At 75.8% G+C, this 56,222-nt stretch carries 54 protein-coding genes (2 of these 54 cut by a window edge); 20 read left to right on the forward strand and 34 right to left on the reverse strand.

The window, feature by feature from the left end:
- Window positions 1–5 carry the 5' end (the start) of a hypothetical protein gene (locus ACI8AA_RS14250; protein WP_457045060.1) on the reverse strand. The gene continues 394 nt to the left of window position 1, outside the view, so 5 of the gene's 399 nt are visible here — the first part of the coding sequence; its start codon is at window positions 3–5; the stop codon falls past the left edge of the window.
- Between the two features lie 87 nt (window positions 6–92).
- On the opposite strand from ACI8AA_RS14250, the gene ACI8AA_RS14255 reads away from it, so the two are divergent.
- The 4 genes from ACI8AA_RS14255 to ACI8AA_RS14270 all read left to right on the forward strand — a co-directional run bounded on the left by ACI8AA_RS14255 (window position 93) and on the right by ACI8AA_RS14270 (window position 3,152).
- Complete coding sequence (locus tag ACI8AA_RS14255) at window positions 93–908, forward strand: helix-turn-helix domain-containing protein (protein ID WP_457045061.1); 816 nt, start codon at window positions 93–95, stop codon at window positions 906–908.
- A gap of 32 nt (window positions 909–940) precedes the next feature.
- On the forward strand, window positions 941–1,108 hold the full coding sequence (locus tag ACI8AA_RS14260; protein WP_457045062.1) for a hypothetical protein: 168 nt from the start codon (window positions 941–943) through the stop codon (window positions 1,106–1,108).
- A gap of 790 nt (window positions 1,109–1,898) precedes the next feature.
- Window positions 1,899–2,120, forward strand: coding sequence for a hypothetical protein (locus tag ACI8AA_RS14265; RefSeq protein WP_457045063.1), 222 nt, complete (start codon window positions 1,899–1,901; stop codon window positions 2,118–2,120).
- Window positions 2,121–2,294: 174 nt separating this feature from the next.
- Window positions 2,295–3,152, forward strand: a complete 858-nt coding sequence (locus ACI8AA_RS14270) for a hypothetical protein (protein WP_457045064.1) — start codon at window positions 2,295–2,297, stop codon at window positions 3,150–3,152.
- Between the two features lie 55 nt (window positions 3,153–3,207).
- On the opposite strand, the gene ACI8AA_RS14275 is transcribed toward ACI8AA_RS14270, so the two are convergent.
- Window positions 3,208–5,079: a hydantoinase B/oxoprolinase family protein gene (locus ACI8AA_RS14275; protein ID WP_457045065.1), complete on the reverse strand. Its 1,872-nt coding sequence runs from the start codon at window positions 5,077–5,079 to the stop codon at window positions 3,208–3,210.
- Entirely contained in the window at window positions 5,079–7,148 is a 2,070-nt protein-coding gene (locus tag ACI8AA_RS14280; protein ID WP_457045066.1) for a hydantoinase/oxoprolinase family protein, read from the reverse strand. Before ACI8AA_RS14280 ends, ACI8AA_RS14275 begins: the two co-directional genes overlap by 1 nt.
- Before the next feature lie 95 nt (window positions 7,149–7,243).
- Between ACI8AA_RS14280 and ACI8AA_RS14285 the strand changes: the two genes are divergently transcribed.
- From ACI8AA_RS14285 to ACI8AA_RS14295, 3 genes are all read left to right on the forward strand, one after another.
- A complete protein-coding gene (locus tag ACI8AA_RS14285) occupies window positions 7,244–8,461 on the forward strand; it encodes a hypothetical protein (RefSeq protein ID WP_457045067.1) in 1,218 nt (405 codons plus the stop codon).
- Window positions 8,458–9,684 (forward strand): hypothetical protein, encoded by a 1,227-nt coding sequence (locus ACI8AA_RS14290; protein ID WP_457045068.1) that lies wholly within the window; start codon window positions 8,458–8,460, stop codon window positions 9,682–9,684. The genes ACI8AA_RS14285 and ACI8AA_RS14290 overlap by 4 nt, the downstream gene beginning before the upstream one ends.
- Before the next feature lie 165 nt (window positions 9,685–9,849).
- Window positions 9,850–10,710, forward strand: a complete 861-nt coding sequence (locus ACI8AA_RS14295; protein ID WP_457045069.1) for a sensor domain-containing diguanylate cyclase — start codon at window positions 9,850–9,852, stop codon at window positions 10,708–10,710.
- On the opposite strand, the gene ACI8AA_RS14300 is transcribed toward ACI8AA_RS14295, so the two are convergent.
- Complete coding sequence (locus ACI8AA_RS14300; protein ID WP_457045070.1) at window positions 10,707–11,135, reverse strand: DUF1707 SHOCT-like domain-containing protein; 429 nt, start codon at window positions 11,133–11,135, stop codon at window positions 10,707–10,709. The genes ACI8AA_RS14295 and ACI8AA_RS14300 overlap by 4 nt on opposite strands.
- Before the next feature lie 90 nt (window positions 11,136–11,225).
- Window positions 11,226–11,639, reverse strand: coding sequence for a MarR family winged helix-turn-helix transcriptional regulator (locus ACI8AA_RS14305; protein WP_457045071.1), 414 nt, complete (start codon window positions 11,637–11,639; stop codon window positions 11,226–11,228).
- A gap of 64 nt (window positions 11,640–11,703) precedes the next feature.
- Between ACI8AA_RS14305 and ACI8AA_RS14310 the strand changes: the two genes are divergently transcribed.
- The gene (locus ACI8AA_RS14310) at window positions 11,704–13,548 is read left to right on the forward strand and encodes an ABC transporter ATP-binding protein (RefSeq protein ID WP_457045072.1); all 1,845 of its coding nucleotides are present in this window, start codon (window positions 11,704–11,706) and stop codon (window positions 13,546–13,548) included.
- 32 nt (window positions 13,549–13,580) lie between these two features.
- On the opposite strand, the gene ACI8AA_RS14315 is transcribed toward ACI8AA_RS14310, so the two are convergent.
- Entirely contained in the window at window positions 13,581–14,681 is a 1,101-nt protein-coding gene (locus ACI8AA_RS14315) for a winged helix DNA-binding domain-containing protein (RefSeq protein ID WP_457045073.1), read from the reverse strand.
- 293 nt (window positions 14,682–14,974) lie between these two features.
- Window positions 14,975–15,841 (reverse strand): diguanylate cyclase domain-containing protein, encoded by an 867-nt coding sequence (locus ACI8AA_RS14320; protein ID WP_457045074.1) that lies wholly within the window; start codon window positions 15,839–15,841, stop codon window positions 14,975–14,977.
- 227 nt (window positions 15,842–16,068) lie between these two features.
- Between ACI8AA_RS14320 and ACI8AA_RS14325 the strand changes: the two genes are divergently transcribed.
- Window positions 16,069–16,692 carry a GNAT family N-acetyltransferase gene (locus tag ACI8AA_RS14325; RefSeq protein ID WP_457045075.1) on the forward strand — a complete coding sequence of 208 codons (624 nt, stop codon included), beginning with the start codon at window positions 16,069–16,071 and terminating at the stop codon, window positions 16,690–16,692.
- Here the strand turns inward: ACI8AA_RS14325 and ACI8AA_RS14330 are convergent.
- Complete coding sequence (locus ACI8AA_RS14330) at window positions 16,623–17,822, reverse strand: EAL domain-containing protein (RefSeq protein WP_457045076.1); 1,200 nt, start codon at window positions 17,820–17,822, stop codon at window positions 16,623–16,625. The genes ACI8AA_RS14325 and ACI8AA_RS14330 overlap by 70 nt on opposite strands.
- Before the next feature lie 152 nt (window positions 17,823–17,974).
- Between ACI8AA_RS14330 and ACI8AA_RS14335 the strand changes: the two genes are divergently transcribed.
- Together ACI8AA_RS14335 and ACI8AA_RS14340 are read left to right on the forward strand one after the other, a co-directional pair.
- Entirely contained in the window at window positions 17,975–18,610 is a 636-nt protein-coding gene (locus ACI8AA_RS14335; RefSeq protein ID WP_457045077.1) for a dihydrofolate reductase family protein, read from the forward strand.
- Between the two features lie 71 nt (window positions 18,611–18,681).
- Window positions 18,682–19,431, forward strand: a complete 750-nt coding sequence (locus ACI8AA_RS14340) for a thioesterase family protein (RefSeq protein ID WP_457045078.1) — start codon at window positions 18,682–18,684, stop codon at window positions 19,429–19,431.
- Window positions 19,432–19,441: 10 nt separating this feature from the next.
- On the opposite strand, the gene ACI8AA_RS14345 is transcribed toward ACI8AA_RS14340, so the two are convergent.
- Window positions 19,442–20,116, reverse strand: a complete 675-nt coding sequence (locus ACI8AA_RS14345) for a response regulator transcription factor (RefSeq protein WP_457045079.1) — start codon at window positions 20,114–20,116, stop codon at window positions 19,442–19,444.
- Complete coding sequence (locus ACI8AA_RS14350; protein WP_457045080.1) at window positions 20,113–21,252, reverse strand: sensor histidine kinase; 1,140 nt, start codon at window positions 21,250–21,252, stop codon at window positions 20,113–20,115. The genes ACI8AA_RS14345 and ACI8AA_RS14350 overlap by 4 nt, the downstream gene beginning before the upstream one ends.
- Before the next feature lie 195 nt (window positions 21,253–21,447).
- Between ACI8AA_RS14350 and ACI8AA_RS14355 the strand changes: the two genes are divergently transcribed.
- Both ACI8AA_RS14355 and ACI8AA_RS14360 read left to right on the forward strand, forming a co-directional pair.
- The gene (locus tag ACI8AA_RS14355) at window positions 21,448–22,323 is read left to right on the forward strand and encodes an ABC transporter ATP-binding protein (protein ID WP_457045081.1); all 876 of its coding nucleotides are present in this window, start codon (window positions 21,448–21,450) and stop codon (window positions 22,321–22,323) included.
- A 26-nt stretch (window positions 22,324–22,349) separates the two neighbouring features.
- Entirely contained in the window at window positions 22,350–23,132 is a 783-nt protein-coding gene (locus ACI8AA_RS14360) for a hypothetical protein (RefSeq protein WP_457045082.1), read from the forward strand.
- Window positions 23,133–23,251: 119 nt separating this feature from the next.
- Here the strand turns inward: ACI8AA_RS14360 and ACI8AA_RS14365 are convergent, their stop codons facing one another.
- The 3 genes from ACI8AA_RS14365 to ACI8AA_RS14375 are packed head-to-tail and all read right to left on the reverse strand — an operon-like array spanning window position 23,252 to window position 25,804.
- Window positions 23,252–23,761 carry a DUF4240 domain-containing protein gene (locus tag ACI8AA_RS14365; protein ID WP_457045083.1) on the reverse strand — a complete coding sequence of 170 codons (510 nt, stop codon included), beginning with the start codon at window positions 23,759–23,761 and terminating at the stop codon, window positions 23,252–23,254.
- 34 nt (window positions 23,762–23,795) lie between these two features.
- Complete coding sequence (locus ACI8AA_RS14370) at window positions 23,796–24,944, reverse strand: acyl-CoA dehydrogenase family protein (protein ID WP_457045084.1); 1,149 nt, start codon at window positions 24,942–24,944, stop codon at window positions 23,796–23,798.
- Window positions 24,938–25,804: an FAS1-like dehydratase domain-containing protein gene (locus ACI8AA_RS14375; RefSeq protein WP_457045085.1), complete on the reverse strand. Its 867-nt coding sequence runs from the start codon at window positions 25,802–25,804 to the stop codon at window positions 24,938–24,940. The genes ACI8AA_RS14370 and ACI8AA_RS14375 overlap by 7 nt, the downstream gene beginning before the upstream one ends.
- Before the next feature lie 72 nt (window positions 25,805–25,876).
- Here ACI8AA_RS14375 and ACI8AA_RS14380 point away from each other — a divergent pair, with 72 nt between their 5' ends.
- Complete coding sequence (locus tag ACI8AA_RS14380; protein WP_457045086.1) at window positions 25,877–26,953, forward strand: alkene reductase; 1,077 nt, start codon at window positions 25,877–25,879, stop codon at window positions 26,951–26,953.
- Window positions 26,954–27,004: 51 nt separating this feature from the next.
- Here the strand turns inward: ACI8AA_RS14380 and ACI8AA_RS14385 are convergent, their stop codons facing one another.
- Genes ACI8AA_RS14385 through ACI8AA_RS14430 form a run of 10 tightly spaced genes read right to left on the reverse strand, consistent with a single transcriptional unit; the run spans window position 27,005 to window position 38,260 of the window.
- Window positions 27,005–29,473 (reverse strand): FAD-dependent monooxygenase, encoded by a 2,469-nt coding sequence (locus tag ACI8AA_RS14385; RefSeq protein WP_457045087.1) that lies wholly within the window; start codon window positions 29,471–29,473, stop codon window positions 27,005–27,007.
- Complete coding sequence (locus ACI8AA_RS14390; RefSeq protein WP_457045088.1) at window positions 29,470–30,717, reverse strand: beta-ketoacyl synthase N-terminal-like domain-containing protein; 1,248 nt, start codon at window positions 30,715–30,717, stop codon at window positions 29,470–29,472. Before ACI8AA_RS14390 ends, ACI8AA_RS14385 begins: the two co-directional genes overlap by 4 nt.
- Window positions 30,714–32,000: a beta-ketoacyl-[acyl-carrier-protein] synthase family protein gene (locus tag ACI8AA_RS14395; RefSeq protein WP_457045089.1), complete on the reverse strand. Its 1,287-nt coding sequence runs from the start codon at window positions 31,998–32,000 to the stop codon at window positions 30,714–30,716. Before ACI8AA_RS14395 ends, ACI8AA_RS14390 begins: the two co-directional genes overlap by 4 nt.
- Window positions 31,997–32,422, reverse strand: a complete 426-nt coding sequence (locus tag ACI8AA_RS14400; protein WP_456936149.1) for a cupin domain-containing protein — start codon at window positions 32,420–32,422, stop codon at window positions 31,997–31,999. The genes ACI8AA_RS14395 and ACI8AA_RS14400 overlap by 4 nt, the downstream gene beginning before the upstream one ends.
- Before the next feature lie 18 nt (window positions 32,423–32,440).
- Window positions 32,441–33,397 carry an ACP S-malonyltransferase gene (locus tag ACI8AA_RS14405; protein ID WP_457045090.1) on the reverse strand — a complete coding sequence of 319 codons (957 nt, stop codon included), beginning with the start codon at window positions 33,395–33,397 and terminating at the stop codon, window positions 32,441–32,443.
- The gene (locus tag ACI8AA_RS14410; protein WP_457045091.1) at window positions 33,394–33,885 is read right to left on the reverse strand and encodes an SRPBCC family protein; all 492 of its coding nucleotides are present in this window, start codon (window positions 33,883–33,885) and stop codon (window positions 33,394–33,396) included. Before ACI8AA_RS14410 ends, ACI8AA_RS14405 begins: the two co-directional genes overlap by 4 nt.
- A 29-nt stretch (window positions 33,886–33,914) precedes the next feature.
- Window positions 33,915–35,657 (reverse strand): acetyl-CoA carboxylase biotin carboxylase subunit, encoded by a 1,743-nt coding sequence (locus ACI8AA_RS14415; RefSeq protein ID WP_457045092.1) that lies wholly within the window; start codon window positions 35,655–35,657, stop codon window positions 33,915–33,917.
- Window positions 35,654–36,205, reverse strand: coding sequence for an acetyl-CoA carboxylase biotin carboxyl carrier protein (gene accB / locus ACI8AA_RS14420; protein WP_457045093.1), 552 nt, complete (start codon window positions 36,203–36,205; stop codon window positions 35,654–35,656). The genes ACI8AA_RS14415 and accB overlap by 4 nt, the downstream gene beginning before the upstream one ends.
- Window positions 36,192–37,949, reverse strand: a complete 1,758-nt coding sequence (locus tag ACI8AA_RS14425) for an acetyl-CoA carboxylase carboxyltransferase subunit alpha (protein ID WP_457045094.1) — start codon at window positions 37,947–37,949, stop codon at window positions 36,192–36,194. Before ACI8AA_RS14425 ends, accB begins: the two co-directional genes overlap by 14 nt.
- Complete coding sequence (locus tag ACI8AA_RS14430) at window positions 37,946–38,260, reverse strand: TcmI family type II polyketide cyclase (RefSeq protein WP_387991358.1); 315 nt, start codon at window positions 38,258–38,260, stop codon at window positions 37,946–37,948. The genes ACI8AA_RS14425 and ACI8AA_RS14430 overlap by 4 nt, the downstream gene beginning before the upstream one ends.
- A 397-nt stretch (window positions 38,261–38,657) precedes the next feature.
- Here ACI8AA_RS14430 and ACI8AA_RS14435 point away from each other — a divergent pair, with 397 nt between their 5' ends.
- The gene (locus tag ACI8AA_RS14435; RefSeq protein ID WP_457045095.1) at window positions 38,658–39,395 is read left to right on the forward strand and encodes a LuxR C-terminal-related transcriptional regulator; all 738 of its coding nucleotides are present in this window, start codon (window positions 38,658–38,660) and stop codon (window positions 39,393–39,395) included.
- A 361-nt stretch (window positions 39,396–39,756) separates the two neighbouring features.
- Window positions 39,757–40,437 (forward strand): LuxR C-terminal-related transcriptional regulator, encoded by a 681-nt coding sequence (locus ACI8AA_RS14440; RefSeq protein ID WP_457045096.1) that lies wholly within the window; start codon window positions 39,757–39,759, stop codon window positions 40,435–40,437.
- A 40-nt stretch (window positions 40,438–40,477) separates the two neighbouring features.
- Here ACI8AA_RS14440 and ACI8AA_RS14445 read toward each other — a convergent pair whose 3' ends face one another.
- Together ACI8AA_RS14445 and ACI8AA_RS14450 are read right to left on the reverse strand one after the other, a co-directional pair.
- Window positions 40,478–41,359 (reverse strand): ABC transporter permease, encoded by an 882-nt coding sequence (locus ACI8AA_RS14445; RefSeq protein ID WP_457045097.1) that lies wholly within the window; start codon window positions 41,357–41,359, stop codon window positions 40,478–40,480.
- Window positions 41,356–42,372 carry an ABC transporter ATP-binding protein gene (locus ACI8AA_RS14450; RefSeq protein ID WP_457045098.1) on the reverse strand — a complete coding sequence of 339 codons (1,017 nt, stop codon included), beginning with the start codon at window positions 42,370–42,372 and terminating at the stop codon, window positions 41,356–41,358. Before ACI8AA_RS14450 ends, ACI8AA_RS14445 begins: the two co-directional genes overlap by 4 nt.
- Window positions 42,373–42,714: 342 nt before the next feature.
- Between ACI8AA_RS14450 and ACI8AA_RS14455 the strand changes: the two genes are divergently transcribed.
- On the forward strand, window positions 42,715–44,052 hold the full coding sequence (locus tag ACI8AA_RS14455) for a right-handed parallel beta-helix repeat-containing protein (protein WP_457045099.1): 1,338 nt from the start codon (window positions 42,715–42,717) through the stop codon (window positions 44,050–44,052).
- A 60-nt stretch (window positions 44,053–44,112) separates the two neighbouring features.
- On the opposite strand, the gene ACI8AA_RS14460 is transcribed toward ACI8AA_RS14455, so the two are convergent.
- From ACI8AA_RS14460 to ACI8AA_RS14480, 5 genes are read right to left on the reverse strand one after another with little or no spacing between them, the layout of a single operon-like run.
- Window positions 44,113–44,796, reverse strand: coding sequence for an SRPBCC family protein (locus tag ACI8AA_RS14460; protein ID WP_457045100.1), 684 nt, complete (start codon window positions 44,794–44,796; stop codon window positions 44,113–44,115).
- The gene (cutA, locus tag ACI8AA_RS14465) at window positions 44,793–47,204 is read right to left on the reverse strand and encodes an aerobic carbon-monoxide dehydrogenase large subunit (RefSeq protein ID WP_457045101.1); all 2,412 of its coding nucleotides are present in this window, start codon (window positions 47,202–47,204) and stop codon (window positions 44,793–44,795) included. The genes ACI8AA_RS14460 and cutA overlap by 4 nt, the downstream gene beginning before the upstream one ends.
- A gap of 28 nt (window positions 47,205–47,232) precedes the next feature.
- A complete protein-coding gene (locus ACI8AA_RS14470; RefSeq protein ID WP_457045102.1) occupies window positions 47,233–47,748 on the reverse strand; it encodes a (2Fe-2S)-binding protein in 516 nt (171 codons plus the stop codon).
- On the reverse strand, window positions 47,745–48,632 hold the full coding sequence (locus tag ACI8AA_RS14475) for an FAD binding domain-containing protein (protein ID WP_457045103.1): 888 nt from the start codon (window positions 48,630–48,632) through the stop codon (window positions 47,745–47,747). Before ACI8AA_RS14475 ends, ACI8AA_RS14470 begins: the two co-directional genes overlap by 4 nt.
- Complete coding sequence (locus ACI8AA_RS14480; RefSeq protein WP_457045104.1) at window positions 48,629–50,116, reverse strand: uracil-xanthine permease family protein; 1,488 nt, start codon at window positions 50,114–50,116, stop codon at window positions 48,629–48,631. Before ACI8AA_RS14480 ends, ACI8AA_RS14475 begins: the two co-directional genes overlap by 4 nt.
- Before the next feature lie 183 nt (window positions 50,117–50,299).
- On the opposite strand from ACI8AA_RS14480, the gene ACI8AA_RS14485 reads away from it, so the two are divergent.
- Together ACI8AA_RS14485 and ACI8AA_RS14490 are read left to right on the forward strand one after the other, a co-directional pair.
- A complete protein-coding gene (locus tag ACI8AA_RS14485) occupies window positions 50,300–51,799 on the forward strand; it encodes an FdrA family protein (RefSeq protein ID WP_457045105.1) in 1,500 nt (499 codons plus the stop codon).
- Window positions 51,796–53,211: a DUF1116 domain-containing protein gene (locus tag ACI8AA_RS14490; protein WP_457045106.1), complete on the forward strand. Its 1,416-nt coding sequence runs from the start codon at window positions 51,796–51,798 to the stop codon at window positions 53,209–53,211. Before ACI8AA_RS14485 ends, ACI8AA_RS14490 begins: the two co-directional genes overlap by 4 nt.
- A 70-nt stretch (window positions 53,212–53,281) precedes the next feature.
- Here the strand turns inward: ACI8AA_RS14490 and ACI8AA_RS14495 are convergent, their stop codons facing one another.
- A complete protein-coding gene (locus tag ACI8AA_RS14495) occupies window positions 53,282–54,046 on the reverse strand; it encodes a DUF2470 domain-containing protein (RefSeq protein ID WP_457045107.1) in 765 nt (254 codons plus the stop codon).
- A gap of 65 nt (window positions 54,047–54,111) precedes the next feature.
- On the opposite strand from ACI8AA_RS14495, the gene rpsD reads away from it, so the two are divergent.
- Complete coding sequence (gene rpsD, locus ACI8AA_RS14500) at window positions 54,112–54,714, forward strand: 30S ribosomal protein S4 (RefSeq protein WP_457045108.1); 603 nt, start codon at window positions 54,112–54,114, stop codon at window positions 54,712–54,714.
- Here the strand turns inward: rpsD and ACI8AA_RS14505 are convergent.
- From ACI8AA_RS14505 to ACI8AA_RS14515, 3 genes are all read right to left on the reverse strand, one after another.
- The gene (locus ACI8AA_RS14505) at window positions 54,702–55,373 is read right to left on the reverse strand and encodes a 3-oxoacid CoA-transferase subunit B (RefSeq protein WP_456936128.1); all 672 of its coding nucleotides are present in this window, start codon (window positions 55,371–55,373) and stop codon (window positions 54,702–54,704) included. The two genes, rpsD and ACI8AA_RS14505, sit on opposite strands and share 13 nt — an antisense overlap.
- Window positions 55,370–56,038, reverse strand: coding sequence for a 3-oxoacid CoA-transferase subunit A (locus ACI8AA_RS14510; protein ID WP_457045109.1), 669 nt, complete (start codon window positions 56,036–56,038; stop codon window positions 55,370–55,372). The genes ACI8AA_RS14505 and ACI8AA_RS14510 overlap by 4 nt, the downstream gene beginning before the upstream one ends.
- Before the next feature lie 156 nt (window positions 56,039–56,194).
- Window positions 56,195–56,222 carry the 3' portion of a hypothetical protein gene (locus ACI8AA_RS14515; RefSeq protein WP_457045110.1) on the reverse strand. The gene runs 236 nt beyond the window's last position, so only the last 28 of its 264 coding nucleotides appear in the window; its start codon lies off the right edge, out of view; it ends in the stop codon at window positions 56,195–56,197.

Raw genomic sequence — 56,222 nt, forward strand, 5'->3', positions numbered from 1 at the left:
GTCATGGCGGTGACCGTGGTGCTGCCGGGGAAGGGCGTCGATTACCTCCCGGGTAGGCGACGCGGGGCGCCGTCGTCGCTAGCGTCCGCGCCGTGACCACCGTGGTGCGCCCGGACGTCGGGGAGCTGCTGCGCGGCTGGCGGCAGCGCCGCCGGCTGTCCCAGCTGGACCTGGCCAACGACGCCGGGGTCTCCGCCCGGCACCTGAGCTTCCTGGAGACCGGCCGGTCGCGGCCGAGCCGGGACATGGTGCTGCGGCTGGCCGAGCGGCTGGAGGTGCCGCTGCGCGAGCGCAACGACCTGCTGCTGGCCGCCGGCTTCGCCCCCGCCTACGGCCGCCGGGGCCTGGACTCCCCGGACATGGCCGCCGTCACCCGGGCGCTGGACCTGGTGCTCGCCGCCTACGAGCCCTTCCCGGCGCTGGTGGTCGACCGGTCGTGGGAGCTGGTGACGGCGAACGCGAGCGTGGCGCCGCTGCTCGACGGCGCCGCCGCGCACCTGCTCGAGCCGCCGGTCAACGTGCTGCGGCTGAGCCTGCACCCCGAGGGGCTGGCGCCGCGGATCGCCAACCTGCCGCAGTGGCGGGCGCACGTCCTGCACCGGCTGGGCCGCGAGGCGCACCTGACCGCGGATCCCCAGCTCGCCGCGCTGCACCGCGAGCTGGCCGCGCTCCCCGGCGGCACCGACCGCTCGACGCCGGACGGCATCGCCGTGCCGCTGCGGATCCGCGCCGGCGACACGGTGCTGTCCTTCCTCAGCACGGTGACCACCTTCGGCACCGCCGTCGACCTCACCGCCGCCGAGCTGTCGGTCGAGGCGTTCCTGCCCGCCGACGAGGCCACCGCCGCGGCCCTGCGCGCCCCGTTCACCGGCGGCGAACCCGCGCCTGCCCGGGCGGCGGCGGGGTAGGGGACCGGCACCCGACGACGAGGGAGGACACGATGACCGAGGTGCCGGGCACCGACCGCGAGCAGGCCGAGGAGCACGTGCTGGAGGAGACGCCGATCCGGCCGGAGGGCGTCGAGGAGGACACCTCCACGCAGGGAGACGAGGGCCAGACCGGGGACAGCGCCAAGCCGGGCGCCGGCAGCACCGACCCCGTCACCTGAGCCAATCCGCTGCGGCGACCCACCGTTCGCGTGCCCGCGGCGGGTCGCCGCAGCGGGCCGGCCGGATGTGCCGAGGACTGCGGACGGTGGTCGCGCGCGGGCAGTAAGTCCCTTGACCGGGCACAGCGGGGACGGCAACCGTGGTCACCGTCCGTCTCGGCTTCGGCCGCAGGAGGTCACCGTGACCTGCGCCGCTCGAATCCGCGTCCTCCTCGGCGTCCTCCTGGCGGTCCTGCTCGTCGCCTGCGGCGGCGGGTCGACGACCGCGTCCGAGGCCGGGTCCCAGGACCAGCCGTCGCCCACCCGGGGGAGCGACCAGACGGGGCCGTCGACCCCGGGCACCGCTGCCCCCGTCCCCGCACCCGGCAGCGGACCGGACACGTATCCGGGATCCCCGTCCGGTCCGGGCACCGATCCCGATCCGAGCCCACACACCGAGACGGCACCCGCTCCGGCACCTGCTCCGGCTCCTGCGCCTGCTCCGGCTCCTGCGCCTGCTCCGGCTCCTGCGCCTGCTCCGGCTCCTGCGCCTGCTCCGGCTCCGGCTCCTGCGCCTGCTCCGGCTCCTGCGCCTGCTCCGGCTCCGGCTCCTGCGCCTGCTCCGGCTCCTGCGCCTGCTCCGGCTCCTGCGCCTGCTCCGGCTCCTGCGCCTGCTCCGGCTCCTGCTCCACCGCCTGCTGGGGAGGACGAGGACGCCGGTACAGCCCTACCTCGTCCGGGCGCGCCGGACTCGGAGACGGACGAGCCTCAGAGCGAGGGCGGGGGTGGGAGACCGGGCATCCCTGCCGACGTGCCCGTCTTCGAGGACGTGAGCAGCCCGTACAGCGACGATCTGGTGAACGGCTACAGGACGCGGTGCGAAGGCATCTGCACGGTCACCCTCGACCCTGCCGATGTCGCCAGCCGGGTGCCTCCGCTGTGCATCCAGAGGTTCGATTACAACGCGCCATCGACGGAGACGGAACTCACGGAGATCGTCGTGGTGTTCTCCACATGCCCGCCGACGGAATAGCCCGGCCGGATGACGAGCACCCGAGCCCGGCGCCGTGACCCGGTCGGCCGCTCCTCGCGGCCGACCGGACAGGATCGGGCGGGGCGCCGACCGCCCGATGAACCGGGAGTCGCGGAGCCCTCGGACCTCGGTACGGGTGAGGCCCTCGGGCACGTGCTCAGGACCGCCGGTGCGGTGATCGCCCCGACCACGGCGGTCACGGCGCTGCTCCTCTACTTCGGCCGACAGCACGCCGCCGCCTTCTTCGGCTACTTCGGGGTGAACTTCACCGTCCTCGACCTGACCCCGACCGACTTCCTCGTGCGCAGCGCGGACGGGCTCTTCGTGCCGATCGCCATCGCCGCCCTCTGTGCTCTCGTCGGGGTGTGGGCTCACCGGGTGATGGTGAACCGACTGCCGGGCGGAACCCGGCGCAGCATCGTGCGGGCCACAGCCCTCATCGCGGCGGCGACGGGGACTGTGCTGATCGCCATCGCAGTAGGGATGGTCCTGACGGGGGCCCGGCCGGTGCGTCAGGTCCCGGAGGCCGGAGGACTGTCCCTGTCGATCGGCGTGTTACTGCTCGTCTATGGCGTCCACCTGGCTCGCTCGGTGTGGGCCCGGGACGAGGACGCGCGCACGTCAGGGGTGCGGGGAGCCGAAGTGGCCGAATGGGGAGCGGCGTTCGTCCTGGTCACCGTGGGGCTCTTCTGGGCGGTCACCAGCTACGCGGGTGGAGTGGGACGGGGACGTGCTGTGGATCTCATGGAGCGGATGGCCGGGTGGCCCGACGCGGTGTTGTTCAGCGAGCGGAGCCTCAGCCTGGACATCCCGGGTGTCGTCGAGGTGCCGTGCGCGGCCGCCGGGGAGTCCGAGGTGGCCTTTCGCTTTCGATACGACGGCCTGAAGCTGGTGCAACAGGCGGGTGACCACTATCTGTTGCTGCCGGCAGAGTGGACGCCGACGACCGGGGCCGCCGTTCTCCTTCCGCGTACCGACGACGTCCGCCTCGAGTTCGCCCTCGCCGGGACAGCACGGCAGCCGGTCTGTTGACCCGCCGCTCCCCTCACCGCACCGGTGAGCAGGTACGAGCGGGTGGAGTAGACCCTCACAGGACGTCGAACTCGTTGAACGCGGCGCCGCCGGAGAGCAGGGCGTAGCCGGGGCCGCGGTCGAAGAAGGGCTCGTCGCCGGTGCGGGCGGCGCGCATCCCGTCGCGCAGCGCGTTCGTCGCCTCGAGGTCGGCCGACCCGTCCTCGCGCACGACCACGCCGTAGTCCTCGCGGGCGCCGGCGACGCTCACCTTGCGCCAGGCGACGTCGCGGAGGACCTCCTCCACCGGCCGGTCCAGCGGGTCGCCCCACCCGCCGCCGCCGGTGGTGCGGATCCGCACCACCGTGCCGGCCGGCAGCGGCTCGGCGTCGGCCAGCGCGTCGACGTCGTGCTCGTCCGGGCCGCCGGGGTCGACGGTGACCTGGAACGGCCGCCCCGCCTTCCCGCCGTTGACGCCCCAGCAGGACAGGATCGAGCGGTCGGCGATCGACATGAAGTGCGCGTCGCGCAGCACCCGGATGTGCTTCTCGTAGCCGCAGCCGCCGCGGTACCGGCCCGGGCCGCCGGAGTCCAGCGCCAGGCCCAGCCGCTCGACGCGCAGCGGGAACCGGGACTCGGTGAACTCGGTGGGCAGGTTCCGCGAGTCGGGGACGACGTGGATGGTGTCCTCGCCGTCGGCGTAGTACCGACCGCCGGAGCCGCCGCCGAGCACCTCGCGCATCAGGTACGGCTGGCCGTCGAGGTCGGTGCCGTAGACGCCGGTGTAGCGGATCGTCTCCTGGTCGGCGGGCATCCGGCCGCCGGTCGCCTTCGCGAGCACGCCGGCGAGCACGCCGAGCAGCCGCAGGATCACGAACGTCCGGGCGTTGGTCGGCGCCGGGAAGACCGGCGTGAGCAGCGTGCCCTTCCCGGGGAAGCGCATCTCGATCAGCGGGACGACGCCCTCGTTGACGTCGAGCTCGGCCATCCGCTCGGGTGTCTCGGCGAGGTTGCGCAGGATCGGCGCCAGCCACTTCTTGAGGAAGTTGCCGTCGGCGTAGTCGCCGCAGTGGTTGATCGGGCCCTTGGCCTGCGGGCCGGTGCCGGTGAAGTCGATGACCAGCGGGGTCTCGCGGGTGGAGTCCATGGTCAGCGTGATCCGCTGGCGGTGGAGCTGGGGCTCCTCCACGCCGTCGTGCTCGGCGTAGTCCTCCCAGACGTAGGTGCCGTCGGGGATCTGCGACAGGATCTCCCGCCGGTAGACCTCGGTGGAGTTGGCCAGGATCGCGTCGAAGCAGGCCTCGACGGCGGCCACGCCGTAGCGGTCGAACAGCTCGCCCAGGCGGCGGGCGCCGGCGAGGCACGCGGAGCACTCGGCGTCGAGGTCGGCGGCCAGCGAGTCGGGCATCCGCGAGTTGCGGGTCATGATCTTCAGCGCGCTCTCGTTGGGCACGCCGCGGTCCCACAGCTTGATCGGGGGGACCATCAGGCCCTCCTCGTAGACGCTCGTGGCGGCGCTCGGCATGGAACCCGGCACCGCCCCGCCGATGTCGTCGTGGTGGCCGAACGCCTGGATGAACGCCACCACCGTCGGGGCGCCGTCGACGTCGGCGAACACCGGCACCGTCACGCACAGGTCGGGCAGGTGGCCGATCCCGCCCTCGGACAGGTAGACGTCGTTGTGGAAGAAGACGTCGCCGACGTTCATCGTCTCGATCGGGTAGTCGCGCACCACCGGGTGCACGAGCGCCGAGTACGAGCGGCCGGTGAGCTTGCGCAGCTGCCGGTCGTGGATGCCGGCGCGGAAGTCGTGGGCGTCGCGGATCATCGGCGACCGCGAGGTGCGCCCGATGGAGGTCTCGACCTCCTTCTCGATCGCGGCCAGCGTGCCGGCGACGATCTCGACGAGCACCGGGTCGGCGTCCACCTGGCCGTTCGTCAGGGTCATCAGGACTCCTTCGTGAGCAGCAGGTTGCCGTGGGCGTCGACGGTGGCGGCGAAGCCGGGGTGGACCGGGACGGTGGAGCCGAACTCCTCGATGACCGCCGGGCCGCGGACCACGTCGCCGGGCGCGAGGCGGGGCCGGTCGTAGGTCGGGGTGTCCACCCAGTCGTCGAAGAAGACGCGGCGGGTGCCCGTGACGGCCCGGTCCGTCCCGCCCTCCCGGGCGGGCAGCTCCACCACGTCCGGACGGCGGATCGGCCCGATGCCGCTGACGCGCAGGTTCACCCATTCGACGGCCTGGCGGGGGTCGTCGGCGAAGTCGTAGCCGTACAGCCGGCGGTGCGCGGCGTGGAAGGCCTGCGCGACGTCCTCGGCCGCGGCCCGGTCGAGCTCGCCGTCGGCCACCGGCACCCGCACCTCGAACGCCTGGCCCACGTAGCGCAGGTCCGCCGTCCGCTGCATGCGCTGCTGGTCGCGGGCGAAGCCCTCGCCGTCCAGGGCGGTCCGCGCCTGCGCCTCGAGGTCGGCGAAGACCGACTGCACGCGCGCGAGGTCGAGGTCGAGGTGCTTGGAGACGACGGTCTGCACGTAGTCGTTGCGGACGTCGACGGTGAGCAGGCCGAACGCGCTGACGTTGCCCGGGTTCGGCGGCACCAGCGTGCGCGGCAGGTCGAGGATGTCCATCAGCCGGCAGGCCAGCAGCGAGCCCGAGCCGCCGAAGGTGGTGAGGGTGAAGTCGCGGACGTCGAGGCCCCGAGCGACCGTCACCTGGCGCAGCGCGTTGGCCTGGTTCCAGGCGGAGATCTCGAGGATGCCGGTGGCGGTGCGCTCGAGGTCCATGTCGAGCTTCGCCCCGAGCTGCTGCAGGCCGTCCCGGGCGGCGTCGACCGACAGCGGGATCTCGCCGCCCAGCAGGTGCGGGGGGATCCGGCCGAGGACGACGTGCGCGTCGGTGACCGTGGGCTGGTCGCCGCCGTCGGGGTAGCAGATCGGGCCCGGGTCGGCGCCGGCCGACTTCGGGCCGACCTTGAGCGTGCCCTCGGGGGAGAGCCAGGCGATCGAGCCGCCGCCCGCGCCGACGGTGACGACGTCGATCATCGGGATCTTGGACGGGTAGTCACCGACCGAGCCCTCGGTGGTCAGCGCCGGCTCGCCGTCGATGACCACAGTGACGTCGGTGGAGGTGCCGCCGCCGTCGCAGGTCAGGACGCGGTCGAAGCCCGCGGCCCCGGCGATCAGCGCCGCGCCCAGCGCCCCGGCCGCGGGCCCGGACAGCATCGTGGTGATCGGCTGGTGCACCACCTCGCCGGCCGACAGCACGCCGCCGTTGCTCTTCATGACGTAGAAGGGCACGCCCGGCGCGAGCTCGTCGAGCCGGGTGCGGATGTTGGTGACGTAGGCGCCGACCTTCGGCTTCACGGCGGCGTCGACCAGCGTGGTCACCGACCGCTCGTACTCGCGGTACTCGCGCAGCACCTGCGAGCTGATGCTGACGACGGCGTCCGGGTGCTCCTCGCGCAGCACCTCGAGCATGGCGCGCTCGTGCGCGTCGTCGGCGTAGGCGTGCAGGAAGCAGACGCCGATCGTGGTGATGCCGGCGTCGCGGAAGAAGCGGGCCGCGGCGACGGCGTCGTCGCGGTCGAACGGGCGGACCTCGGCGCCGGTGTGGTCGAGCCGCCCGCGGACGGTGCGCACCAGGTCGGCCGGGACGATCCGCGGCGGCTTGACCCAGAAGTAGCTGTTGCCGTAGCCGTCGGGCACCGACTGGCGGGCGATCTCCAGCACCGACTCGTAGCCCTCGGTGGTGACGAACCCGATCCGGTCCAGCTTGCCCTCGAGCAGCTGGTTGGTGGCGACCGTCGTCCCGTGGCTGACCGCGGTGACCGCGGAGCCGTCCAGGTCCATGAGGCCGAGCACCTTGCGGACGCCGGCGAGGAAGCCCTCGGCGGGGTCGGCCGGGGTGGACGGCGTCTTGGTCGTCGTCGTCCGCCCGGTGTCCTCGTCGACGGCGACGACGTCGGTGAACGTGCCCCCGGTGTCGATGCCGATCCGGACCCGGCGCGCCGCTGCCATGGGCCGATACCTTAGCGCTGAGGGATCTCGGCGGGAAGGGACGGGCCCGAGTCGCGCCCAAGCCGCCCGCAAGCCGCTGTGGCGACGGTCGGGGCGTGACCCGACCCCTCCTGCGCGCCGCGACCCTGTCCGCCGGGCTCCTGCTGCTGTCCTCCTGCGGGACCGGCTGGCCCGACGACGCCGGGGGGCCGGTGCCGCCGGGGCCCTACACCGGCGTGGCCGGCGGGGCGCTGTTCCGCGACGCCGTGGACGGCGAGTTCGAGGCCGATCACGTGGCCGGCGACGACGCCGTCGTCTGGGTGCTCGGCGACCGCCCGTTCGACGTCGAGCGCGACCCGCTGCCCCGGCCGGCCGACGTGCTGCTGGCCTACCCGGTCACGGCCGGCGGGCTCGGCGCGCCGGTGGTGTTCACCGAGGGCGAGGCCTGGCCGCGCACGACGAACCCGCTCACCGCCGGCCTGGCGCCGGCCCCGGACGGCGACGCCCTGCTGCTGGCCCAGCTCGCCGACGACAGCGGCACCGACGCGGGCGTCCCCGGGCTGGTGCTGCTGCGCTTCGACCCGGCCGGCGGCGAGGTCACCCGGGTCCCGCTGGCCTGGGAGTGGCCCTTCCCGGACTCGGCGCTGGTGTCGTGGACCGAGCTGGAGTGCGACGCCGCGGGCGTCTGCGCCGCGCGGGTCAGAGCGGGCGAGGGGCAGGAGGCCGCCGTCGTCCTGGACGCCGGCGCCGGCGCGGTGCTGGCCGGGGACCCGCCCGGGGAGGACCTGCCGGGGGACCCGACGCCGGTCGCGGACCTGCGGGTGCTGTCCGGCGTCGCGACGCAGGCGGTGCCGGCGGGGGAGTCTCCCGGGTACGACTGGCGGATCCCGTGGGTCCGGTTCGCCACGGGCGCGGGGGAGCCGACCGGCCCGCGGGTGCCGCTGTCGGCGGTCAGCGCGGAGGTCGTCGACCGGCACGTGCGCCCCGACGGCACGCTGCTGGTCGTCGTCCGGGAGGAGCGCAGCAACGCCACCCGGCTGCTCGCGCTCGCACCGGGGGACCAGGAGCCCACGGTGCTGGCCGGGACCGGGTGGGTGCCGGACCGGGACGCGCTGGTCGTGGACGACGCGGCGGGCCGGGCGCACCTGCTCGGGTCCGACGACGTCCTGGTGCCGGTGCTGGTCACCGTCGACCTGGCCACGGGCGGGACGGCCGACTCGGGCCCGCTCTGTCCCGGGGAGGCCGACCTCGGCCACCTGCGGCTCACCGCCGCCGGGGCCGTCGCCGTCGGCACCTGCGAGGGCCGCGCCGAGGGTCTGTGGGTGCTCCGGTGACGCGGCTGCTGACGGGCACCCTGGCCCTCCTCCTGCTCGCCGGCTGCGCCCCTGCCGGGGCCGGCCGGCCGCAGCCCGACGCCGGGCCGCTGCCGCCGGGCCCGTGGACCGCCGTCGCCGGCGGCCGGGCGTTCGCCGGCGTCCTGCCCGAGGACCTCACCGTCGCGCGGGGAACCGCCGGCGCCGGCGTCGTGTGGGCGCTCGGCGAGCGCCCGTGGGACGTCGACAGCGAGGACCCGCCCCCGCCGCCGGACGTGCTCGCCGGCTGGCCCGTCGTCGACGGCGGGCTGGGCGAGCCGGTGCTGTTCACCGAGCGCGAGGACTTCCCGGCCACGACCGGGGTCTGGCAGGGCGGCCTCGCGACGGCCCCCGACGGCGACGCCGTGTACCTGGTCGAGCTGGCCGACGACACCGACGTCGACTCGCCCGCCCTCGGCGAGCTGGCGCTGGTGCGCCTGGACCCGGGCACCGGCGAGGTGACCACGACCGAGCTGCCCGGCGCCTTCCCCTTCGGGCCCGGCGCGATCCTGTACGGCGCGGAGCTGACCTGCGCGGACGACGGCACGTGCCGCGCCGAGCTCTCCGACGGCAACGGCGCCCGCGCCGTCCTCGTCCTCGACCTGGCGACCGGCGCGGTCCTCGAGAACCGGCCGGTGGAGGGCGACGGCGGCACGCCGACCGCCGACGGCCGCCTGCTCGTGACGATCGGCGAGGACGAGGGCTGGCGCCACGACACCGAGGGCCCGGTCGACTCCCCGCCGGTGCGGGAGCTGCGGCCGTGGGTGGAGTACCGGACGCCGGAGGGTGCCCCGGCCGGGCCGCGGGTGTACCTCTCCGACGGGCCCGCGGAGACGCAGGTGACCACGGTGCTGCCCGACGGGGCCGTGCTGGCCGCGCTCCAGGACGAGGCCGCCGGCCGGGCGTGGGTGGTGTCCGTGGCCCCCGGCGTCACCGCGGCGACGACGGTGGCGGAGGTGCCCGGGACCGGCGTCGTCTCCGGCCTGCTGGCCGATCCCGACGGTGGCTGGGTGCACGTGCTGACCTCCTCCGACGTGCTCGTGCCCACCGTCGTCTCGGTGGAGCGGGCGACCGGGGCGGTGTCGGTCTCCGGGCCGCTGTGCGCGGGCGAGGGGTCGCTCGAGGCGCTGCTGCCCACCGCGGCCGGGGCGGTCGCGGTGGGGTACTGCGGGGAGCGGGGCGAGGGCCTGTGGGTGGTCCGGTGAGGCGGGGAGACCGGACGGTCCGGGACCGTACCGATCGACGGGTGTCGTCCGGGCGTGCTGTGATCGCCTGCGCGGGGCGTCCTGTCCTGCCGGCGCGGGGAGGGAGGGGACCCGGGGTGCAGGGCAGCTGCGGGGACCGGCCCTCCGGGGTCCGGTAGCGCCCGGGTGGACGGCCGGCTGGCGCACGAGTTCGTCGAGGGCACCGACGCCCTCGTCTGCGTCGTGGACGGGGAGGGCCGCATCCTGCTGGCCAACCCGGCGCTGCAGCGGTTCACCGGGCGCACGCCGGACGAGTTGGTGGGGCGCTCGTTCGTCGACGTCTGGGTGGTCCCGGAGCACCGCACCCTGGCCGTGGACGCCGTCGGGCGGGCCGTCGCCACCGGCCGGGCGTTCCCGCAGGAGGGCGACTGGCTGACCGCCGACGGCACCCGCCGCCTGATCTCGATGCAGAACAACGTGCTCACCGGCGCCGACGGCCGCCCCTACGCGGTCGCGTGCGTGGGCATCGACGTGACCGACCAGCGGCGGCGGGAGGCGGTGCTGTCGGAGCGGGCGCGCACCGACCGGCTGACCGGGATCCTCAACCGGGGGGCGCTCTTCGAGGAGCTGACCCACCGCCTGGACCCGGCGTCCGGCCGCGACTGCGGCGTCCTGTTCTGCGACCTCGACGGGTTCAAGGTGGTCAACGACGTGCACGGGCACGCCGTCGGTGACGCGGTGCTGGTCGAGGTCGCCGCCCGGCTGTGCGCGGAGGCGGGGCCCGACGCGGTCGTCGCCCGGTTCGGCGGGGACGAGTTCGTGGTCCTGTTCCCGGCCGGCGACGAGGCCGTGCTCGCCGACCTCGCCGACGCGGTGCGCGAGCGGGTCGGCGCGCCGGTGCCCACCGCGGCCGGCCCGGTGGTGGTCGGCATCAGCGTCGGCGGGGCGGTGGGCCGGCCCGGGGCCGCGCCGGACGAGGTCATCGCCCGGGCCGACCGCGCGATGTACGGGGCCAAGACCCGCCAGCGCCGCCGCTCCGAGCGCTAACGCCGCGGCCGGCCGATCCCGGTGGCGTACAGGACGGCGAGGACCGCCCCGGACGGGGCGAGCCAGATGAACCACGGGTAGGCCGGGTCGCCGTTGCCGAGGGAGACCAGCAGCCAGACGACGACGTTCACCGCGACCGCGGCGGCCCACACGGTGGTGAGCACGCGCATCGCCGTCCCGCCGCCGGTGTCGGCGAAGACCGGGTGCCGCGGGGCCGGGCGGGGCGGGCGCGGCGGCTCGGGCAGGTCGCGGGTGATCCGCGCCAGCTCGCCCCGGGTGCGGGCGGCCCAGGCCGCCGTCACGCGCTCGTCGAACTCGTGCAGGTCGAGCTGGCCGGCGCCGACCGCCCGGTGCAGCCGGTCCTGCACCGCCCTCCGCTCGACGTCGGAGACCCGCAGTTCCTCGGCCCGCACCGGCTCGCCCATGCGCCTCATCGTGGCATCGCGCCCCGCCCTGTGGCCCCGTCCAGAGGCTCGTCCCGAGCTCGCGGGGGATGAGGAGGACGGGGTCCGTCGTCAGTCCGCGACGGCGCGCAGCAGGCGGGCCAGCTCGGCGCGCTCGGCGGCGGACAGCCGGGCGAACAGCTCACGGGTGTCGGCCCGGCGGGCGGCGTCCACCTCGGCCTGCACCCGGCGTCCCTCGGCGGTGGCCCGCAGCAGCACGGCGCGGCGGTCGGTCGGGTCCGGGGTGCGCTCCAGGAGGCCCCGCTCCTGCAGCGCGTCGGCCACCTCGGTCGCCGAGCGGGGCGCTATGTGCAGCGCCCCGGCCAGGTCGGACAGCCGCACGCCCTCCTGCAGGACCACCACGCGCAGCGCGCGGGCCTGGTGGGGGGACAGCGCCCACGGCGCGAGGACGTCCCGCCAACGCCGGCGCTGGGTGCGGGCGGCGCGCATCACCAGCTCGCCGAGCTCGGCGCCCTCGTCGTCCACGCGGGAATGCTACCGATGACGGTGCGGTTACCGGAACGTGAGGTAGCCTCAGCAACCACGGGAGGTGGTCACCATCGAGGAGATGGGGAGTGGACGGGGGAGGGGCGGGTCCGGGCGGACCGTCGACCCCGCGGACCGGGCGCAGCTGGAGCGCGCGCCGGTCTCGCTGCGCCGGGTCGCGGCGCTGTTCCGCCCGTACCGCTGGCAGGTCGGCACCGTGGTGGCGCTCATCGTCGCCTCCTCGGTCGTCGCGCTGGCGACGCCGTTCCTGATCCGGCTGGTCATCGACGAGGCCCTGCCCCGGCAGGACGTGCGGCTGCTGGTCTGGGCGGTCGCCGGCATGGTCGCCGTCACCGGGGTGACCGCGGTCCTCGGCGTGGTGCAGACCTGGCTGTCGACGACGGTCGGCCAGCGGGTCATGCACGGCCTGCGGACCGCGGTGTTCACGCACCTGCAGCGCCAGTCGCTCGGCTTCTTCACCCGCACCCGCGGCGGCGAGGTCCAGTCGCGGCTCACCCACGACATCGGCGGCATGCAGTCGGTGGTCACCTCGACGGCGACCTCGCTGGCGTCCAACGCGACGACCGTCGTCGGCACCGTGGTCGCGATGGTGGCGCTGTCCTGGCGGCTGTCGCTGCTGTCCCTGGTCGTGTTGCCGCCGGCCATCGCGCTGACCCGCAAGGTGGCGCGGATGCGCCGCGCGGTCACCGCGCAGCGGCAGCGGCACCTCGCCGACCTGCACGGCCAGGTCGAGGAGGGGCTGTCGGTGAGCGGCGTGCTGCTGGGCAAGACCCTGGGCGCGGGCCCCGCCGCCTCCCGCCGGTTCGCCGCGACGTCGGAGGACCTGGTCGGCCTCGAGGTCCGCTCGCAGTTGGCCGGGCGCTGGCGGATGGCCTCGATGAGCGTCGTGTTCGCCGGCATCCCCGCGCTGATCTACCTGTTCGCCGGGCTGCCGGCGACCTCGGGCGGCATGACCATCGGCACGCTGGTCGCCTTCACCGCGCTGCAGGGGACGCTGTTCCGCCCGCTCATGGGGCTGCTCGACGTCGGCGTCTCGGTCACCAGCTCGATGGCGCTGTTCAGCCGCGTCTTCGAGTACCTGGACCTGCCGGTGGAGATCGACGACCCGGCGTCCCCGGTCGAGCTGGACCCGGCGGCGGTGCGCGGCGAGGTCCGCTGGGAGGGCGTGGACTTCACCTACCCCGACGGCGCCCGCCCGGCGCTGCGCGGCGTCGACGTCGCCGTCCCCGCGGGCACCACGATGGCGCTGGTGGGGGAGACCGGCTCGGGCAAGTCGACGATGGCCTCGCTGGTCGCCCGGCTGGCCGACCCGACCGCCGGCCGCGTGACCGTCGACGGCGTCGACCTGCGCGACCTGCGGCTGGCCACGCTCGCCCAGGTGGTCGGCGTCGTCTCGCAGGAGACCTACCTGCTGCACGCCACCGTCCGGGAGAACCTGCGGCACGCCCGCCCCGGCGCCACCGACGCCGAGATCGAGGCCGCCGCCCGCCGCGCCCAGGTGCACGACGTGATCGCCGCGCTGCCCGACGGTTACGACACCGTCGTCGGCGCCCGCGGGCACCGGTTCTCCGGCGGGGAGAAGCAGCGGCTGGCCATCGCCCGTACGCTGTTGCGCGACCCGCGGGTGCTGGTGCTCGACGAGGCCACCAGCGCGCTGGACACCGCCACCGAGCGGGCGGTGCAGGCGGCGCTGGACGAGGCCCGCCGCGGCCGGACGACGATCACCATCGCGCACCGGCTGTCCACCGTGCGGCACGCCGACCGGATCGTCGTCCTCGACGCCGGCCGGGTGGTGGAGTCCGGCACGCACGCGGAGCTCGTGGCCCGCGGCGGCCGCTACGCGGAGCTGGTGGCCGCCGGCGACGACGCGGACCTGCTGGCCGCCTGAGCCCGGGTGGCAGAAATGGCCATTCCTGCCACTTAGGAGACCTCCACCGCCTTGAGGCGGACGCCGCGGAAGGCGGCCAGCCGCTCGGCCTGCTCCTCCACGGCGGCGCGGACGGCGGCGGAGAACGGCGACCACGGCTCGACGGTGACGGTCAGCGACGACCCGGCCTTGCGCGGCCGCCACAGCCCGGCGAGCGCGCCGTCGGCGAGCACCGCGCCGGGCCGGCCGAGCACCGGCCACACGGCCTTGCGCCGGTCGGCGTCGGGCACCAGCGTCTCCCGGTCGCGGGCCTGCAGGAGGAGGTCGAAGGGGCCGAGCAGGCGCACGCCCCGGGGCGCCCGGTCCCCCAGCCGGCCGGCGTCGTCGGCCAGCACCCACCGCCGCTGCCCGTCGACCTCCACCTCGACGGCGTCCTCGGGCCAGCGCTCCTTGACGTCCTTCACCGCCCCGTCGAGGTAGCCGGCCACGTGCTGCGGCGTGGCCGGGCCGAGCAGGTGCAGGTACGCGCGGACGACGTCGAGCCGGGCGGGGACGCTGCCGGCGGGCGCGAACCCGGGCACCGGCTGCAGCACCGGCGGCGAGGTGCCCGGCTGCAGCTCCAGCCCGGCGTGCAGCGCGGCCAGGCGGAACGGCTGCTCGTAGAGGTGCACCGCGTCGCACGGGCGGCACCACCGGTTGTACGGGCCGGGCCCATGGGCGTCCGCCAGCGCGTCCGACAGCCGGCGCGACATGTCACCCTTGACCGTCGGCGCGGTGACGATCTCCCGCATGCGCCCGGCGATGGTGTCCAGCGCGGTGAGCACGGGGATGCCCGCGGCCCTGAGCGGCTTCGCGGCGTCGAAGACCCGCTTGGCGGCGTCGGCCTCGGAGAACGGCGCGGTGGCCGCGGCGACGGCGGGCAGGTCGGCGCGGCGGTACAGGTGCGGGGCGCCGCGCAGCGTCCACGCGGTGGCCAGCTCGCCGGGCTCCGGCACGACGCCGCGGACCGCCAGCGCCCACAGGCCGCCGTCGGGTCCGGTGTCCTGGACGCCGAGGTCGAGGACGGCGGTGTCGGCGGGCGTGCCGGTGTCGCGGTCCAGCTGCTGGGTGGTGACGCGGTACGCGAGGACGTCGGCGGCGGTCGCGGTCGGCACGCCGCGGACCCTAGGCCCGGCCGGGGACGGGCGGCCCGTCCCCGGCCGGGGGGAGTCAGGCGCGCCGGCCGTGCGCGGCGACCGACAGCGGCTCCCCCCCGCCGCCACTCGGCCGGCCGGGACCCGTGGTCGCGGGTGGCGGTGTCGCGCGCGGTGGCGGTCACGGTGTCGCCGCGCTCGAGGGCGGCGGTCGCCCACTCGCGGCCGGAGCCGCGGGACGCGCCGGTGACGAACCGGGTCCTGGGCACGTCAGCGGCAGCGCGGCGGGGCGGGGTGTTCCCCGCCCGGGCACGTCAGCGCCGGCCGCGGCGGACGCTCTTCACGCCGTACATGGCCATGTCGGCGCGGTTCATGACGGTGTCGGGGTCGTCGCCGGGGCCGCCGGTCGCCGTCCCGGTGCTCACGCCCACCCGGACCTCGCCGCCGGCGACGTCGAACGGCTCCTGCACCGCCGCCTCGATCCGGCGCGCCCGGTCGGCGGCCGCGTCGGGGTCGATGCCGCGCGAGACGACGACGAACTCGTCGCCGCCGAGGCGCGCGACGACGTCGTCCGGGCCGGCCAGCGCGCGCAGCCGCCCGGCGACGGCGACCAGCAGCCGGTCGCCCGCCGCGTGCCCGAAGCGGTCGTTGACCGCCTTGAAGCCGTCGAGGTCGCAGAAGACCAGGCTGCACCCGTCGCCGGTCTCGACGTGCAGGCGGGCGGCGAGGACGGCGAACAGCGCGCTGCGGTTGGCCAGACCGGTCAGCGGGTCCGTGACGGCCTGCCGGCGGACCTGGGCCTCCCGCTCGCGGTGCGCGGTGACGTCGATGCCGATGAAGGCGACGGCGTAGGGGGCGCCGTCGTCGCGGGTCAGCACGCTGGTCTGCAGCTCGACGCGGCGCTGCCGGCCGTCGCCGGTGCGCCAGTCGACCTCCCCGGGGATCGCCGGCCGGCCGGACAGGACCATCGCCAGCGCGGCGCGGGCCAGCTCGACCTCCTCGGGGAGGGTCACGACCTGCCAGAACGGGACGCCGACGAGCTCCGCGGCGCTGCGGCCGGTGAAGCGCTCGAGGGCGGGGTTGGCCAGCAGGACCCGCCCGTCGCCGTCGCAGACGAGCACGAGGGCCGCCGTCGCCTCCACGGCCGCGCGGGCCAGGCCGTCGAGGGCGGTGGGCGTCACGGACACGGTGGCACCGGACCGGGCGCCCCGGGGGCCGGCCGGCCGGTCGGGGGTCCGGCCGCGGACGGCCGTCGGGGTGCGTGCACCGGAGCTCCTCGGGGTGGCTGCTGACCTCCTCTGCATCGGCGCGTCCGGGCCGGACCTCGAGGGCGCCTCCCCCCATCGGGTGGGCCCGGGTGGCACGCGCGGCCGGTCCTGGCGTAGGGGAGCCGGGCTAGCGTGGGCGGGTGCTCGACGGGCCGGTGACGTTCCGCCCGCTGACCCGCGCGGACCTGCCGCTGGTGGGCCGCTGGCTCGAGGAGCCGCTGGTGGCCCGCTGGTGGGCGCACGAGACGACGCCCGAGGCGCTGGAGGCCGACTTCGGTCCGAGCATCGACGGCACCGACCCGGGCGAGGTGCTGCTGGCGCTGGCCGGCGGGCGGCCGTTCGGGCTCGTGCAGCGGTACCGGATCGCCGACTTCCCCGAGTACGTCGAGGAGCTCGCGCCGGTGGTGGACCTGCCGCCGCGGGCGCTGTCGATCGACTACCTCGTCGGGGAGCCCGGCGTCCGCGGCGGGGGAGCGGGCACGGCGATGATCGCCGCGTTCGTGGCGGAGAGCTGGGCGGCGTACCCGGAGGCCGACGCCGTCCTGGTGCCGGTGGCCGCCGGGAACGTCGCGTCCTGGCGGGCGCTGGAGCGGGCCGGGTTCACCCGGGTGGCCGAGGGGCCGCTGACGCCGGACAACCCGGTCGACCCTCCCGACCACGTCGTCTACCTGCTGCGCCGGCCGGCGCCCCGGCGTCAGGCGGCGGGCAGGGCCACCGGCGGCGTCACGGGGGACAGCGCCTCCGGCGGGCCGGGGCGGCCGTAGTACCAGCCCTGGCCGAGGTCGACGCCGAGGTCGCGCAGCCGGGCCGCCTCCTCCGCCGTCTCGATGCCCTCGGCGACCACCGTCACGCCGCAGCTGTGCCCGAAGGTCACCAGCGACCCGACCAGCTTGGACAGCACCGGGTCGGTGTCCAGGCCGCTGACGATGCTGCGGTCCATCTTGATGACGTCGGGGCTGGTCACCACGATGTGCCGGAGCGAGGAGAAGCCGGCGCCGACGTCGTCGATGGCCAGCCGCATGCCGGCCGCCCGGAAGGGCACCAGCGCGGTGGTGAGCGCGTCGTAGTCCTCGACCGGGTCGTGCTCGGAGAGCTCGAGCAGGATGCGGTGCAGCGGCAGCTCGCGCAGCAGCGTGGCGAACTCCGGGGTGAGCAGGGTCTGCGGGGACACGTTCATCGCCACGTAGCCGCCGACCCGGTCCAGGTGGGCCGCCGCGCCGCGGAGGGCGAGCAGCTCCACCTCGTGCCCGCGGCCGACGCTGTGCGCCTCCTCGAAGACGACGTCGGGTCCCTTGCCCCACTCGCGCGGGAAGCGGCTGAGCGCCTCGGCGCCGACGCGGGCGCCGGTGACCAGGTCGACGATCGGCTGCAGGACCACGCTCGGGCCGCCCGCGGCCACCAGCGGGTCGAGCCGGCCGTCGATGTCGTCGCGGCGCTGCTGCTCGCGGACCTCGGGCTCGATGATCACCGACGCCGCCGACGCGAGGACCTGCATCAGCGCCTCGTCGCGGCGGGTGAGCTCCTTGTCCGAGGTGAAGCCGAAGGCGCAGAAGGTGCCGTACAGGCTGCCGTCGGAGAGCGTGACCGGCGTCGAGACGTAGCTGCGGATGCGGGGGATGCGCGCCGAGGGCAGCGACATCGCCAGCGGGTGGCGCGTCACGTCGTCGATGACGGCGGGCAGCCTCCCGTCGAGGATCGCCTGGCAGAACGAGGTGTCCTGGGCGACCTTCGCCTTCTCCTGCACGAGCACCGGCACCCGGGTGTCGACCACCTCCAGGTGCTGGGTGGTGCCGTCCATGCGGCTGAGGAACGCCACGCTCATGTGCAGCGACGTGCGCGCCGTCCGCAGCAGGTCGGCGATCTGCTGCTCGGCGTCGGTGCGCTGTCGGGCCATCGGGTGCTCCTCGTCCGGACCGGGGTGACCTCCTCCCATCGACACCGGTCGTGCACGACTGGAGTGGGCCCGACGGGGCTCACCCGGACCGATGAGTCCCGGCGCCGCCCGCCGTCTGCACCTCCGACCGCACCACCCCGGAGGAGAGACCGATGCGCCCGCTCACCGTCACCACGTTCCTGACCCTCGACGGCGTCGCCCAGGCCCCCGGCGGGCCGCAGGAGGACCCGTCCGGCGGCTTCCCCCACGGCGGCTGGCTGGTGCCCTTCGCCGACGAGGCGATGGGGGAGCAGATGGACGCCTGGTTCCGTCCGGCCGAGGACTTCCTGCTGGGCCGGACGACGTACGAGATCTTCGCCGCGCACTGGCCGCACGTGGACGCCACCGGGGACCCGGTAGCCCAGGCGCTGCAGACGAAGACCAAGCACGTCGCGTCGCGGACGCTGACCTCGCTGGAGTGGTCCACCGCCCGGCTGCTCGGCGCCGACGTGCCGGCCGCCGTCCGGGAGCTCAAGGCGGCCGACGGCGGCGAGCTGCAGGTGCACGGCTCGATCGGGCTGGTGCAGACGCTGCTGGCCGAGGACCTGGTCGACGAGTTGCGCACCATCGTCTTCCCGGTGGTCCTCGGCGCGGGCAAGCGGCTGTTCGAGGGCGGCGCCGCGCCGCGGACCTGGGAGCTGGTCTCCTCGGCGACCACCTCGACCGGCGCGGTGATGACCGCCCACCGGCGCACCGGCGAGGTGGCCACCGGCTCGTTCGCGCTCGAGGACGCCGACACGACGGTTTGACATCCGTACCGGCGGGTGTACGGTCCTCCCGTCTCGGTTGGACAGTCCAACCGAGGCGGGAGGAGGAACCCGTGACCGCCATCGCTCTCGAGGCGTCGCCGCTCGTCTTCGACCCGTCCTGGCGGTCGTTCACGCACGTGCAGGGCGGCCTGGTGGCCGGGCACCTGATGGCCGCCGCCGCGGACCGCACCGGCGCCGCGCCGCGCGCGGTCACCGCCCACCTGCTCGCCGGGGTCGAGCCGGGCGTGGAGACGGCGGTCGACGCCGCCCCCGACCGCGCCGGGACCACCGGCAGCGTGCGGGCCACGATGAGCCAGCAGGGCCGGGTGCTCGCCGTCGCCCAGGTGCTCACGCTGGCCCGCCCCGCCTCCCCGGTCTCCGAGAGCGCGCCGCCGGCGCCCGGGCCGACCGTGCGCGAGGGCGTGCCGGTGCAGCTGCCGCGGGACCTCGTGCCGATCGCCGACCACACCGAGGTCCGCGCGCTGGGGCCCTCGCGCCCGCTGGCCGGCGGTCCGGAGCCGCGGCTGTCGGCGTGGGTCCGCATCGACGGCGACCTCGAGCCGCTGGTCCAGCTCGGCGTGCTGCTCGACGCGCTGCCGCCGGCGCTGTTCGCCGTCCGCACCACGCCGGCGGTGATGCCGACCGTCGAGCTCACCGCGCACCTGGCCGGCCCGCCGCCGGAGACCGGCGCGTGGGTGCGGATCGACCAGGTCACCACCTGGGCCGACGCCGACGTCGCGGTCGACGACGCCGAGCTGCGCGCCGTCGACGGCTCCCTGGTCGCCCGGGCCCGCCAGACCCGGCGCCTGCTCTCGCGCTGAGCGGGGCCGGTCAGCCCTCGAGCAGGCCGGCCTCGTGGGCGAGGATCGCGGCCTGCGTGCGGTTGGCCAGGTCCAGCTTGGTGAGCAGCCGGGAGACGTAGGTCTTCACGGTGGCCTCGCTGACGAACAGCCGGCCGGCGAGCTCGGCGTTGGACCCGCCGCTGCCGAGCAGGGTGAGCACCTCGCGCTCGCGGTCGGACAGGGCGGCCACCCGGCGCAGCGCCTCGGCCCGCCGCGGGGCCGCCCGGCTGCCGACGTAGGAGGCGATGAGTCCGGCGGTGACGGCGGGGGAGAGCGTCGCCGTCCCGTCGGCCACCGCGCGCACGGCGGCGGCGATCTCCCGCGGCGGCGTGTCCTTGAGCAGGAACCCGGCCGCGCCCGCGGCCAGCGCCGCGTAGACGTACTCGTCGACGTGGAAGGTGGTCAGGACGGCGACCTGCGGCGGGTCGGGCAGGGCCAGGATCTCGCGGGTCGCGGCCAGGCCGTCCATCCCGGGCATGCGGACGTCGGTGAGCACGACGTCGGGCCGCAGCTCCCGCGCCGCGGCCACGCCCGCTGCGCCGTCGCCGGCCTCCCCGACCACCTCCACGTCGCCGGCCGCCTCCAGCACGGTGCGCAGGCCGAAGCGGACCAGCTCCTCGTCGTCGACCAGCAGCACCCGGATCCGGCGCCCGTCCCCGCTCACGCCGGCAGCACCGCCTCGACGCCGAAGCCGCCGTCCAGCCGGGGCTCCGCGACCAGCCGCCCGTCCAGCGTGCGCACCCGCTCGGCCAGCCCGACCAGGCCGAAGCCGCCGCCGGGGACGGCGTCCGGGACGCGGCCCGGCGGGCCGTTGACGACCGTCACGTGCAGCTCGCCGGGCCGCCGCTCGACGGTCACCCGGACCGGCGCGCCGGGGGCGTGCCGGCCAGCGTTGGTCAGCGCCTCCTGCACGATGCGGTACGCCGCCCGGCCGACGACGGGGTCGACCGGCGCGGTCCCCTCCGCGGGACCGGCCCAGGTGACGGCCATCCCGGCCTCGCGGGCCGACGCGACCAGCCGCGGCAGGTCGGCCAGCCCCGGCTGCGGGCCCAGCGGCGCGGCCTCGTCGACCTCCTCCGCGCGCAGCACCCCGACCATCTGACGCAGCTCCTCCAGTGCCTTCCGCCCGGCCGTCTGCACCTGCCCGGCCAGCTGCTCCACCCGCTGCCGGTCGCCGGCGGCCACCTCGATCGCGCCGGCCTGCAGCACCATGAGGCTCACCCGGTGCCCGACGGCGTCGTGCATCTCCCGGGCGATCCGGGTCCGCTCGCCCACCACGGCCTCCCGGGCCAGCAGCTCCCGCTCGGCCTCGGCCCGCACCGCCCGGTCCCGCAGTGCGGCGAGCAGCAGCACTCGGGTGCGCTGCCAGATCCCGAGAGCGCCGGGCAGGAGCAGCACCAGCCCGATCGCGCCCAGCCCGCCGACGGCCTCCTCCGCCGTCCCGAGGTCCCACGGGCGAACGAGGGCGACGGCCCCGGCCAAGGCGGCGGCCGCACGCACCGGCCAGCGTCCCTCGTACCGCCCGACCGCGTAGGCGGTGAGCGGGGTGGCGACGGTCAGGGCGGGACCGAGTGCGGCCATGAGCGCCCCGACGGCGAACGGCACCAGCGGCGCACGGCGGCGCAGGAGCAGCAGGGTCAGCGCCAGCACGACGGTCCCGGGCACGACGAGTGCAGGCGGACCGCCGTCCGGGGTCGCCGCGGACAGGCCGACGACCACGGTGCCGAGCACCGCCAGGACGACCTCGAGCGCGACGCCGCCGGGCCCCAGTCCCGGCCACAGACGCTCCCGCAGGCCCATGCGCCGGAGCGTAGGACGGGCGGCCGGCCGTACGGGTCGCCCGTCGGTCGTGGTCCGGCGTCACCGTTCGGACGACACGGGATCGGTCACCCGTCGCCGCAAGTCGAGCCCCGCGGCCGACGCGGACGGCGGCCCACCGCGGCCAGGCTCGTCGCCGTGACCGGACCGGCCGGTCGAGACCCGCAGGAGGTCCCCGTGATCGAGGTCAGCGGACTGACCAAGCAGTTCGGCTCCCGGACCGTCGTCGACGACGTGTCCTTCACCCTCGAGCCCGGCACCGTGACCGGGTTCCTCGGGCCCAACGGCGCCGGCAAGACCACGACCATGCGGATGATGACCGGCCTGGTCCCGGCCACCGCGGGGACCACCCGGATCGACGGCCGCCCCTACGCCGGCCTGCCGAACCCGGCCGCCGTCGTCGGGACGCTGCTCGACGCCTCGGCGGTCCACCCCGGGCGCACCGGCCGGACGCACCTGCGGCTGCTGGCCTCGGCGGTCGGCGTGCCGGCGGCGCGGGTCGACGAGGTGCTCGAGCTGGTCGGGCTCACCCCGGCCGCGCGCCGCCGGATCGGCGGCTACTCGCTCGGCATGCGGCAGCGGCTCGGCATCGCCGGGGCGCTGCTGGCCGACCCGCCGGTGCTGGTGTTCGACGAGCCGGCCAACGGGCTGGACCCGGAGGGCATCCGCTGGATGCGCGACCTGCTGCGCGGCCACGCGGCCCGCGGCGGCACGGTGCTGCTGTCCTCGCACCTGCTCGGCGAGGTCGAGTCGACCGTCGACCGGCTGCTGGTCATCGGCGCCGGGCGGATCGTGGCCGACGGCCCGGTGAGCGACCTGCTCGGCAGCGACGGGACCTCCGTACGGGCCGCCGACCCCGCCGCCCTGTCCCGGGCGCTGGAGGCCGCCGGGTTCCACGTGCAGCACGGGCCCGACGGCGCGCTGGTCGTCCCGGGCGCCGAGCCCGGCCGGGTCGGCGCGGTCGCCGCCGCCGGCGGCCACGTCCTCACCGACCTGCGCCCGGTCCGCCGCGGCATCGAGGACCTGTTCTTCCAGCTCACCACCGCCTCCTGACCCCTCCTCACTCCCTGGAGACCACCATGGCCGCCGTCCTGCCCGCCGTCGTCCCCGCCCCCGGAGCCCCGCCCGCCGGCGCCCGCCCGCCGGTCCGCGCCGGCGCGCCCTCGCCCGCCGCGCTGGTCGGCCTCGAGGTCCGCAAGTCCCTGTCCACGCGCTCGGGCCGCTCGCTCGCCGCGGCCGCGGTGCTGCTGGCGCCGGCCGCCACCGCGGTCGTCGCGGCGGCGAGCGAGGAGGGTCTGGCCTCGGTCACCGGCCCGATCGGCGTGATGGGCGTGCTCACCGGCCTGGTGCTGGTGGCGCTGGGCGTGCTGTCCACGGCGGGGGAGTGGAGCCACCGGACGGTGCAGACCACCTACCTGCTCGTCCCGCGCCGCGGCCGGGTGCTGGCCGCCAAGGCGGTCGCCGTCGCCCTGCTCGGCGCGGTGCTGGCCGCGCTGTCGGCGGCGCTGACCGCGGGCGTCCTGGCGGTCCTCGTCGACGGCGCGTCGTGGGCGGGCGCCGGGCGCGCGCTCGGGGTGGTCGTGGCCGCCGGGGCGGTGTTCGCGGTGACCGGCGCCGGCGTCGGGGCCGCGCTGGCCAACACCCCGGCCACGCTGACCGCGTTCTACCTGGTCGTGCTCGGGGTGCTGCCCCTGGTGCGGACCTTCGAGCCCGCGGTGGGGTCGCGACTGGACCCGGCCGAGGCGGTGCTGGCCCTGGCGCTGGGCCAGGCGCAGACCCGGCCGGTGCTGGTGCTGACCGGGTGGGTCGTGGTGAGCGTGGTCGCCGGCGCGCTGGTCACCCGCCGCCGCGCGGCCGCCTGACCGCGGCGACACCCCGTCCAGGGCGGTCCCGGCTCCGGCCGGGGCCGCCCTGGACGTTCTCGTCGCGGTCCTGTCGGGCGCTCCCGCGGGGACGCGTCAGCCGCCGGACGCGCGGGCCGTCAGGCGGGGGAGGTGTGCGGCGAACCAGGCGTCGTCGTCCTCGGGAACGGCTCGCCGCGGGGGTCGTCGGAGGAGCCGGCGGCCATGTCCACGTCGAGGTCCTCGGGATCGACGCCGGCCTCCTCGAGCACCTCGGCCGGCACGTAGGCCAGCGACTCGGCCTCGCTGAAGACCTCGCCGTCCTCGTCCCACTCCAGGTCGGCCAGGGCGTCGGGGTCGGCGAGCACCCGCTCGAACGCCTCCCTGCCCTGGGCGACCAGCCAGACGCGGAAGTCGAGGAAGGCGTCGTCGCTCATGCCGCCGGCGGCGACGTACCCGGCGGCCCACACCCGCCACTCGTTCGCCCGCTCGACCTGTTCGTGCAGGTGCCGCGCGAAGGCGACGACGTCGTCGGTCCCGCGCGCGGACAGCTCCTCGGTGAGGGCCTCCTCCTGGGAGGCCATCGGGTCGTCGGACCCGGGCGCGGGACGGCTCCGCTCGATCACGGTCCAGAAGGCGTCGAGGTCCATGCCGGGACCGTACGGCCGGGGTCCCCGCGGTGCCTCAGTCCAGGCCGCCGCGGGCGACGAGCTGGCGGGCGATGACGTCGCGCTGGATCTCGTTGGTGCCCTCGCCGACGATCATCAGCGGCGCGTCGCGGAAGTAGCGCTCGACGTCGAACTCGGTCGAGTAGCCGTGCCCGCCGTGCACCCGGATGGCGTCCAGCGCCACCTTCATCGCCGTCTCGGAGGCGAACAGCTTGGCCATCCCGGCCTCCATGTCCGACCGCTGTCCCGACTCGTGGCGCTCCGCCGCGTACAGCACCAGCTGCCGGGCGGCGGTGAGCGAGGTGGCCATGTCGGCGAGCAGGTTGCCCACCGCCTGGTGCCGCCAGATCGGCTTCCCGAAGCTCTCCCGCTCCTGGGCGTAGCGCAGCGCGTCGTCGAAGGCGGCCTGCCCGACGCCGAGCGCCCGCGCGGCCACCTGGATCCGGCCGGTCTCCAGCCCGGTCATCATCTGCGCGAAGCCGCGGCCCTCCACCCCGCCGAGGACGGCGTCGGCCGGCGCCCGGTACCCGTCGAAGGACAGCTCGCAGCTCTCCACGCCCTTGTAGCCGAGCTTGGGCAGGTCCCGCGAGACGGTCAGCCCCGGCCCGTGCTCGACCAGCAGCACCGACACCCCGCGGTGCCGCGGCTGCGCCTGCGGGTCGGTCTTGCACAGCAGCGCCACCAGCTGCGACCGGCGGGCGTTGGTGATCCAGGTCTTCGCGCCGTCGACGACCCAGCCCCCGCCGTCCCGCCGCGCGACGGTCCGCATCGCCTGCAGGTCCGACCCGCCGCCGGGCTCGGTGAGCGCCATCGTCGCGCGCACCTCGCCGGTGGCCATCCGCGGCAGCCAGCGGTCCTGCTGCTCCCGCGTCCCGAACGCCAGCAGCAGCTTGGCGACGACGGTGTGCCCGCCCATCGCCCCGGCCAGCGACATCCACCCGCGCGCGAGCTCCGCGGTGACCAGCGCGTAGCAGGGCACGGACACCGGCGCCTCGCCCCACGGCTCCGGGATCGCCAGGCCGAAGACGCCGAGCTGCTTCATCCGCTCGACCAGCGCCTCGGGGTAGGTGTCCGCGTGCTCGAGCTCGCGCGCCACCGGCCGGACCTCGCGGTCGACGAAGGTGCGCACGGTGGCGACGACGTCGCGCTCCTCCGGGCTCAGCACGGGCCGGCCCCCGCGAGCACCGCGGTCCCCGTGACCGACGCCGGCTGCCCCACCGCCGCCGCGCTGAGCGTGAACCGGTCGCCGTCGAGCCGGCCGGTCGCCCGCACCGGCGTGCCCGCGTACGCCGGCCGCGTCAGCCGGTGGGCGAACGACGTGACGGACCGGTCCGGGGCGTGCCGGCGCGGGACCTCGAGCAGCAGCAGGGCGAGCAGCGGCCCGTGCACCACGAGACCGGGGTGCCCCTCGACCCGCGTCACGTAGGGCTGGTCGTAGTGGATGCGGTGCGCGTTGTAGGTGAGCGCGCTGAACCGGAACAGCAGCGGCGGGTCCGGCAGCACCTCGACCACGTGGTCGCCCTCGCCGGCGGGGGACCCGGCGCCCGCCGGGGCCGGGGACGCGCCGGCCTCCTGGGAGCGGTAGACGACGTCCTGCTCCTCGGTGACCAGCAGCGCGCCGTCCTCCCGGTACTCGCTGCGCACGGTGACCAGCAGCATCTCCCCGCTGCGCCCGGCCTTGACCTCGCAGCGGGCCAGCGACGACGTCCGCTCGACCACCGCACCCACCCGCAGCGGCGCGGCGACCTCCATCCGCCCGCCGGCGATCATCCGGCGCCGGTGCGGCAGCGGCGGGAGGAAGTGCCCGGCGCGGGGGTGGCCGTCGTCGCCGAGGTCGGCGGTGGCCGGCCGGTCGAGGAAGGTGAACCAGTGCCAGCCCGGCGGCAGCGGGTCGCCGTCGGCGAGGGGCGGCGCGGGTTCGTCGAGGACGGCGGCGAACGCGGCCGCGGGCCCGGGCGCGACCGGCGCGGCGTCGGTGAGCGGGCCCGGGGACCAGCCCTCGACGACGTCGGACAGGAGGGACACGGCGTCATCGTGCCGCCTGTGACGCCGCCCGCATCCCGGAATGGCCCGGCTCCGCGAGGTGTCGGAATCCCCGTGGACCTGTTCTCTCCCGTGACCCTCGGCGACCTCGAGCTCGCCAACCGCGTCGCCATGGCGCCGCTGACCCGCATGCGCTCCGGCAGGGCCGGCGTCCCCGGCGACCTCGTCGTCGAGCACTACGAGCAGCGCGCCGGCGTCGGCCTCATCGTCACCGAGGGCACCTACCCGACCCACGAGGGCCAGGCGTTCGTGGGCCAGCCCGGCATCGTCACCGACGAGCAGGTGGCCGGCTGGCGCCGCGTCGCCGACGCCGTGCACGCCCGCGGCGGCCGGATCGTCGTGCAGGTGATGCACGGCGGCCGCGTGACCCACCCCGACGTCAACGGCGGCCGCCGCGTCGTCGCCCCCAGCGCCATCGCCATCGACGGCGCCGGCCACACCGAGAAGGGCAAGCAGCCCTACCCGGTGCCGCACGCGCTGACCACCGACGAGGTCCGCGAGGTCGTCCGCGACTTCGTCCGCGCCGCCGAGCGCGCGGTGGAGGCCGGCCTCGACGGCGTGGAGATCCACGGCGCCAACGGCTACCTGCTGCACGAGTTCCTCTCGCCGGCGTCCAACGTGCGCGACGACGAGTACGGCGGCTCCCCGGAGAACCGCGCCCGCCTGGTGGTCGAGGTCGTCACCGCGGTGTCCGAGGCGATCGGTGCGGGCCGCGTGGGGCTGCGCATCTCGCCCGAGCACGACATCCAGGACGCCCTCGAGACCGACCGCGAGGACGTGCGCGCCACCTACGGCGCGCTGGTCGACCAGCTGCGCCCGCTGGGCCTGGCCTACCTCTCCGTGCTGCACCGCGAGCCGGCCGGCGACCTGGTCCAGGAGCTGCGCAGCCGGTTCGGCGGCCACCTGATGGCCAACAGCGGCTTCGGCTCGGTCACCACCCGCGAGGAGGCGGTCGCGCTCATCGAGGCCGCGCACGCCGACGTCGTCGCCGTGGGCCGGGCGGTCATCGCCAACCCCGACCTGGTCGAGCGCTGGGCCGGCGAGCACCCGGAGAACGAGATCCGGTCGCACCTGTTCTACGCGTCCGGCGCCGAGGGCTACACCGACTACCCGGCGCTGCGCGCCAGCTGAGCCGGTCCCGGGCGGCAGAGATGGCCGTCTCTGCCGCCCGGGACCCGCGTCTCAGAGCGCGTAGACGCCCGCGAGGTGCTCCCGCAGCACCTCCTCGGACACCGGCCGGGTGCGGAAGCCGACGTGCCCGTCGGGCCGGACCAGGTACGCGGCCGTGCCCGGGCCCGCGATCCCGTACGCGGTGCGGAAGCCGTCGCCGGGGTCGGTGAGCACCGGCAGCTCCACCAGGGGCGGGACGGGGGTGCCCGGCGCGAGCAGCAGGTACGGGTGCACCTGCCCGCGGGTCGCCGTCCGGATCCGCACCGCCAGCTCCTCGAGCGCCGCGGGGTCGGCCGTGGCGTCGGCCGACAGCAGCAGCGTCGCGTGGGTGCCGCGGGTGAGGTCGAACAGCCGGACGTCGTGCGCCACGCCGAACCGGCGCAGGCCCGTCACGTCCGGCGCCCGGTGGCCGGGCTCCGGCCCGCCCGCGAAGTCGCCGTCGACCTGACCGACCAGCGGGCTCCCGGCGTAGTTCATGGTCATCTGCATCTCGAGCAGGAACTGCGCCTTCTCGTCCTCCATGTCCATCTCGTCGGTGAACGCGATGGCCACGGCCCGGTCGACGATCGCCTTGCCCGCCGGGCGCCGCTCGGCCTCGTAGCTGTCGAGCAGCCCGGGGGAGCCCTGCCCGCGGACGGCGAGAGCGAGCTTCCAGGACAGGTTCCACGCGTCCTGGATCCCGGTGTTCATGCCCTGGCCGCCGGCCGGCGGGTGCAGGTGCGCGGCGTCCCCGGCGACGAACACCCGGCCCACCCGGTACCGGTCGACGATGCCGTGCTTGATCCGGAACACCGACGACCAGCGCAGGTTGCTCGCCGTCGTCCCGGCCGGGCCGAGGTCGTCGATGGCGGCCTGGATGTCGGCCAGCCCCGGCGGGTCGTACTCCTTCCAGAACCCGGCGGGGACGACGCCGCTGCCGATCGTCTCCTGCAGCCGCTTCGGCGCCAGCGTGGCCACCCGGAACCGGTTGCGGCCCCGCAGCGGGACGCAGACCAGCATGCCGGTGAAGTCGCCGTCGTCCTCGATCCGCACCCACCGCAGCAGGTGGCCCGGCGGCATGTCCCAGTCGACGTCGACGTCGCCGAGCATGAACAGCTGCGGGAACATCGACAGCCCGCCGTCGAACCGCAGCCCCAGCTGCGCGCGCACCGCGCTGGAGGCGCCGTCGGCACCGACCAGGTAGGCCGCCCGCGCCGCCTCGACCTCCCCGGAGGCGTGCGCGAGCTGCGCGGTCACGCCCTCGTCGTCCTGGGTGAAGCCGGTGAGCTCGACGCCGCGCTCCACCTCGATGCCGAGGGACCGCAGCCGGTCGCCGAGGATCCGCTCGGTCTCGTACTGCGGCAGGCCGAGGTGGGCGTAGGGCAGCTCCTCCAGGCCCGACCAGTCGACCTGGTGGGTGAGCTTGCCGTTGACGAAGACGGTCTGGCCGTAGAGCCAGCTGCCGGCGTCCATCGCCTCGGTGACGATGCCCTGGTCCTCCCAGATCTCCATCGTCCGGCAGTGGATGCCGATCGCCTTGTCCGCCTGCGTCGAGGCCTCGGGCCGCTTGTCGACGACGCGGACGGCGATCCCGCGGCGGGCCAGCTCGATGCCGGCGGTCAGCCCCGCCGGCCCGGCGCCGATCACGAGCACCTCGGCGTCCGGCCGGGTCCGCTGCGCGGCGGGGGCCGCCGGCACGGGGAGCGGTGAGGGCAGCGAGCCGAGGTCGATCGGCGCGGTGACCGGCTCGGCCAGCGCCGGCCGCGGGGCCGGCACCTCGGCCGGTGCCTCCACCGGAGCCGGAGCAGGGGCGGGGGCCGGGGCCGGGGGTGCCGCCGCCCGCACGCCCCGCACGCCGGCCTCCTGCGGCCGGAACCGGATCTCGTAGAGCTTGCGCTGGAAGAACACCGACAGCCAGCGGATGAGCGGGCCGCTCTGGTCGGCGTGCGAGGGGTCCTCCACCCAGTTGCGGAAGTCCTCGTCGGACTCCCACTCGGCGAAGATGTGGTACAGGTCCGAGTCCGGTTCCCGGAGCAGCTCCTCGCGGATCAGCCCCTTGGTGCCGCGCAGCCGCTCGGTGACGATCCCGTAGGCCCGCTCGAACGCCTCCTCCTCGCCCGGCGCCACCTTGGTGCTGATGTCCACGCGCACGTGCGAGGCCTGCTCGCCGCCGGTGATCCCGTACAGCACCTCGTAGGTGCTGCGGTCGGCGTCCTCGCGCAGGTCCCGCAGCGCCGCGGTGAGCGTCTCCCGGGCGGCCGAGCGGCCGAAGCCGTCGACCGCCGCCCGGTCCACCCAGTCGGCGACGACGAGGAACGTCCGCGGGTCGGCCGCGTCCCGCATCAGCTCCTGCCGGAGGTTGCCGGGCACCGAGGCGATCTGCGCCGCCGCCTCGCGCCAGGCGTCCTCGAACGCCTGCTCGCAGCCCTCCCGCACCCGCATGCGCAGCAGCGTGCGCACCGCGCCGTCGTGCGTCGTCGGCCGCTCCTCCAGGGTGGTCATGCCGTTGCCCCTCCAGCGTGTCGGCGCAGCACGAGGCTGCTGTTGAAGCCGCCGGCGCCGCGGGCGAGGACGACCACCGTGGCCAGGTCCTGCACGCGGCCGGCGCGGACCAGGTCGACCCCCGGCGGCGTCTCGACCGGGTCGTCGAGGAAGGCGGTGCCGGGCACGATCCCGTCCCGCATCGCCAGCAGCGCCGTCGCCACGTTCAGCGCCGACCCGCCGGCCATGAGCCGGCCGGTCCACGACGACGGCGCGGTCACCGGCACCGGAGCCGACCGCCCGCCGAACACCGCGCCGAGCGCCTCCAGCTCCAGCCGGTCCAGTTCCGGGACGCCGGCGCCGTCGGCGATCACCAGGTCGACCTCGTCCGGGGAGACGCCGGCGTCGGCCAGCGACAGCCGGATCGCCCGGGCGTACTGCGTCGCGTCGGGCGCCGGGTCCTCGTGGTGGTGGGCGTCGTGGGTGGCGCCGTAGCCGGCGACCTCGCCCCACACCTTCGGCGCGCCGCGGGCCGCGGCCGCGCCGGGCTCCTCCAGCAGCAGGATCGCCCCGCCCTCGCCGACGACGTGCCCGTTGGCCCGCCGGTCGAAGGGCTTGTAGGCGTCCTCCGGGCGGTCGGCGCCCGACAGCCGGCCGCCGGTGGCCTGGCAGAGCACCGCGTACGGGCACAGCCCGGCCTCGGTGCCGCCGACCAGCACCGCCGGGGTGCCGCGGCGGGCCACCCGCCGCGCCCAGCCGATGCTGTCCAGCCCGCCCGCGCCCTCGGTGACGACGACGCCCGAGGGGCCCTTGAACTTGTCGCGGATGGAGACCTGGCCGGTGGAGGCCGCGTAGAACCAGGCGATCGACTGGTAGGCGCCCACCGACCGGGGCCCCTTGGCCCACAGCCCCTGGATCTCGTGCTGGCTGAACTCGTTGCCGCCCGAGCCCGAGGCCAGGAACACCGAGGTGGCGTAGACGTCGTCCTCGGGGGCGGTGTAGTCCGCGTCCTGCGCCGCGAGGGTGGCCGCCGCCAGCGACATCCACGTCCACCGGTCGGTCTGCACCATGAGCTGCGGCGAGACGTGGTCGGCGGGCACGAAGTCGCGCACCTGCCCGGCCAGCGGGACGCCGTAGCGCTCGGCGTCGAAGCCCTCCAGCGGCCGGACCGCCGGCTCCCCGCGGACCAGCGAGGCCCAGTGCTCCTCGACGCCGACACCGGTCGGGGCGACGACGCCGATCCCGGTGACCAGCAGCCCGCTCACGACTCCCTCCGCGTGGGCGCGGCCAGCACGATCGCCGACTGGAACCCGCCGAAGCCGCTGCCCACCGAGATCGCGACGTCGACCTTCTGCTCCCGCGCCACCTTCGGCACGTAGTCGAGGTCGCACTCGGGGTCGGGCACCTCGTAGTTGGCCGTGGGCGGCAGCACGCCGCGCTGCACCGCCAGCGCGGTCGCGGCGATCTCGATCGACCCGATCGCCCCCAGCGAGTGCCCGACCATCGACTTGATCGAGCTCATCGCCACACTGCCGGCGGCCACGCCCAGGCTCTTCTTGACCGCCGCGGTCTCGTGCCGGTCGTTCTGCTTGGTGCCCGAGCCGTGCGCGTTGACGTAGCCGACCTCGTCCGGCGCGATGCGGCCCTGGTCCAGCGCCCGGGTGATCGCCTCGGCCATCTCGGTGCCGTCGGGCTTGAGCCCGGTCATGTGGAAGGCGTTGCAGCGGTTGGCGTAGCCGGTGACCTCGCAGTACACCTCCGCGCCGCGGCGGCGGGCGTGCCCGAGCTCCTCGAGCACGAGCACCGCCGCGCCCTCGCCCATGACGAACCCGTTGCGGCGGGCGTCGAAGGGCTTGGAGGCGTGCTCGGGGTCGTCGTTGCTGTCGGTGGTCGCCCGGATGGTGTCGAAGCAGGCCATCGAGATCGGTGAGATCGGGGCGTCGCTGGCCCCCGCGATCACGACGTCGGCGTCGCCGTCCTCGACCAGCTGCGCGCCGTAGCCGACCGAGTCGATGCCGGAGGTGCAGCCGGTGGAGACGACGGTCGCCGGGCCGTGCGCGCCGAACCGGACGGCGAGCTCGGTGGCGCCGCAGCTCGGCACCAGCGCGGAGGCGAGGAACCGCGAGGCGTACCGCGGGTCGACCTCCCACAGCCGGCCGGAGTCGCTGACCTGCACGTACTCCTGCTCCAGGCGCATCGTCGCGCCGACCGCGCTGCCCAGCGTCACGCCGACGCGGTCGCCGTCCGGGCCGTCGTCGGCGCCGAACCGCAGCCCGCTGTCGGCGACCGCCTCGTCCGCGGCGACCATCGCCATCTGGACGAACCGGTCGTTGCGGAACACCTCGTGGGCGGTCAGGCCCAGCTTGCGGCCGTCGAAGTCCACCTCGGCGGCGACCTGGGAGCGGAACCGGGCCGGGTCGAAGAAGGTGATCCGCCGGGTCGCCGTCCGCCCCTCGGTGAGCATGTCCCAGAAGCCCTCGCGGCCCATCGAGCCGGGGGCGACCACCCCGATGCCGGTGACGACGACCCGGCGCCGGTCGGTGCTCACCGCACGCCCGGGGGCAGCTCGGTGTCCACGTGGCCGAGCTCCGGCCGCGGCGCCAGCGGACCGCACAGGAAGACGAACGTCGCCGTCGTGCCCGTGTCGTTGACGATCCGGTGCCGCACGCCGATCGGGATGTGGACGGCGGACTCGGCGACCAGGCGGCGCTCCTCGCCGTCGAGGGTGACCAGGACGTCGCCCTCCTGGCAGTAGAGGAACTCCTCCGAGTACGGGTGCCAGTGCTCGGTCACGACCTCGCCGGGCTCAAGGGTGAGCGTGCCCATGAAGCCGGCGGTCGAGCCCACGCTGGCCGGGGACAGCAGCACCCGGATGTCCCCGCCGCGGCGGCGGTTGGGCGCGGTGTCGGCGCGGTGGACGGTGGGGCCGCAGCGCGTCGGGGTGGCCGGCGCGTGCTGGATCGTCGTCATGTCTCTCCTCGGAGCGGGTCAGGCGGGGACCGAGTCCGCGAGCGCGGATCCCGGGACGTCGGCGGGGACGGGCGCGCCCGGCCCCGCGGCCAGGCGGACGGGCAGGCCGGGGTGCACCTGGGCGACCAGCGGCCCGAGGACCGGCTCGGCGCCGATCTCGACGACCGACGTCGCGCCGGTGGCGACCAGCGCGCGGGAGGTGGCCTCCCAGAGCACCGGCGCGGTGAGGTGGCGGCGCAGCGCCGCGCGCAGCCGGCCGGGGTCGCGGGTCGGCTCGCCGTCGGCGTTGGGGACGACGGGCACCAGCGGGACCGACCAGTCCAGGTCGGCCAGCGCGGTCACCAGGTGCGCGGCGACCGGCGCCATCAGCGGCCCGTGGCACGGCGCCCGGCCGGGCAGCCGCACCAGCTCCAGGCCCGCCGCGCGGACGACCTCGGCCGCGCGGGCGAGCTCGGTGCGGCCGCCGGAGAGCACCGCGCGCTGCGGGGCGTCGAGGGCGGCGACGCACAGCGGGCCGTCGTCGCCGACCGCCGCGACGGCGGCGCGGGCGACCTGCTCCGCGCCGGGGCCGAGGACGGCGGCCAGGCCCGCGCAGGAGGGCCGGGGCGCCAGGCACAGCAGCTCGGCGCGCCAGTGCACCAGCTCGACGACCTGGTCGAGCTCGAGGGCGCCGGCCGCGACGAGGGCGGCGAACTCGCCCACGCCGTGCCCGGCGACGACCGCCGGGAAGAGCCCGCGGGCGGTCAGGCTGCGGTAGCCGGCCACCCCGGTCACGACGACCTCGAGGTGCGCCGCGACGGGGTCGGGTGCGGTCGCGGGGTCCCGCCACCAGGCGGCGACGTCGCGGCCGACGACGGCGTCGACCTCGGACACGGTGGCCGCGGCCACCGGGTCGGCCAGCCACGGGTCGACCATGCCCGGGCGGGAGCCCTCCTCCCCGGGCAGGACGACCGCGGGACCCCGCGCCGCGGTCACCCCACCGCTCCCCGGGTCGCGGCCGCCTCGACCTTGTCGCGGATGATCCCCATCTGGACCTTGCTGTTCGCGTCGATCCGCCGGGTCATCGTCTCGGTGTCGACCGGGGCCTCCGGCCGCATCCGGAAGTCCTGCACCCAGCGCATCCGGGTGCCGCCGTCCTCGGCCGTGTAGCTCCAGTGGATGTCCATGAACTCGAACGGCCCGGGCTCCACGCGGCGCGCGCGCACCTCGTGGGTGGCCGGGTCGAGGGTCCGCTCGGACACCCAGCTCCACACCCGCCCGGACTCGTCGGGGTGCATGGTCAGCCGGAACCGGAACCAGGTGTCGGTGGACTCCAGGACCTCCACGCTGCGGTACTCGGTGAACAGGTCCGGCCAGGACCGCAGGTCGTTGGTCATCGACCAGACGTGGTCGAGGTCGGCGTGGATGAGGATCGAGTTGTCGGTGTGGCCGACGGTCAGGGCGCGCGGGTCGGTGCTGGTCATGTCGGGGTGCTCCCTCGGGACGGGGTGGGCTACGCCGGCTGCGCCTGGGCCGCGGAGACGGCCTCGACGATCTCGCCGAACGTGTAGTTGTCGGGGCTGTCGTCGGGCATCGCGGTGCCGAAGCGGTCCTGCAGCTCGGTCTGCATGGACAGGAAGGCCAGCGAGTCCAGGCCGACGTCGGCGAAGCGGGCGTCGGGGTCGTCGGTGTGCGCCTCGGCCGGCAGGCCCGCCTTCTCGGTGAGCAGCTGCATGAGGTCGGCCTGGGTGAACGGGGCAGCGGACATGGGTGGGTCCTCCTCGGGACGGGAGTGGGGGACGGACGCCGGACCGGCGGGGGCGCCGGACGGGACGAGGTGCAGCGCGCCGCGCGAGGCGGGCAGGGCCGGCTCCCGGGACGCGGCGATGGCCGCGGCGCGGGCCACCAGGTCGGGCAGCCGGCGGTCGAGGAACTGGACGTCGTGCCGGTCGGCGCGCACGTCGGGGTCGCGCAGCAGCGCGCGGTGCAGGGCGGCGGTGGTGTGCACGCCGGGGCCCTCGACGCGCAGCTCGGCCAGCGCCCGGTCCATCCGGCGCACGGCCTGCTCGCGGTCGGGCGCCCAGACGACGAGCTTGCCCAGCAGCGAGTCGTAGTGCGGGCTGACCTCGTCGCCCTGGCGGTAGCCGGTGTCGAAGCGGGTCCACGGGCCGTCGGGGACGCGCAGCACGTCGAGCCGGCCGGGTGCGGGGGCGAACCCGCGGGCGGGGTCCTCGGCGTTGATCCGGCACTCGATCGCCGCGCCGCGCACCACGACGTCCTCCTGCCGCAGCCGCAGCCGCTCGCCGCCGGCCACCAGCAGCTGCTCGCGGACCAGGTCCACGCCGGTCAGCAGCTCGGTGACCGGGTGCTCGACCTGGATGCGGGCGTTCATCTCCATGAAGTACGCGCGCCCGGCGTCGTCGACGAGGAACTCCACGGTCCCGGCGCCGGTGTAGCCGACCGACAGCGCGCCGCGGACCGCCAGCTCGCCGAGCCCGGCCCGCTGCTCCGGCGTGAGGTGCCCGGCCGGGCCCTCCTCCAGCAGCTTCTGGTGGCGCCGCTGCAGCGAGCAGTCCCGCTCGCCGAGGTACACGCCCGCGCCGTGGGCGTCGCAGAGCACCTGGACCTCGACGTGCCGGGCGCCGGACAGGTAGCGCTCGACGTAGACGGTGGGGTCGCGGAACACCGCCCGGGCGACGGTGCGGGTGGTGGCGAACGCCTCGGCGAAGTCGGCGGGGTCGTGCACCACCGTCATGCCGCGGCCGCCGCCGCCGGCCGCGGCCTTGATGATCACCGGGTAGCCGATCTCCGCGGCGATCGCCAGGCCCTCCTCGGCGGTGCGTACCGGGTCCACCACGCCGGGCAGCAGCGGCAGGCCGGCCGCGGCCATCAGCCGCCGCGCGGTGGCCTTGTTGCCCATCTGCTGCATGACCTCCGGCGGTGGGCCCACGAAGGTGAGCCCCTCGGCCTCGCAGATCTCGGCGAAGTCGGGGTCCTCGGAGAGGAAGCCGTAGCCGGGGTGCACCGCGTCGGCGCCGCTGCGCAGCGCCGCCTCGACGACGTTGGGCACGTGCAGGTAGCTGGCCCGGGGCGCCGGCGGGCCGATGTGCACCGCCTCGTCGGCCATCTCGACGACGGCGGAGCGCCGGTCGGCCGTGGAGTACACGGCGACCACCTCGATGCCGAGCTCCCGGCAGGCGCGGGCGACCCGGACGGCGATCTCGCCGCGGTTGGCGACGAGCAGCCGGCCGATCACCGCGGCCCCCCGGACGGGCGCAGGACCACCAGGACCTGGTCGTACTCGACCGACTCGGCGTCGCCGACGCGGATCTCGGCCACCGCGCCCGCGGAGTCGGCCACGATCGGGTTCATCAGCTTCATCGCCTCGACGATCCCGAGCGTCTGGCCGGCCTCGACCTCGTCGCCGACCCGCACGAACGGCTCGGCGCCGGGGGAGGGCGCGGCGTAGAAGGTGCCCACCAGCGGCGCCCGGACGGCGATCGCGCCCTCGGGGACCTCGGGCTCCTCGCCCGCCGGCTCCGGGACCGCGGCCGGTCCGGTCGGCGCGGCCACGGCCTGCAGGCCGCCGGGCGCCGGCGCGGGCAGGGGGGCCGCGGGGACGGCGTCGGCCGCCCACTCCACCTCGACGGCGCGGTCGCCGCTGCGGACGGTCAGCCGGCGCAGCGGCCCGGGCAGGGCGCGGGCGAGCTCGACGACCTCGTCGTGCAGGCTGCGGCCCTCGTCCCCGGCCACCGGCTCCTCCACCGTCGATCCCGGCCGCGCCTGCAGCTCAGCGGGCCGCATCCCCGCCACCCCCCTCGGGTGCGGGGGCGACGACCCGCAGCGGCCGGTCGCCGTCGCCGCCGATGCGGGCCAGCCGGGCGGCCCGGGTGCCGAGCAGGGTGCCGACGTCGAGCCGGGCGAGCTCGTCGAGCTCCCGCACCAGCGCGGCGCGGACCAGGCCGGCGGCCGCGAGCGGGTCGGCGTCGGCGCCGCCGGGCGGCTCGGGCACCACCGAGGTGGCGATGCCGCTGGCCCGCAGGTGCGGCGCGCCCAGGCGCATGGCCCGCGCGGCGGTGGGCGCGGCGGTCGCCGTCCGCCAGAGGATCGCGGCGCAGCCCTCCGGGCTGATCACCGACAGGTAGGCGTTCTCCAGCACCAGCAGCCGGTCGGAGGTGCACAGCGCCAGCGCCCCGCCGCTGCCGCCCTCGCCGGTCAGCACCGCGACGACGGGCACCCGCAGCCGGCTGCTGCGCATGATGGTCTCGGCGATGGCGTGCGCCTGGCCGCGCTCCTCGGCCGCCGGCCCGGGGTGCGCCCCGGGGGTGTCGACCAGCGTGACCACCGGCAGGCCGAAGGTCTCGGCGTGGCTCATGAGCCGCATCGCCTTGCGGTAGCCCTCGGGGTGCGGCATGCCGAAGTTGCGCGCCACCCGCTCGCGGACCGAGTGGCCCTTCTCGTGGCCGATCACCACGACCGGGCGCCCGTCGAGGACGGCGACCCCGCCGACGACGGCCGGGTCGTCGGCGAACGCGCGGTCGCCGTGCAGCTCGACGAAGTCGTCGAAGACGGTGTGCAGGTAGTCCAGCGTCGTGGGCCGGCCGGCGACCCGGGCCCGCTGGACGACGTCCCAGGCGTCGGCGTCCTGCGCGTCGTCCGCCGGGGTCCCGTCCCCGGGCGCCTCCGGTGCCGGCACCGGGGCGGCGGCCGGGGGAGGAGCGGGACGGCGGCCGTGCAGCTCGAGCAGCCGCACCAGCAGGGGGCGCAGCTCCGCGCGGCTCTCGACCCGGTCGACCAGGCCGTGGGCCAGCAGGAACTCCGCGGTCTGGAAGTCGCTGGGCAGCTCGGCCCGGATGGTCTCCTGCACCACCCGCGGGCCGGCGAAGCCGACGTGCGCGCCGCGCTCGCCGACCAGGACGGCGGCCAGGGTGGCGAACGACGCCGACACCCCGCCGTAGGTGGGGTCGGTGAGCACGCAGACCGACAGCAGGCCGGACTCGTGCAGCCGGGCGAAGGCGTGGCTGACCCGCGCCATCTGGAACAGCGAGAACACGCCCTCCTGCATGCGGGCGCCGCCGCTGGCGCACACGGTCACCAGGGGCAGGCCGCGCTGCAGGGCGAGGTCCGCGGCCGCGCTGACGCGGCGGCCCACCTCGATGCCCATGCTGCCGCCGAGGAAGCCGAAGTCCATCGCGGCGAGGACCACCGGGGTGCCGCCGATGCGGGCGGTGCCGAGGACGACGGCCTCGCTCTCGCCGGAGCGGGCGGCGGCCTCGTGCAGCCGGTCGCGGTAGTCGCGCAGGTCGGTGAAGGCCAGCGGGTCGGCGGGCCCGGGCGGGCAGGCGTGCTCGTCGAAGGTGCCGTCGTCGGCCAGCAGCGCGATCCGCGCGCGGGCGCCCAGCCGCAGGTGGTGGTCGCACTCGGGGCAGACCGACAGGTTGCGGTCCAGGCGCTTGCGGTAGAGCAGCCAGCCGCAGCTGGGGCAGCTCACCCAGTCGACCGTCCCGGGCGCCGCGGCGTGCGGCCGGGCCGGCGTCGTCGCGGTCACGACCGCTCCGCCGACCACTCGTAGAAGCGGCGCGCCATGGCGTCCCGCGGCGACCGCCAGTTCGGGTCGTAGGCGACGATGTAGGGCCGCAGCTCCTCGCTGACCGCGCGGAACGCCGGCAGCGACTGGGCGACCGCCATGGCCTCCTGCTCGGGGCGGTCGAACTCGATCAGGTGCACGTAGAGGTCGTGGAAGGTGAACAGCTGCCGGCGCCGCACCCCGATCTCGTACGGCATCGACGTCGCGTCGGAGCGGGCGAAGACGTCGGCGACCTTGTCCGCGTCGGCGGGGGTCATCCTCGCGATGATCATCGTCTGGTGCACGGGCACTCCAGCGTCGCTGTGGGCCGGCAGGGGGCCGGCGAACCGGTGCGGCCGGCGGGCCGGGGACGGATGCCCGGCGACGCTAGGGCGGCGGCGCGGCCTCCCGACAGCGGCCACGGGTCGGATCCGTCGCGCCCGCCCGGGGGAGGGGTCGGCCCGTCGCCCGGGCGGGCACCGGCCGGAGGGGGTGGCGCGTCCTCCGGCCCAGCGCCCGCGGACGGGGGCGAGGCCGTCCTTCTGGCCAGGGGACCACGACCCGGGTATGAAATCCGGCATCTCATCGCGCTCACCACGTCGCGGACCGGTGGCGTCGGGTCACCGTCCGTCGCTAGCTTCCCGGTCCTGGGGAAACGGCACGGGGGCCGGACCTGAGCGGAGCGGACGCATGGGCGGCGAGCCAGGGGAGAGCGTCACCCCACCGCGGGACGGGTCGCGGCCTCCCGGGGCCCCGGCGCGCGTCCTGATCTGCGACGACCACGAGGTGCTGCGGCACGGCCTGCGCGCGGTGCTGCGCTGGGCGCCGGACCTCGTCGTCGTCGCGGAGGCGGCCGACGCGACGCGGGCGCTGGAGCTGGCCACCGAGCTGCACCCCGACGTCACCCTGCTCGGCCTGGGCGCCCAGGGGACGGCGATGACCGACCTGGTGCGGGACCTGACCGCGGCCGGCACCCGGGTCGTCCTGCTCGGCGAGGCCGGGAGCGGCGGCGACCTGGTCGAGGCGCTGCGCGCCGGCGCGCGCGGCTACGTCTACACCACCGTCAGCTCCGACCGGCTGGTCGAGGGCGTGCGGGCCGTGGTGCGCGGCGAGACGCTGCTCGACGCCGCCGTCACCGGGGAGCTGCTGCACCACCTCGACGGCGCGCGGAGCTCGGCCGGGACCGAGGACCCGGGCGGGCGCAACCCGCTCACCGCCCGGCAGCAGGCGGTGTCCGAGCTGGTGGCCGAGGGCCTGACCAACGCGGAGATCGCCACCCGGCTGCAGGTGAGCCGGGCGACCGTGAAGGGCCACATCACCGTCGCCCTGCGCCGGCTGGGCCTGCGCGACCGGACACAGCTGGCCATCCACGTCAACCGCACCGCCCGGCCCGGGACCGGGTGGGAGGCCGGGCCCGTCGGCGGCTGACCTCCGTGCCCGGCCCGACACTCTCCGTACACGCCCGGCGCACACACCGGGAGGACTCCCGCGCGCCACGCACACGAAGCTGGACGGCACCTGTGAACGCCGTGCAGATTGCCTGGCAACACCGGACGGTTGCGCGCTACCGTTCGGCGCGTCCGACTGAGACGGACGGGTTCCACTCGGCCGGAGACCCCGGTCCAGGTCCCGTCAGCCACCCGGACAGGGGGAAGGCATGAGCTCCGACGACGTCCTGCGGGGTCACGGTCCCGCCGCGCCGAGACCACGGCGCCCCGTCGGTCCCGCACCGGGCGTGCCGGTTCCGGGACGGGGCGCGCCGCCCCGCCCGCGCCAGGTCCCGCGGCCGGTGCGCCCGCTCGCCATCCGGCCGCCGTCCAGCCTGGTCCGGGTGCTGCTGTGCGAGGACCGGGAGGTCTTCCGGCTGGGGTTGCGGGAGGTCCTCGAGGCCGAGCCGGACATGGCCGTCGTCGCCGAGACCCACCACCTGCCCGGGGCGCTCGCCGCCGTCGACGACGTGCCCACCCAGGTCGTCGTCGCCCGCCAGGGCCTGGTCGAGGGCGCCACGCTGCCGCTGCTGCGTGACCTCTGCCGCCGGGGGACCGCGGTCCTCGTGCTGGCCGAGCCGCGCGAGGCCGGGCCCGAGCTGGTGCACGTCCTGCGGGCCGGGGTGCGGGGCTACCTGCCGCGCTGCTCGGCCGCCGCGCGGCTGGTCGAGGCCGTGCGCGCGCTGGCCCGGCACGAGCCGGCCATCGACTCCTCGGCCACCAGCCAGCTGGTGCGCTACCTGACCGACCCCACCCCGCCGGCCGAGGCTCCCGACCGCGCGCTGGACCGGCTCACCGAGCGGCAGCGGGAGGTCGCCGAGCTCGTGGCGCAGGGGCTGAGCAACGAGGAGATCGCGCGCCGGCTGTTCCTGAGCCTCGCGACGGTGAAGAGCCACCTCACCGCCTCGATGCGGCGGCTGGGCCTGCGCAGCCGGACCCAGCTGGCCATCCTCGTCAACCGGGACCACTCGCCCGCGGCGTGACGGAGGGCCCTCCCCGCAGGGGGAGGGCCCTCCGTCACGCTCAGCTGAGGTCGCGGCGGGCCAGCAGCAGGGCGGTGAGCGCGACGGCGCCGGCGAGGAAGGCGCCCAGCACCCAGGCGGCCTGGCCGCCGTCGACCACCGCGACGACGCCCGGCGTGCGCACCGGGTCCCCGGCCAGCGCGGCCACCAGCGACCCGGCGTTGACCCCCGGCAGCGCCCGCTGCACGGTGTCGAAGACCTCGAGCAGCGGCGCGGCTACGTTGACCACCAGGCTCTCGACGGCGAGCACCCACACCAGGCCCAGCCCGATGGCCAGCGCGGTGCCGCGCAGCGCCGTCCCGAGCAGCATGCCGAGCGCGCCCCACGTGGCGGCCACGAGCAGGCCGCCACCGAAGCCGCGGGCGATCTCGCCGATCCCGGGCCAGTCCGCGGGCGCGGACTCGACGCCGGCGATCAGTGCGCTGACCCCCGCCGTGAGCGCGAGGCTGAACGCGACCGTGCCGGCGAGGACGGTGAGCAGGGCCAGCACCTGGCCCGCGAGGACGGTGGTCCGCCGCGGCCCCTGGGCGAGCAGCGTCTTGAGCGTCCCCCAGCCGTACTCGCTTCCGGCCAGCAGCGCGCCGAGGGTCAGCAGCAGCGCGCCGCCGAACAGCGGCAGGCCCGACAGTGCGTTGCCGACCAGCCGGTCGGGCAGCGTGTCGGCCAGCAGCGCCTCCGGCGGGCTGCCCTCGTAGGAGGAGCCGCGCCGGTAGCTGGTGTAGGGGATGACCAGGCTGAACACCAGCTGCAGCGCGGGCCACAGGCCGAGCAGCACCCAGGTCGCCGGGCGGCGGCGCAGCTTGAGCAGCTCGGCGCCGACGATCGCCGGCAGGGAGCCGGCGGAGCGGGGGACCGGCCCCGCGACGGCGGCCGCCGCGCTCACCGCGCACCCCGGCGCGTCCGCCGCGCGGGTGCCGGCTCCGGGGGCGGGTCCCCGTCGGCGGTCCGGTCGCCGGTGAGCTGGAGGAAGACCTCCTCCAGCGTGCGCGCCTCCTGCCGCAGCCCGGTGACGTCGACGTCGGCGCGGACCAGCGCGCGGTTGACCGCCGCGGTCTCGCCGGGCGCGGCCTGCAGGTGCAGCGCACCGTCGACGACCGACACCCGGTCGGGGCCGAGCAGCCGCGACGCGACCGCCACGGCGGCGTCCAGCGGCTGCGCGTCGACGACGAGCCGGCCCAGGCCCCGCAGCTCCTCGACGGTGCTCTCCACGACCAGCCGGCCCGATGCCACGACCGCGACCCGGTCGCACAGGTGCTCGACCTCGCCGAGCAGGTGGCTGGACAGGACGACGGTGCGGCCCTCCGCGGCCAGCCGGCGGAGCAGGCCCCGCACCTCGCTGATCCCCGCCGGGTCCAGCCCGTTGGTGGGCTCGTCGAGGACGACCAGCTCCGGGTCCTTGAGCAGCGCCGCGGCGATGCCCAGCCGCTGCTTCATGCCCAGGGAGTAGGTGCCGAAGCGGTCGCCGGCGCGGTCGGTGAGGTCGACGGTGCCGAGCACCGCGTCGATGCGCGCCGTCCCGACGCCGGCGTAGCGGGCGAGGACCCGCAGGTTGTCCCGGCCGGAGAGGAAGGGGTAGAGCCCGGGGCCCTCGACCAGCGCCCCGACCCCGGCCACCGACGCGCCCGCCGGGCGGCCGAGCACCGTGGCCGACCCGCTGGTCGGGCGCACCAGGCCGAGCAGCATCCGCAGCGTCGTCGTCTTGCCGGCGCCGTTGGGGCCGAGGAAGCCGAAGACCTCGCCGCGGCGCACCTGCAGCGACAGCGCGTCGACGACCGTCCGGGAGCCGTAGCGCTTGGTGAGCCGGTCGGTCGTGACCACCGTGTCGGGGAGGGACGGACCGGGCGCCGCCGGGAGTGGTGCGGAGCGCCGGCCGACGGTCTCGGGGGCGGTCGTCATGCGGGGACTCTGCCCGCGCCCGTCTCGCGCTGTCGACGCCGTGAGGGTCCTTCGTCCCGAATCCGACCGGGGGTGTGCGACCTGGGGCGGAGGCGCCCTCCCGGGGTCGGTGGCCGCCCTCGCCCGACGGTGGAACGGGGCCCTCCCCGGGCCGGTCGTACGACCTCGGGCGGGCCCAGGTTCACACTCCTGACCCGTGGACGGTCCCGTTCCGCCCGTGGATGGTGTGCCGCGTTGCCAGGTTCCTCACAGGTTCCCCGCGCGCCCCTCACAGGTTGCCGGGGGCCTGTCCCGTCCCCGGGCGCCTGCCCGGGAGCGGCCGCAGACCAGAGAGGCCACCCCATGGACCCATCCACGACGACGAGGACGAGGACCCGCGCCAGAGCCGCACGCGTCACGGCGGCCGCCGGTGCCGGGGTCCTGCTCTTCGCCGCGCTCCCCGCCGGCATCGCGTCGGCGTACGGCGGCCCCCGCACCTGGGACGTCAAGCCCGGTGAGTCCATCCAGGCCGTCGTCGACCAGGCCGCCTCGGGCGACACCGTCCGGATCGCCCCCGGCACCTACACCGAGGCCGTGTGCATCGTGGACAAGGGCCTGACGATCCAGGGCGCCGGCCGCAACCAGACCACCATCCGGTGGAAGGGCGGGGAGCCCGCGCGGACCCCGTGCTGGGAGGCGACGAACGCCGCCGACCTCGAGGACGACGACGCCACCCTGGCCGACAACGTCTCCGGCCTGTTCTTCCTCAACCCGGACAGCCCCGTCGTGGTCAAGGACCTGCGCACGAAGAACCACACGGCGAACGGCATCGCCGCCTGGGGCGCCGACGGCTTCACGGTCACCAACACCAAGGGCAGCGGGCACGACCGGTACGGGATCCTCGCGGCCGACTCGCGGCACAACCACATCGTGGGGAACGTGGAGCAGGGCGTGGACCGGGCCGGCCCCGGTGAGGCGCCGGACTCCGGCACCGCCGGCATCTCCATCGGTGACTCGGCGAACTCCGAGTCGCTCGTCGCCCACAACCACGTGGACGGCTACAACCTCGGCATCTTCCTCCGCGAGTCCAGCGGCGGGAAGGTCGAGGCCAACACCCTGACCGGCAACTGCATCGGGATCCTGACCTTCGACGACTCCGGCACGGAGATCCCCGACCGCACCCGCAACGTCGAGGGCGGCGACTGGCGGATCACCGGCAACACGTCGGCGGCCAACAACCGGTGGTGCCTGCAGGGTCGCGAGGGCGACCAGCGGATCTCCGGTGTCGGCATGGCCGTGGTGAACGCGTCGAACGTCCAGGTCAGCGGAAACGTCATCCGGGACCACGTCCCGACCATCCCGCCGGCCCAGTTCATCCCGCCGAACGCGCCGCCGCTGACCTTCCCGACCGGTGGGCTCGTGCTGCTGACCTTCCTGCCGCCGCCTCCGCCGGCGCCGCAGGGCATCGCGAACCCGGGACAGGTGTCCAACGTCGCGGTCGTGGCCAACACCTTCGGTGACAACCGCGGCTTCGTGTTCGACCCGGCGACGGGTAGCTCGCAGCTCGGGAGGGTCGACATCCACGTCGTGCCGCCGATCCCGCCCTTCATCGGGGCGCCCGGTCCGGGCCTGCAGTTCCGCGACAACGCCTGCGACGGCAGCATCCCGAGCAACATCTGCGGGAACCCGCTGCCGCTCTGATCCGCACCACCCCGCCCGAGGGCGGTCCCGGCACCCGCCGGGGCCGCCCTCGGCGCGCGTCTAGCGACGGCGGCCGAGCAGCCAGCCGACGAGGACGCCGAGCAGGGTGAGCCCGGCACCGCCGAGCGCGCCGACGGCGAGGGTCTGCAGCTCCGACGACGGCGCCGCCGTCGGGGCCTTCGTGCCGCGGAAGACCTGCGGCTCGGGCCCGGCCGGCGTCCCCGCGGGCACGGCCGCGGGCGCCTCGGTCGAGCTGACCGCGGCCGAGGTCGCGCGGGTGGCGGCCGGCGCGGCGGCCACGGGGGCGCCCTCGGTGAGCTCGCGGTCGATCGCGGCGAAGAACTGCCCGGCCATCCGCTTGGCGACGCCGGAGATCATCCGCTGCCCGACCCCGGCCACCGGCCCGCCGACGACGGCGTCGGCCGAGTAGCTGAGCGTCGTCCCCTCCTCGTGCGGCTCCAGGTCGATGGTCACCTTCGCCCGAACGTTGCCCGGGGCGCCGGCGCCGGAGGCGTGCATGACGTAGGACGAGTGCGGCTGCTGGTCGGTCAGCCGGACCTCGCCGGCGTAGGTGCCGCGGATGGCGCCCACGCCGACCGAGACGTCCATCCGGTACTCGTCCTCGCCGGTGCGCTGCAGCGACTCGCAGCCGGGGATGGTCCGCGCGAGCACGGCCGGGTCGGTGACGACCCTCCAGACCTCCTCGGGCGTGCCGTGCAGCACCGCCGAGCCGTCGAGGTTCACGCGGGCACTCCCGTCTGGAGGGACGCCTGCGTCCGCTCCGCCGTCTCGTCTCTCATCAGGTCGTACAGCTCGGTCGGCGAGATCGGCATCGACGCGATCCGCCGCCCGGTGGCGTCCTCGATCGCCGAGGCGATCGCCGCCGTCCCGGGGATGACCCCCGCCTCGCCGGCGCCCTTGATCCCCAGCGGGTTCAGCGGCGACGGCGTCTCCTGGTGGTCGATGACCACGTCGGGCACCTCGGAGGCGTAGGGCATGAGGAAGTCCATGAACGACGCGTTCTGCAGCTGCCCGTCGGCGTCGTAGGCCATCCGCTCGTACAGCGCCCCGCCCACGCCCTGGGCGACGCCGCCGTGCACCTGGCCCTCGACGATCATCGGGTTCACCACGTTGCCGCAGTCGTGCACCACCGCGTACCGGACGACGTCGATCTCCCACGTCCGCGGGTCGATCTCCACCACCGCCGCGTGCGCGCCGGAGGCGAACGTCGAGCGGATGGGCGAGTAGTAGTCGCGGTGCTCCAGGCCCGGCGCGTCCCCGGGCGCGACCGGCGGCTTGCTGTCGTCGTGCGTGGCGAACTGGGTGGCCTGCTTGGCCGCCTCGTCGAAGGCGTAGCGCAGCGGGTTGGACAGGACGGCGACCGTGCGCAGCGGGATCGACGCCCCCGGCGTCCCCTTGACCTGCACCAGGCCCTCGTCGATCTCCAGGTCCTCCGGGTTGGCCTCGAGCACCTCGGCGGCGATCCGCAGCGCCTTCTCCCGCACCCCGCGGGCGGCCAGCGCGACGGCGTTGCCGCTCATCACCGCGGCGCGCGAGGCGAACGTCCCGACGGCGTACCCAAAGCGCCGGGTGTCGCCGGTGTGCACCTCGACGTCCTCGATCGGCACCCCCAGCTCGGAGGCGACGATCTGCGCGAACACCGTCTCGTGCCCCTGGCCCTGCGAGGTCAGCCCGGTGGAGACCAGCACCTTGCCGCTGCCGAGGACCTGCACGTGCCCGCCCTCGTACGGCCCGGGGCCGGTGCCCTCCACGTAGAGCGCCATGCCGACGCCGAGCAGCCTCCCGCGCGCCTCCGCGTCCGCGCGCAGCGCGGCGGCCTCGTCCCAGCCGACCAGCGCGACGAGCTTGTCCAGCAGCCCCGGGTAGTCCCCGGAGTCGTAGATGACCGGCCGGCCGTCCTGGAACGTCAGGCGGTGGTCGTAGGGGAACTGGTCGGGCGTGATCAGGTTCCGCCGGCGCACCTCGGCGCGGTCGAGGCCGAGCGCGTCGGCGATGCGGTCCATCGTCCGCTCCATCGCGTAGCAGCCCTGCGGCCGCCCGGCCCCGCGGTAGGGCGTGACGATGACGGTGTTGGTGTAGACGCTCTCGACGACCACCCGGTACACGGGGATCACGTACGGGCCGACCAGCTGGGTCGCCGTCACGATCGGGACGATGATCCCGTAGGGCGTGTAGGCGCCGTTGTCGTGCCAGACGTGCACGTCGAGCGCGGTGATCCGGCCGTCGTCGTCGTACCCGACGGTGATCTCCTGCCGCTGCTGGCGCTCGTGCGCGCTGGAGACGAAGTGCTCGCGCCGGTCCTCGGCCCACTTGACCTCGCGGCCCAGCCGGATCGCCGCCATGGGCACCAGCAGCTCCTCGGGCCACGGGTGCACGATCTTGACGCCGAAGCCGCCGCCGACGTCGGGCGCGATCACCTCGACCCGGTCCAGCGACAGCTCGAGCTTGGCGGCGATCGCCGCGCGCACCGACGTCGAGGCCTGGGTGCTGGAGTGCACACGCAGGCTGCCGTCGTCGGCGTCCCAGCGGGCGTGCACGCCCTTGCCCTCCAGCGGCGTGCAGGCGCTGCGCTCGATGTACTGGGTGAACGACAGCGTGTGCGCGGCGGCGGCCAGCGCAGGCTCGACGTCGCCGGTCTCCTGGTGGTGCCGGGCGGCGACGTTGTCGGGGATCTCCTCGTGGACGGCGTGCTCGGCGGCCCGGGCGGCGTCCACCCCGACGACGACCGGCAGCTCCTCGTAGGTGATGACGATCCGCTCCGCGGCGTCCTCGGCCACGTACCGGTCGGTGGCCACGACCATGACCACCGGCTCGCCGACGTGGTTGACCTCGCCGTTGGCCAGCGGGTACCCGGTGCGCGGCGCGTGCAGCTGCGGATGGGGGATGAGCACCGGCAGCGGCTCGGCCATCGGGCCGGTGAGGTCCTCGTAGGTGTAGATCGCGACCAGGCCCTCGACGTCGAGCGCCGCCTCGACGTCGACGTCGACGATCCGCGCGTGCGCGTGCGGGCTGCGCACGAAGGCCGCGGCCAGCGCGCCGGCGCCGATGTCGTCGAGGTAGCGGCCGCGGCCGGTGATCAGGCGGGCGTCCTCGCGCCGGCGGACCGGCTCCCCGAACAGCTTGGTGGTCATGCGTTCGCCTTCCGCGCGCGAATGGCGGTCACTGCCGGTCCTGCATCGCGGCGGCGGCGTGCCGGACGGCCTTCTTGATGTTGGCGTAGCCGGTGCACCGGCAGAGGTTGCCGCCGACGAGCTCGTCGACCTCCTCCTCGGTGATCTCCGTGCCCACGTCCCGCGCCTCGAGGCCCGCGGCGATCGTCACCAGGAAGCCCGGCGTGCAGAACCCGCACTGCAGGGCGTGGCACTCGCGGAAGGCCTCCTGCACCGGGTGGAGCACCTGCCCGCCCTGGTGGTCCTCGCGGGCCAGGCCCTCGACGGTGGTCACCTCCGCGCCGTCGACCTGCACGGCGAGCACCAGGCAGGAGCGCACCGGGTCGCCGTCGACGAGCACCGTGCACGAGCCGCAGACGCCGTGCGCGCAGCCGACGTGCGTGCCGGTCAGCCCGAGGTCGTCGCGCAGCGCGTCGGCGAGCACCCGGCGCACCGGGACGATCACCTCCCGCGGGACGCCGTTCACCGTCACGCGGACGGTCCGCTCCGTGTCGACGGAGGTCATGCAGCGGTCCTCTCGATCGCCTCGGCGGCCGCCTCGGCGAGTGTCCGTTCGGTGAGCACGCCGACCAGCAGCCGGCGGTAGTCGGCGCTGGCGTGGATGTCGGTGTCGGGCTCGACCAGCGTGCGGGCCAGCGCGCCGGCCGCGGCCCAGTCGGCGCTGTCGACGGGCTTGCCGGCGACGGCCTCGGTGAGGTCGTGCACCTCGGGCACCAGCCCGACCGACAGGTAGGAGGCGCGGACGGCGGCCACCCGGCGGTCCGCGTCGAGGGTCACGACGACGCCGGCCCCGCAGACGGCGTAGTCGCCCTTGCGCCGGGCGATCTCGGCGAAGGCGGTGCCCGAGCGCTCGGGCAGGGCGGGGAAGAAGGCGTCGACGACGACCGCGCCGCCGGGCAGCGAGGTCTCCAGCGGCCCGACGAACAGGTCCTGCCAGCCGACGGTCTCCCGGCCGGCCGGCGTCGCCACGGTCACCGAGCCGCCGGTGAGGGCGAGCACCGAGGTCATCTCGCCGGAGGGGTCGGCGTGCGCGATCGACCCGACCGTCGTCCCGCGGTTGCGGATGGCCGGGTGGGCGACGTTCGCCGTCGCCCGGGCCAGCAGCGGCTGGACCCGGGCGGCGGCCGCCGCGTCGGGGCTGTCGCGGAGCAGCCGTGCGTGCCGGACGAGGGCCCCCACCCGCACGCCGTCCCCGGTCGCCTCGACGGCGTCGAGGCCGGGCACCCGGTTGACGTCGACCAGCGTGGCCGGTGCCGCCAGGCGCATCGCCAGCAGCGGCAGCAGCGACTGCCCGCCGGCGAGCACCTTGGCGCCGGGCTCGGCGGCCAGGACGTCGAGGGCCTCGTCGAGGGACCGGGGGTCGGCGTAGCGGAAGGGTGCGGGCTTCACCGGTCGAGCGTCCCCTTGCGGGTGTCGACGCCGGGCCGGCCCACCTGGTCGACCGACGACGGGTCGGCGCTGTACTCGCGCCCCCCGGCGCTGTAGTCGTGCGCCCCGGCGTGGCCGAGCGCCGGGCCCGTGCCCCCGGCGTACTCCCGCTCGGCCACGAGCGCCGCCTTCATCTCCGCCGGCGCGAGGGCGCGGGCGACGTGCCACCCGAGCACCGCCACGATGGTGCCCAGCGCGATGCCGCCCAGCGAGAAGGTGTCGGTGATCTGCAGGTTCACGTTGCCGATGGCGATGATGATGCCCGCGGCGAGCGGCACCAGGTTGATCGGGTTGGCGAAGTCGACCCGGTTCTCCTTCCAGATCTTCGCGCCGAGCAGGCCGATCATCCCGTAGAGGACGACGGTGATACCGCCGAGGACGCCGCCCGGGATGATGTTGATCAGGGCGCCGAACTTCGGGCAGAGGCCGAGCAGGATCGCCACCAGGGCCGCCACGTAGTAGGCCGCGGTCGAGTAGACGCGGGTGGCGGCCATGACGCCGATGTTCTCGGCGTACGTGGTGGTGGGGGAGCCGCCGACCGAGGAGGCCACGACGGTGGCGACACCGTCGGCGGCGATCGCCCGGCCCATGTACGGGTCCAGGTCGCGCTTGGTCATCTCGGCGACGGCCTTCACGTGGCCGGCGTTCTCCGCGACCAGCGCGATGACGGCGGGCAGCACCAGGAGGCTGAAGTTCAGGGAGAAGCTGGGCGCGGTGAAGTCGGGGAGGCCGAACCAGTCGGCCTGGCTGACGGAGTCGAAGTTGATCCGGTCGCGGGTGACGACCTCGCCGGTGCCGTCGGGCGAGGTGATCTGGCCGGCGGTCGCGTCGAGCAGGATCGACAGCAGGTAGCCGAAGACGAGGCCGAGCAGGATCGAGATGCGGGCCCAGAAGCCGCGCAGCAGCAGCGAGGCGACGATGACGAAGGACATCGTGGCCAGCGCCACCCACTGGTCCTGGGGCCAGTAGATGCCGGCGACCACCGGGGCCAGGTTGAAGCCGATCAGGAGCACGACCGCGCCGGTCACCGCCGGCGGCAGGATCGCGTGCAGGAACCGGACCCCGGCGAAGTGGATGAGCACGCCGACCAGCGCCAGCACGACGCCGGAGACCAGGATCGCGCCGACGACGTCGCTGGAGTCGCCGCCCTGTGCCCGGACGGCGACGACGCCACCGACGAACGAGGCACTGGTGCCCAGGTAGCTCGGCACCTTCCCGTTCACGATGAGCAGGAAGATGATCGTCGCGATCCCGCTCATCATGATCGCGAGGTTGGGGTCGAGCCCCATGACGATCGGGAAGACGAAGGTCGCCCCGAACATGGCGACGACGTGCTGGGCGCCGATGCCGACGGTGCGGGGCCACGACAGTCGCTCGTCGGGCGCGACGGCCTCGCCCAGTGGCGGCGTCTTGCCGTCGCCGTAGAGCTTCCAACCGAACGCCATGGGGTCCTCCTCGAGAGGCACAACCGATGCGGGCCGGGAGGTGCCGCCACCCCCGGGAGGCCGTCACAGTGTCACGCGACACGCGGGCGCGAAAGTGCCTCAGCGCTAAATGTTCCGGCGGAAACAAGATCGTTGCGCGGCCGATATCTCACCGCTGAGGGATCGCCCGGTACGGTCGGCGGGGTGAGCGATCCTGGCCCCGGAGAGGGCGTCCGGCACGTCTCCCTGCGCAGCGGCGTCTACGCCGACTCGGTGCGGTTGATGCAGGTCAGCCGCGACGTCGGCGCCCGCGAGGGCGTCACCGCCGTCCTCGTCGCCATGGCCACGCCGCTCAACGTCGAGCTCGCCGCGGGCATGGGGCTGGCGCCCGCGGAGACCCCCGCGCCCGACCAGCTGCTCATCGCCGTCCGGGCCGTGGACGACGACGCGCTCGCCGCCGCGGTGGCCGCCGTCGACGCCGCCCTGGCCGAGCGCGAGCGCTCCCGCGCCAGCGCCGACGCGCAGCCGGCCCGCACGATCGGCGCCGGCCTCGACGACCTCGAGCCGGGTGCCCCGGCGCTGGCCATCGTCAGCGTCCCCGGGCAGTACGCCGCGCTCGAGGCCGCCGACGCGATCGCCGCCGGCCGCAGCGTGCTGGTCTTCTCCGACGGCGTCCCCGTCGAGCAGGAGGTCGCCCTGAAGCGTGCCGCGCACGCCGCCGGCGTCCTGGTGATGGGCCCCGACTGCGGCACCGCGATCGTCTCCGGCGTCGCGCTCGGCTTCGCCAACGTGGTGCGCCGCGGGCCGGTCGGCGTCGTCGCGGCGTCGGGGACCGGCGCGCAGCAGGTGTCCTGCCTGCTCGACGCGGCCGGCGTCGGCGTCTCGCACGTGATCGGCGTCGGCGGGCGCGACCTGTCCGAGGCGGTCGGCGGCCTGGCCACGCTCGACGCGCTCGCCGCCCTGGACGCGAACCCGGCCACCGAGCGGGTGCTCGTCGTCTCCAAGCCGCCGGCGCCGTCGGTCGCCGAGGCCGTGGAGCGGGCCGCCGCGGGGCTGTCCACGCCGGTCCGGTCGGCCGCCCTGTCGCCGGAGACCCCCGACCTCACCGCCGCCGTCGAGGCGTTGCTGGCCGACATGGGGCTCGACGTCCCGGTCTGGCCGTCCCGGCCCGGACCGGCGGAGGCCGCGCTGCCCGGCGCGGTCCTCAAGGGCCTCTACTCCGGCGGCACGCTGGCCGACGAGGCGATGCTCGTCGCGGCGCCCGTGCTCGGCGACGTCCGGTCCAACACCCCGCTGCGGCCGGAGCTGGACCTCGGCACGGACCTGTCCGCCCGCGGGCACGTGGTCGTCGACTTCGGTGACGACGCCCTGACCGTCGGCCGTGCCCACCCGATGATCGACCCGACGCTGCGGCTGGAGGCGATCGCCCGGCTGGCCGACTCCGGCGAGCCCGCCGTCCTGCTGCTCGACGTCGTCCTCGGCCACGGCGCCGACGCCGACCCGGCGGCGGCCCTCGCCCCGGCCCTGGTCGCCGCCCGCGAGCGCGCGCGGCTGCCGGTGGTCGTCGCGCTGGTCGGCACCGAGGCCGACCCCCAGGGCTGGAGCCGCCAGGCCGACGCCCTCGCCGCGGCCGGCGCCGCGGTCTTCGCCTCCAACGCCGCGGCCACGCGGTACGCCCTCGACCTGCTGGGAGCGCAGCGATGAGCCTGGGTGGTCTGCTGGACGGCCCGCCGGCGGTGGTGGCCGCGGGCGTCGACGTCTTCTCCGGTGCGCTGCGCGCCCAGGGCGCGTCGGTGGCCGACGTCGACTGGCGGCCGCCCGGCTTCGGCGACGCCGGCGACCTCGCCGCGCTGGCGCTGGACCCGCGCCGCGCGGCGGCCAACCGGACGGCGGTCGAGCGGGTGCTGGCCGCGGGCTCGGTGCTGGTCGACGTCCGCCCGGCCCGCGAGGTGCTCGGGCTCGAGGGGCGCACGCTGCTGCACTCCGGCCCGCCGCTGACCTGGGAGGCGGCGTCGGGCCCGATGCGCGGGGCGCTCGTCGGCGCCTGCCTGTTCGAGGGCTGGGCGTCGACGGTCGAGGAGGCCGAGGCGCTGCTCGCGTCGGGCGGTGTGGAGCTCGAGCCGTGCCACCACCGCTCCGCCGTCGGCCCGATGGCCGGGGTGACCTCGCCGTCGATGTGGGCGTGGTGCCTGGAGGACCCGGTCAACGGCGGCCGCGCCTACTGCAACCTCAACGAGGGCCTGGGCAAGGTCCTGCGGATGGGCGCCTTCAACGAGGAGGTGCTCACCCGGCTGGGCTGGATGCGCGACGTCCTCGGCCCCCTGCTGGCCCGCGCCGTGCGCTCGATGGCCGAGCCGCTGGACGTCAAGGCCGTGCTCGCGCAGATGCTGCAGATGGGCGACGAGGGGCACAACCGCAACCGCGCCGGGTCGCTGATGACCCTGCGCGAGCTCTCTCCGGCGCTGGCCGCGCTCGACGCCCCGTCCGCCGACGTCGCCGCCGCGCTGCGCTTCATCGGCGGCAACGAGCACTTCTTCCTCAACCTCGGCATGCCGACGGCGAAGCTGGCGATGGACGCCGCCCGCGACGTCCCCGGCTCGACGCTGGTCACCGTGATGGCGCGCAACGGCACCGAGTTCGGCGTGCAGACCGCCGGCACCGGCGACCGCTGGTTCACCGGCCCCGCGCAGACGCCGGTCGGCCTGTTCCTCGGCGACTACGGCCCCGAGGACGCCAACCCCGACATCGGCGACTCCGCGATCATGGAGACCTACGGCGTCGGAGGCTTCTCGATGGCCGCGGCGCCGGCGATCGTGCGCTTCGTCGGCGGCACCGTGCCCGACGCGCTGGCCACCACCGAGCGGATGTACCAGCTCACCCTGGCCGAGAACCCGGCGATGGCCATCCCGATCCTCGGCTTCCGCGGCGCCCCGACCGGCATCGACGTCCTCGCCGTGGCCCGCACCGGCTGGCTGCCGCAGATCAACACCGGCATGGCCGGGCGGGTGGCCGGCACGGGTCAGGTGGGCGCGGGCCTCGTCCAGCCGCCGCGGGAGTGCTTCGAGCAGGCGCTGGCCGCCCTCGCCGAGGAGGCCCGCGCCGCGACGGCGGCCTGAGCCCAGGCCGAGATCGGCGGTCTCGTGGCCATCACGCCCTGATGGCCACGAGACCGCCGATCTCGGTGGGCTACGCCGGGCCGCAGGCGAGCAGGGCGTCCAGTGCGCCGGCCAGGCCCTCCCCGCCGGTCAGCGGCGCCCGGAAGGGCACGCGCAGGTCGTAGCAGGAGCGCTGCGCCTCCACGCGGAACCGCACGCCGTGCCGGTCCAGCCCGAGCAGGCGGAGGTCGTCGCGCGGGCCGGCCCACGCCTGCACCCGGGCGAGCAGGGCGTCCAGCGCAGCGGCGTGCGCGGCGGCGAGGCCGGACTCGTCGGCGCTCACCGGGTCCGGCCTCGCGTCCGCGAAGTCCTCGAGCTCGACCTCGCACGTCGCCCCGGCGTCGGTGAGCAGCACCTCGGCGAGGTCCAGGCGCAGCAGCACCGCGCGCAGGCCGACGTCGAGCAGCGCGTCGGAGGGGTGGACCTCGGCGAGGTCCAGCAGCGCGGCCTGCACGACGGCCGGGTGCACCGGGGTCAGCCAGCCGGACAGCTCCACCTGCCCGCGCACCGGGTGCTGCACGGGAAAGGCCGTGCGGTCGGTGACGGTCAGCCGCGCCGGCAGGTCGCCCAGGGGCGAGGTCCGCAGCGCCGTCGCCAGCCGCCCGTCCGCGGGGACGACGACGAGCACCTGCCCGGCCGCCGTCGTCCCGGTGACCGTGACCTCGACCGCGCCGACACCGACCGCGTGCAGCGCCGCCGAGGCCCGGGCGGCCACCGTGCGGGCGCGCTCGGCGGGTGAGGGCTGCGGGATGCCGGTGGTGCCCGCACCGGCGCGGGGGGAGGGGCCGGCGGTCATCGATCACCTCGGGTGTCGGGATGCGAGTAAGGTGAACCTAACCTAACTCGACAACGGAGGTCCGGTTGAACACCCCCCGTCCCAAGGTCCGGCTCAGCCGCCGGCTCGGCCTGCCGCTCACCCCGAAGGCCGTGAGCTACTTCGAGCGCCGCCCGTACCCGCCGGGCGAGCACGGCCGCAAGCGCAAGCAGCAGAGCGACTACTCCACCCGGCTGCTGGAGAAGCAGCGGCTGCGGGCGCAGTACGACGTCAGCGAGACCCAGCTGCGCCGGGCGTTCGACCGGGCCCGGCGCACCGGCGGCAAGACCGGCGAGGCGCTGATCCAGGACCTCGAGTCGCGGCTGGACGCCACGGTGCTGCGGGCCGGGTTCGCGCGGACCATCTACCAGGCCCGCCAGTTCGTCACCCACCGGCACGTGCTGGTCAACGGCCGCCGGGTGGACCGCCCGTCCTACCGGCTGCGCCCCGGCGACTGGATCTCCATCGCCGAGCGGTCGCGGACCCGGGAGCCGTTCCAGGTCGCCGCGTCCGGCGCGCACGCCACCGCCCCGGCCTACCTCGGGGTGCGGCTGGCCGACCTCACCGCCCGGGTGGAGCGCGTGCCCGCCCGCGAGGAGGTCCCGGTGGTGTGCGAGGAGCAGTTGGTCGTGGAGTACTACTCGCGCTGACCCGGCACCAGCACCCCGACGTCGTCGGCGAAGGACAGCCGGGCGGCCGTCGCGCCCTGCAGGTCGTCGCGGCTGAGCCCGGCCACCATCTCGCGCACGAGGAACCCCTCGGCGGTGACGTCGAGGACGGCGAGGTCGGTGTAGACGCGGTCGACCACGCCGGCGGCGGTGAGCGGGTAGGTGCAGCGCGGCACGAGCTTGGGCTCGCCGGCCTTGGTCGTGTGCGTCGTCATGACCAGCACCCGCCGCGCGCCGACGGCGAGGTCCATCGCGCCGCCGACCGCCGGCGGGTGCGTGGCGTCGTCGGTGGCCCAGTTGGCGAGGTCGCCGTGCTCGGAGACCTGGAAGGCGCCGAGCACGGTCACGTCGACGTGGCCGCCGCGCATCATGAGGAACGCGTCGGTGTGGTGGAAGAACGCCCCGCCGGGCAGGAGGGTCACCGGCTGCTTGCCGGCGTTGATCAGCTCGGGGTCCTCCTCGCCCGGCGCCGGGGCGGGGCCCATCCCGAGGATGCCGTTCTCCGAGTGGTAGACGACCTCCTTGTCGTCCCCGACGCAGTCGGCGACCAGCGTGGGCAGGCCGATGCCGAGGTTGACGTAGGCGCCGTCGGGGATGTCCCGGGCGATCCGCCGGGCGACGTCCCGCGTGTCCAGCCTCACGCCCTGCCCACCTCCACGACGCGGTCCACGAAGATCCCCGGCGTCACGATCGCCTCCGGGTCCAGCGCGCCCAGCTCCACGAACTCGTCCACCTGGACGACGGTCAGCGCGGCGGCCGCGGCCATCGTCGGGCCGAAGTTCCGCGCGGCGGTGCGGTAGACGAGGTTGCCCCAGCGGTCGGCGCGCGCGGCCCGGACCAGGGCGACGTCGCCGGGCAGGGGCTCCTCGAACACGTGCCGGCGCCCGTCGATCACCCGCACCTCCTTGCCCTCGGCGAGGCGGGTGTCGGCGCCGGTCGGGGTGAAGAACCCGCCGAGGCCCGCGGCCGCGGCGCGCATCCGCTCGCTGAGCGTGCCCTGCGGGACCAGCTCGAGCTCCACCTCGCCGGCGCGCCAGCGCTCCTCGAACCAGACCGAGCCGGTCGAGCGCGGGTAGGAGCAGACGATCCTGCGCACCCGCCGCTCGCGCAGCAGCGCCGCGACGTCGGTCTCGCCCGAGCCGGCGTTGTTGGTGACGACGGTGAGGTCGGTGGTCCCCTGGTCCAGCAGCGCGTGCACCAGCTCCACCGGGACGCCGGAGGCGCCGAACCCGCCGATGAGCACGGTCGCGCCGTCCTCGATGCCCGCGACGGCGTCGGCCAGTGACCCCACCCGCTTGTCGATCATCCGCACCTCTCCGGCTCCGTCGGCGTGCCCCGACGCTAACGGGCCGGCGCCCGGGCCGTCGGACCCGGCCGCCGTCGCGGGGGACCCGGCCGCGGAGACGCCACCGGCCGGCGCCGGGGGCCGTGGGGCACCCGACGCCGGCCGGTGACGGTCGGTTCAGCAGGCCAGGCGGACCAGCCGCTGG

The organism is Geodermatophilus sp. SYSU D01180 (assembly GCF_054050415.1).

Coding starts and splice junctions, on each gene's coding strand:
- ACI8AA_RS14455 (WP_457045099.1), top strand. CDS start 42,715: ATGGACCCATCCACGACGACGAGGACGAGGACCCGCGCCAGAGCCGCA.
- ACI8AA_RS14385 (WP_457045087.1), bottom strand. CDS start 29,473: ATGACCACCCTGGAGGAGCGGCCGACGACGCACGACGGCGCGGTGCGC.
- ACI8AA_RS14480 (WP_457045104.1), bottom strand. CDS start 50,116: ATGGCGTTCGGTTGGAAGCTCTACGGCGACGGCAAGACGCCGCCACTG.
- ACI8AA_RS14490 (WP_457045106.1), top strand. CDS start 51,796: ATGAGCCTGGGTGGTCTGCTGGACGGCCCGCCGGCGGTGGTGGCCGCG.
- ACI8AA_RS14470 (WP_457045102.1), bottom strand. CDS start 47,748: ATGACCTCCGTCGACACGGAGCGGACCGTCCGCGTGACGGTGAACGGC.
- accB (WP_457045093.1), bottom strand. CDS start 36,205: ATGCGGCCCGCTGAGCTGCAGGCGCGGCCGGGATCGACGGTGGAGGAG.
- ACI8AA_RS14450 (WP_457045098.1), bottom strand. CDS start 42,372: ATGACGACCGCCCCCGAGACCGTCGGCCGGCGCTCCGCACCACTCCCG.
- ACI8AA_RS14330 (WP_457045076.1), bottom strand. CDS start 17,822: ATGGCCCGACAGCGCACCGACGCCGAGCAGCAGATCGCCGACCTGCTG.
- ACI8AA_RS14410 (WP_457045091.1), bottom strand. CDS start 33,885: ATGACCAGCACCGACCCGCGCGCCCTGACCGTCGGCCACACCGACAAC.
- ACI8AA_RS14360 (WP_457045082.1), top strand. CDS start 22,350: ATGGCCGCCGTCCTGCCCGCCGTCGTCCCCGCCCCCGGAGCCCCGCCC.
- ACI8AA_RS14300 (WP_457045070.1), bottom strand. CDS start 11,135: ATGGGCGAGCCGGTGCGGGCCGAGGAACTGCGGGTCTCCGACGTCGAG.
- ACI8AA_RS14350 (WP_457045080.1), bottom strand. CDS start 21,252: ATGGGCCTGCGGGAGCGTCTGTGGCCGGGACTGGGGCCCGGCGGCGTC.
- ACI8AA_RS14335 (WP_457045077.1), top strand. CDS start 17,975: ATGCGCCCGCTCACCGTCACCACGTTCCTGACCCTCGACGGCGTCGCC.
- ACI8AA_RS14430 (WP_387991358.1), bottom strand. CDS start 38,260: ATGATCATCGCGAGGATGACCCCCGCCGACGCGGACAAGGTCGCCGAC.
- ACI8AA_RS14365 (WP_457045083.1), bottom strand. CDS start 23,761: ATGGACCTCGACGCCTTCTGGACCGTGATCGAGCGGAGCCGTCCCGCG.
- ACI8AA_RS14510 (WP_457045109.1), bottom strand. CDS start 56,038: ATGATCGACAAGCGGGTGGGGTCACTGGCCGACGCCGTCGCGGGCATC.
- ACI8AA_RS14400 (WP_456936149.1), bottom strand. CDS start 32,422: ATGACGACGATCCAGCACGCGCCGGCCACCCCGACGCGCTGCGGCCCC.
- ACI8AA_RS14280 (WP_457045066.1), bottom strand. CDS start 7,148: ATGGCAGCGGCGCGCCGGGTCCGGATCGGCATCGACACCGGGGGCACG.
- ACI8AA_RS14260 (WP_457045062.1), top strand. CDS start 941: ATGACCGAGGTGCCGGGCACCGACCGCGAGCAGGCCGAGGAGCACGTG.
- ACI8AA_RS14435 (WP_457045095.1), top strand. CDS start 38,658: ATGGGCGGCGAGCCAGGGGAGAGCGTCACCCCACCGCGGGACGGGTCG.
- cutA (WP_457045101.1), bottom strand. CDS start 47,204: ATGACCACCAAGCTGTTCGGGGAGCCGGTCCGCCGGCGCGAGGACGCC.
- ACI8AA_RS14275 (WP_457045065.1), bottom strand. CDS start 5,079: ATGACCCTGACGAACGGCCAGGTGGACGCCGACCCGGTGCTCGTCGAG.
- ACI8AA_RS14495 (WP_457045107.1), bottom strand. CDS start 54,046: ATGACCGCCGGCCCCTCCCCCCGCGCCGGTGCGGGCACCACCGGCATC.